This is a genomic window from Nocardia sp. GTS18 (assembly GCF_013839555.1).
Taxonomy (GTDB): Bacteria; Actinomycetota; Actinomycetes; order Mycobacteriales; family Mycobacteriaceae; genus Nocardia; species Nocardia rosealba.
Genome location: NZ_JACBIU010000010.1, coordinates 1 through 56999, shown reverse-complemented (window position 1 = coordinate 56999; position 56999 = coordinate 1). Strand labels below are relative to the sequence as shown.

Below are 56999 nucleotides of genomic sequence, written 5' to 3'. Positions count from 1 at the left end.
ACCATCGGATGCCAGTTCCGGTTGCCGAAATACACCGGCAGGTCGAGTCCGGCGTCGGCCAGATCGGCCGCGAGCGCGGTGATGATCTGCCGGTTGAGGGCGTTGATCGGCGAGACCCCGCCGAAATGCAGGTAGTGCTCGGCGACCTCGGCCAGCCGTTCCGGCGGCACCCCGCGGCCCCGGGTGACGTTCTCCAGGAACGGGAGCACGTCCTCGGGACCCTCGGGGCCGCCGAACGACAGCAGCAGCAGCGCGTCGGCCATCAGTTGGAGGTGAAGTTCTCCGGGAACCACATGTTGTGGCTCGCGCCGCCGTCCACATAGATGATCGAGCCGGTGGTGGCGGGCAGCCAATCCGAGAGCAGCGCCACGATCGACTTGCCTACGGCGCGCGCGTCGGCACCGTCCCAGCCGATCGGCGACGCGCCGTCCCAGTACTCGTCGAGCTGACGCAGCTGCTTGGCGTCGTCGGTGGCGGTACCGGCGATGGCCTTGGCGGCGAGGGTCTTCACCGGGCCTGCGGCGATCAGGTTGGAGCGGATCTTCTTGGCGTAACCCACTTCCCGGGCCACGTACCGGTTCACCGACTCGAGCGCGGCCTTGGACACGCCCATCCAGTTGTAGTACGGCATCGCCACGCGCGGATCGAAGTCCATGCCGACGATCGACCCGCCCTCGTTCATCACCGGCAGCACGGCGCGGGCCAGCGAGGCGTAGCTCCAGGCGGAGATCTCGAAGGACTTGGCCACATCGGGGCCGGGGCCCTCGAGGAACGGCACCGCGTCCGGACCCATCAGGGTCTTCGGCGCGAAGGCGATCGAGTGCAGCACGCCGTCGATGCCCTCGGGTGCCAGCTCACGCACGGCGTCGGCCAGCGCGCCCAGGTTCTCCTCGTTGGTGACGTCCAACGGGATGGCCGGGGGCACTTCCTGCGGCAGCCGCTTGGCGATGCGGTCGATGAGACGCAGCCGCTCGGGGATGCCGGTGATGATCACCTTCGCGCCCTGCTCCTGCGCGACCGCCGCCGCGCTGAACGCGATCGAGGAATCGGTGATGATGCCGGTGATCAGGATGGTCTTGCCTTCGAGCAGTCCGCCCATGGGTTTTCGGTTCTCCTGCGATTCGGGGATGCGGCGGGCTGATCGCCCGCCACGGGGAGTCGGTCAGCGGGTCAGTGGCCCATGCCCATGCCGCCGTCGACCGGGATGATCGCACCGGAGACATAGCGGGCGTCCTCGGAAGCGAGGAAGCTGACCACGGCGGCCACCTCTTCCGCCTGGCCGAGCCGCTGCAGCGGGATGAACTTCTTCGCCGTTTCCTTCAGGTCGTCGGGCAGCTCGGCGGTCATGTCCGTCTCGATGAAACCGGGCGCCACAACGTTGGCGGTGATCGAGCGCGAACCCAGCTCGCGAGTGATCGAGCGAGCCATACCGATGACGCCCGCCTTGGAGGATGCGTAGTTGATCTGGCCGGGACCACCGCCGAGGCCGACGACGGAACCGAGGAAGATCATCCGGCCCCAGCGTGCCCGCAGCATGGCGCGGTTGGCGCGCTTGGCACAGCGGAAAGCGCCGGTGAGGTTCGCATCGATCACGCGCTCGAACTGCTCGTCCGTCATCCGCATGAGCAGCGTGTCGTCGGTGATGCCCGCGTTGGCGACCAGCACCTCCACCGGACCCTGGTGCTCCTCGACCTCGGTGAACGCCCGGTCGACCGACTCGCTGTCGGTGACATCGCATTTCACCCCGAACAGTCCCTCGGGCACGCCCGACCCGCGATGGGTGACGGCGACCTTGTGCCCGTCGGCGAGCAGGCGCTGGGCCACCGCGAGACCGATTCCGCGATTACCGCCGGTGACCAGCACCGACCGGGATGTGACGTTCGACATAGGGTCCAACCTATCTGTTCTGGTTCCAGGGCCCGGCGTCAGGGTCGCACCGTTGCGACTGCTCACAACGCCGAGTACGGCAAGCTAGGGCAGGCGTTGACGATAGAGCAAGCTGACGAGCACGCCCGCCGCGACGAACAACATGCCGCCGAGCAGCCACGGCCTGCTGGCATCGCCCCGGGTGGTCTCGTAGCCGATCTGCTCTTCGAGGGTGTCGTAGACAGCGGTGAGCTCGGCGAGTGAGGAGGCGGTGTAGAAGTCGCCGCCGGACAGCTCGGCGATCTCGCGCAGCGAGTCGTTGTCGACGGGGACCTTCACCCGCTGCGAGCCGCCACCGTCGGAATCGGGGATCTCGACGGTGCCCCACTCGGTGCCGAAGGAGATGGTCGACACCGGGATGCCCTTGTTCTTGGCGAGGCGGGCGGCGGTGAAACCGTGGCGCGGGTTGTCGATGTCCTTGTCGTCGGGCACGGTCTGCTTGCCGTCGGACATGAGCACCACGCGCGCGGGCGGCGGCGTCTCCGCGCCACCGAGCACCGCGGCGAGGGTGTCGATGGACTGCAGGGCCGTCAGGATGCCCTCACCGGTGGCGGTGCGCTCGGCCAGCTTGATGTTGTCGATCGAGTGCTTGACCGCCTCACGATTGGTGGTGGGCGACACCATCACCGACGCGGTACCGGCGAACGTGACGAAACCCAGGTTGATACCGGGGGTCAGTCCCTCGACGAAGTCCTTGCCCGCTTCCTGCGCGACCTGCAGCCGGTTGGGCGGCACATCGGTGGCCTCCATCGACAGCGACACGTCCATCACCAGCACCACTGTCGCGCGGTTGCGCGGCACCTTCTGCACGGCGGTCGGCCCGGCGGCGGCGATGGTGAGCAGGATCAGCCCGACCAGGATCAGCGCGATCGGCACGTGCCGCATCGGGCTCGGCCGCGACGGCGCGACCCGCTCGAGCACGGTCATGTTGCCGAACTGCAGCATCCGCTTGTGGCGGGCGCGCTGCACGAGCACATAACCGAGGACCAGCAGCGCGACGACGAGGAGGAAACCCAGCCAGGCGGCGGCGGTGAAATGCGAAATACTCACTGGCGAGGCACCCGCCCGCTCGGGGCGCCGAGATTGTGGCGCCGGGTGGACACGAACCGGACCACGTCGGCGATCCAGTCCCGATCGGTCTGCAGGCTCAGCACCGGCGCGCCGCAACTGCGCAGCGCCTGATGCACCTGTTCGCGCTGCGCGTTGGCCGCGGCGGCGAAATCGGCGCGCAGCGTGGGAGTCACGCTGAATTCGCGGGTGTGCCCGGTCTCCGGGTCGTGCAGGACGACATCGCCACCGTCGGGCAGTGCGATGTCGAGCGGGTCGAGCACCTCCACCGCGAGCAGGTCGTGGCGGGCAGAGATGGCGCGGAGCGAACGCTGCCAGTCCACGTCGCCGAGGAAGTCGCTGATCACCACCGCGAGACCACGTTTGCGCTGCGGGCGGCGCAACGATTCGATGCCCGCCTTCAGGTCACCGCGCACACCGTCGCGCGCGTGCGGGGTGGTCGCGATGCCGCGCAGCATGGTCTGGGCGTGCAGGCGCCCGGCGCGCGCGGGAATCCGGACCAGATCCTGACCGGTCGCCACGACGGCGCCGATGCGGTTGCCGCCGCCGGAGGTGAGGTGGGTGATGGCCGCGGCCGCCGCGATCGCCAGGTCGCGTTTCTGCACGCGCCCGGTGCCGAAGTCCAGACTCGACGACAGGTCGACCACGAGCCAGGTCTCGAGTTCGCGGTCGGCGATCATCTGCCGCACGTGCGGATGGGTGGTGCGGGCGGTGACCGACCAATCCATCTGGCGCACATCGTCGCCCGGCTGGTACAGCCGCGCCTCCCCCGGTTCCGAACCCGGGCCGGGGATCAAACCCTGGTGGTCGCCGTGCAGCACACCGTCGAGGCGGCGGCGCACCGTCAGCTCGAGCGTTTTCAGCGCGGCCGACAGTTTCGGGTCGGTCAGCTCACCCGCCCGGAACGACGGCGGTACGTGAGACGGCTCGGGCACGCGGGCAACGGGTTCCGGCGCACTCACTGGGGTGCGACGTGGCCGGCGGGCTGGGACTGCTGCCCGTTCACCGGCTGCGGCGCAGGCTGGGACTGGGGAGCGGGCGGCTGGGGCACCGGCGGCTGCGAGTTCTGCGGGCCGCCGACGGCCTGCGGCGCGACCTGCGGCAGACCCACGGTCTGCAGCACCCGCTTGATGACGTCCTCGGGCGAAACCTCGTCGGCCAGCGCGTCGTAGGACAGCACCAGGCGGTGGCGAAGCACGTCCGGGATCACCTCGACCACGTCCTGGGGCACCACGTAGTCGCGGCCACGGATCAGCGCGACCGCGCGGGCGGCGGCGATGATGCCGAGGCTGGCACGCGGGGAGGCGCCGTAGGAGATCCAGCTCGCCACGTCGGGCATGCCGAACTCGGCCGGGGTGCGGGTGGCGCTGATGACGCGGACCACGTAGTCGACGAGCGCGTGGTGCACGAAGACGTTGGCGGCGACCTTCTGCAGCCGGATGATGTCCTCGGGCTCGAGGATCTGCTTGGGTTCCGGCGCGCTCACACCCATCCGGTAGATGATCTCGCGCTCCTCCTCCACGGAGGGGTAGTCCACGACGACCTTGAACAGGAAGCGGTCGCGCTGCGCCTCGGGCAGCGGGTACACGCCTTCGCTCTCGATCGGGTTCTGGGTCGCCATGACCAGGAACGGATCGGGCATCGGGTAGGTCTTGCCGCCGATCGACAGCTTGCGCTCGGCCATCACCTCGAGCAGGGCCGACTGCACCTTGGCGGGCGCGCGGTTGATCTCGTCGGCGAGCACGAAGTTGGCGACCACCGGGCCGAGTTCGGTGTCGAACTCCTCGCGGCCCTGCCGGTAGATGCGGGTACCGATCAGGTCGGTCGGCACGAGGTCGGGGGTGAACTGCACCCGCGAGAACGAACCACCGACGACCTTGGCGAACGTTTCCACGGCAAGGGTCTTCGCGACGCCGGGTACACCCTCGAGCAGGACGTGGCCACGTGCGAGCACACCGACGAGCAACCGCTCGACGAGCCGATCCTGGCCGACGATAACCCGCTTGACCTCGTAGATCGCCTTCTCGAGAGTCTGGACGTCACGCTCCAGGGTGCTCGGCGTTGCCGTACCGGCGTCCTTCGCCAGCTTCGGCCCGCTCACACCTTCCGTCGAAGTCACCAACATCCCCGCTTTCGCTTTGGTCCTGTGCGTGCGGCCCCAACTATTCCATTGAATCGCCCGGTGCGCCGCAACCGGCCATGACTCGGCGGCAATTCGGCCCTCTCGGTGCGAGCGCCCGAACGGGCGCGAGCGCGGAGTGCAGGGACACTACCTGCATCATTGCCGAAATCCGCCAGGTGCGCGGCGGGTCCGGCGACATCGCCGAATTCGTCGACCGGTGTCGTTGTCGTCGCACGACAAGTGTGTGCGTGTGCTTCCTCGCCCGCGCGGACAGTGGCGGCACGCCTGCTCGAACCGCAGCCGGGCAACGGCGTGGACGGCCCGGGCGTTCGGACGATTTCGCCGACGACTCGCCCGAACCCGGCCGGCTTGTTACCCTCCCTCGCGAAACACATTGCGCCCGAATAATTCTCGGGCCGGGGGGAACGATTGGCGATGTATCCGGGGAATCCGCAGTTCGGTCAGGGGCAGCCGTATGGTGGCCACCCGATCCATTACCCACCGCAGCCGGTCTTCGACTTTCGAAAGCCACGCCCGCGCGGGCGGGTGATCGGGCTGGTCGTCGGTTCGGTGGTGACGGTGTTCGCGTTGGTCGTCGGCGCGGCGGTGTGGCTGGCGTGGCCGGAACCGGCGGGCAGCAGCGCGCCGTTCTACCAGGCGTTGTCGTCGCTGTCGTCCAAACCGGCGCTGCGGTACCGGACCATCGTGCCCAGCAGCGCCCATACCTGGGACGTGACCGTCACCGCGACCGGCGACACCACCGGAACGGTTTCGGTCGACGGGCAGTCCTCCGAGATCGTGCGCGCGGGCGGGCAGCTCTACCTCGGGCCTACCTCGGGCACGCGCGACGACCTGGGGCGGGCACCGGTCAGCGCGGCGAATCGGGACAAATGGCAGACCGCGCCCGAGGCCATCGAGACCGAAGCCGCCGTGTTCTCCTCCCCCGCGCTGCTGGCGAGCTGGCTGGCAGCCCAGCTGGACCGCGCGGACCTCCGCGGCCGCGTCCAGGTGGGTGACGAACCCGCGCTGCGCGCGGAAACCGAGGAGGGCACGCTCGATATCTCGGTCTCGGAACCGTACCGGGTGCTGCGGTGGGCGCCGGCCGACGATACCGACGCTGCCGAGCTGATTCTCACCGAAGTCGCGGACTCAACCGATCAGGTGCGGGCCGCGTTGCAGAACGCGATCGGCCGGCTCGCCGGCGCGGTGAACAGCGACTTCACCTTCCGTCCCGGCCAGGGCGCGTTGACCTGCAGCACGGCGGGATGCTCTGTCCGGCAACCGTTCACCGGCCGGATCACCCGCTCGGACCGAGCCCGCGTCACCGGAACGGCGACGGTCACCCTCACCGCGACGATCTCGGTCGAAGGCCGCCATGGTGGACGCTGCAGCGCGAGTGGTTCGTTCCCGCTCGAGACGAACGGGTTCAACGGCGAGCTCACGTGTACAGCGCCCGAGGCCGGTGCGGTCTTCGCCGCGGTCAGCGCCGAGAAACAGGCCGCCGCCGAGCGTCAGGCACAGGCCGAACGCCGCACCGTGAACTACGAGACCCGCTTCGCCGCGGACACCGAGGTGGTCGCCGAGGCCGTCGGGCAGGCGCAGGTGCAGGGTCTGCTCGACGCCATAGAAGAAGGTCTGCGCGAGCCCGACTGCGACGCCGCGAACAGTTTCGTCGCGGGTACTCCGGTCCTGTTGGCCGACGGCACAGTTCGTGCGATTCAACAGATCACCGTGGGGACGCCGGTCGCCGTGGCGGCGCCGTCGGCAGGGCTGCGGTCGACATCGTCGGTGCGGTCTGTCGTCCACGGCATCGGCGGACGATCCCGCGAACTCGTCACCCTGACGATCACCGACGGTGACCGAACCGCGATCATCTCCGCGACGACCAACCACCCGTTCTGGGTGCCCACCCTGTCGCGGTGGGTGGACGCCGGCGATCTGAAGCCGGGCACCCTGCTCGCCGGTCGTGCGGACGAACGACCACGTGTCGTCGAAGCGCGCCGGGAGGTATCGCACGTACCGGTCTACAACCTCGAGGTCGACGGCCCACACACGTACTACGTGGTCGCGGGGAACACGAGCGTGCTCGTGCACAATTGCCCTGCACCGAAGGGCGGGCCGCCGGCCGCCAGGAAGGAGATTCGCAATGCTGTCGAACTACTGCGTGCCGGGCAACTGCCGCAACGGCTGAACCCCGACGGCACGCCGGACATCTTCGAAGGCCGGCCCGGCACACCAGCGGCTGTTGCCCGAAAATGGGCGGATTCATCGATCTATGAGGTCCCCGGCCTCGGTAATCAGTTCCGGCTTCTTCGCAATGCGTATGGCGATGTTGGTTGGACGGACAACCACTACGGGCGAATTATCGTCTATGCCGACTGATGGTGGAGCATGACAATCACTGGGAACCCGCGCCCGAGTGCGCGATTCGCGCTCCGCTCGGAAGATACCGACCACCCGCTGCTCGCCTCGTTCGATCGCCTCGACGACTTCTTCGTCGGTGACGCGAACAGTGGCGACGAGTTCGATGCTTGTGCCCCCGAAGGCCTGGTACCGGTACATTTCCGGGCGGACGGCATCCGGTCGGTCGGCCCGATGCTCCGCGCGAGCGTCGAGTCGACGCGGCGGCCTGCCGACCTCGGTGACCTCGACCTCGACGTACTCGACGAGGCCGGAAACACCATCGGACGGTACTGGGTCGGCGCAGTCGCGCTGACCCATGCCGAGGATCACGGCCCCGCGTTCTCGATGACCGGATGGGTGAGCCGACTCGCGCATCGATCCGCTGATGCCGCGTGGGATCGACTTCGTCACGGGCGGCTGACACTCGCCGGACAGTGGGTCGGGCTGACGCAGGCGGAGCGTGAAGGCTGGCTCGAGGTCGCGATGCGCTACGAACGCCACCTTCCGCCGAAGCCTCCGCCCACTGTGATCACGGTGAACGGCGGCGACATCACCGACCTCGCGGGTTTCTACTGTGCCATCGGCGAAGCGGCCAATGGCCCCGGCGGCTATTTCGGCGCCAACTTCATGGCATTGCGCGAGTGCGCGCGAGATCGCCCCGGACTGACCGTTCGATGGCGCGATTCGGACGCCTCGGCGCGGCACCTGGATACGGTGGTCGAGACGCTCGCCGGGCCGATGACTTGGATGGAGCTGGCCGTTTCCACCCTCCGTGACGCAGGCGCGACCGTCGTACTCGAATAGCCCCCGGTACCGCGGCGTTCACTCGGTGACGATGCGCACCGCGTACGGCATGATGCCGCCTTCGCGCACGGGCGAAATCTTCACCACGTCACCGGATTCGGGGGCCTCGATCATGGTGCCGTCGCCGAGGTAGAGCGCCACGTGGGCGCTGCCGCCCGGGCCCCAGAACAGCATGTCGCCGCGTTCGCGTTCCTCGACGGGGACCCGGGTGCCCGCGTTGTACTGGTAGCCGCTGTAGTGCGGCAGGGAGACACCGATGCCCGCGAAGGCGTAGAGCATCAGGCCCGAGCAGTCGAAGCCGACTTTGTTGTAGTCGCCGTGCGAGTCGCCGACGCCGCCGTCGCGGATGCCGAGGGTCGGTCCTTCCTCGTCGCCACCGCCCCAGGCGTAGCTCACGCCGAGCTGGGACATGGCGCGGTCGATCACGGTCTCGATCGCGGCCGAGCCGGTGACCTGTGGGGTCGTCGATCTCGGTTTGGATTTTCGCGGTGCGGTCGGTGTCGATTCCAGGTCGGTGTGCGGGCCCTGGTCCTCGCCGAGGCGGGCGGCGCGGTCGCGGGCGGCCTGATCGGCGGCGGCGCGGGCGGCGGCCGCGTTGGCGGCGGCGAGCAGGGCGGAGAGCTGGGCCTTCTGCTGATCGTCCCAGTCGAGGAAGATCTCGCGCTGACTCTGCAGGCCTGCCACCGTCGAGCGGGCGGTGTCGAGGGCGATCTGGGCGGCGGTGCGGTCGCGCTGGAGGGTGTCGCGGGCCGCCGCCTGGTTGTCGAACTCGGCCTTGGCGACGTCGACGGCGGCCTGGGCGGCGTGCTTCTTCTGTTCGGCCGCACTCGCGGCGGCGTCGGCGTCGGCCTTGGCCTGACGGGCCGCGGCGTTCTGGTTGGCCTGGGCGATCTGGGCGCGTCGCAGGTCGTCGAGCACCTGGCGCTGATTCTTCGACACCATGCTCAGCACCTGCGCGCGGTCCATCGCCGCGTCCGGCGTGGACGACGCGAAATAGGTGACCACCGAACTGGACGACGGACGCACATACGCCTGGGTGGCGAGCTGATCGAAATCGCCTCGGGCGGCGACGACTTTCGCGCCGACGTCGGCGAGCTGGGCCTGGCTGTCGGCCACGGCGGCAGCGGCCGCGCCTGCGGCGTCACGCGCGGTCTGCAGGTCGACGAGCGCCTGGTTGACGGCCTCGCGCTTGCCCGCGAGGGCGTCGTCGAGGGCACGTAATTGCTGATCGGCGACGGCGACCCGGTTGATGAGGGCGCCGATCTCCCCGACGCGCGCGTCGACCTCGGCGCCCGCGCCCGCGATCTCGCTGTCGGACGGGTTCGGTGGTGGCGACGGCGGCACGGCCGTCGTCGGGCCCGCGGTCACGACGACAGCGAGCACGGCCAGCAATCCGATCGCTATCCGTAACCGCCCTGGTTGATCCTGCCCGCTCGCACCGCGCACGGCACCTCCGAGTGACTCGACTCGACATACGCCACTGGCGCATCAGCCGACTCAGCGACCCCAAGGGTCGACCAATGCCCCCTGTACCACTGCTTTCCCGATCGCGATCACCGCTACCGTACGACACATATTTCACAAAGGAAACAACTGCCACGGCAGGACGGGACATCAATTCGGCGATTGCCCGGCATTAGCTTGAGGTGCGCCATGTTTCGACGCGCAGAAACAGACCGAAGGTCTGGAAATGTGACTGGAGAGAAACCAGTTAACGGAGAGAACCCGCATCGTCGCCCGCGACAACGACCGCGTCATCGTCGGGGCCGCGCCGGGCCTTCACGAAGTAGAGCCCCGCGATCACCAGGACGGTCAACGCCAGCATCACGCCGGTGACGGCGCCCCACGACACGCCCTCGGGCTGCTCGAGGCGGCCGACGAACGCCGACACGGCCTCCTCGGGGTGGTTGCCCCGGTACTTGGCCACATCCTCGGCCCACTCGAGCCGGACCCGGCTGATGTCGTCACTGTAGGTGCCGATCCAGTCGTCGCTCAGCACCGCGACCGTGCCCTCGGTGTTCTTGCCCAGCTCGGTGGCCAGGTCACGTAGGCTCGAATCGTGGCCGGGATTACCGGGAACGACGACAACACTCAGCGGAATGCCGTCCGCCCGCGCCTCGGCGACGATCGCGGCCAGTTCCTGCTGGTCCTTGCCCTTGGGCGCGGCCACGTGGTTGTCGGCGAGGTCGGAGCGGAGACTGCCCAGATCCGTGTTCGGCGGCAGTTCGACGGCCATCGGCGCAAAGGTGTGCAAGACGGTCATTTTCCATCCGGTCTGTCGAGCCCCGGTCGCGATGCGACGGGCATCCAACACTGCCAAGGTGAGCGTCACTGCGTCTGTCCCCGACTCGCTCGACAGGCACAGTACGCGACGGCGCGCGGGAACCGGTCGCCACGGCACACCATGAGCTGACGCGGCGCCCCGATTATTTCATAGGACAAGCGTACTGTTAGGCTCGTACGGCGAGGAAACCGGCATCTCACGGCGCCGGATCCCCCTCCGAAGACGCGAGCCGCCGGCACAGCCCCGCCGGCGGCACACCCTCACCAATGAGTGGAGCTGACGTGACGAAGAGTATCGATACCTTCGGCGCCAAAGGCACGCTCGAGGTCGGAAGCAACTCCTACGAGATCTTCCGTCTCTCGGCTGTTCCCGGCACCGAGAAGCTGCCCTACGCCCTGAAGGTGCTGGCGGAGAACCTGCTGCGCACCGAAGACGGCGCCAACATCACCGCCGATCACATCCGCGCGATCGCGAACTGGGACCCCTCGGCGCAGCCGAGCGTGGAAATCCAGTTCACCCCCGCGCGCGTGATCATGCAGGACTTCACCGGCGTGCCCTGCATCGTCGACCTGGCCACCATGCGTGAGGCCGTCACCACCCTCGGTGGCGACCCGAGCAAGGTCAACCCGCTCTCCCCCGCCGACATGGTCATCGACCACTCGGTGATCCTCGACGTCTTCGGCCGCGCCGACGCCCTCGAGCGCAACGTGGAGCTCGAGTACGAGCGCAACGGCGAGCGTTACCAGTTCCTGCGCTGGGGCCAGGGCGCCTTCGACGACTTCAAGGTCGTCCCCCCGGGCATGGGCATCGTGCACCAGGTCAACATCGAGTACCTGGCGCCCACCGTCATGGTCCGCAACGGCCAGGCCTACCCCGACACCTGTGTCGGCACCGACTCACACACCACCATGGTCAACGGCCTGGGTGTGCTCGGCTGGGGCGTCGGCGGCATCGAGGCCGAGGCCGCGATGCTCGGCCAGCCGGTCTCCATGCTCATCCCGCGCGTCGTCGGCTTCAAGCTCAGCGGTGAGATCAAGCCGGGCGTCACCGCCACCGACGTGGTGCTCACCGTCACCGACATGCTGCGCAAGCACGGCGTGGTCGGCAAGTTCGTCGAGTTCTACGGCAAGGGCGTCTCCGAGGTCCCCCTGGCCAACCGCGCCACCCTGGGCAACATGAGCCCCGAGTTCGGTTCCACCGCGGCGATCTTCCCGATCGACGAGGAGACCATCAACTACCTGCGCCTGACCGGCCGCACCGACGAGCAGCTCGCGCTCGTCGAGGCCTACGCCAAGGAACAGGGCATGTGGCACGACGCCGACAAGGAGCCGGCGTACTCGGAGTACCTGGAGCTGGACCTGAGCACCGTCGTGCCGTCCATCGCCGGTCCGAAGCGTCCGCAGGACCGCATCCTGCTCAGCGAGTCGAAGTCGGCGTTCCGCTCCGACATCGTCGACTACGTGGGCGACTACACCGCGCTCGACGAGGGGGTCGACGAGACCTTCCCGGCCTCCGATCCGGTCTCGGTCTCGGCCGACCACGCCGGTGACGCCTACACCCCCGCGCACTCGGCGGCCAACGGCGCCAAGGGCCGTCCGTCCAAGCCGGTGACGGTGCGCTCGGCCGAGCGTGGCGACTTCGTGCTCGACCACGGCGCTGTCGTGGTCGCGGGCATCACCTCCTGCACCAACACCTCCAACCCGTCGGTCATGCTCGGCGCCGCGCTGCTCGCCCGCAACGCGGTCGAGAAGGGCCTGTCGACCAAGCCGTGGGTGAAGACCAACATGGCGCCGGGTTCGCAGGTCGTCTCCGACTACTACGAGAAGGCCGGCCTGTGGCCCTACCTCGAGAAGCTCGGCTTCTACGTGGGTGGCTACGGCTGCACCACCTGCATCGGTAACACCGGCCCGCTGCCCGAGGAGATCTCGGCCGCGATCAACGACAACGACCTCTCGGTCACCGCCGTGCTGTCGGGTAACCGCAACTTCGAGGGTCGCATCTCCCCCGACGTGAAGATGAACTACCTGGCCTCCCCGCCGCTGGTCATCGCCTACGCGCTCGCGGGCACCATGGACTTCGACTTCGAGACCGATTCCCTCGGTAAGGATTCCGACGGCAACGATGTCTTCCTGAAGGACATCTGGCCCTCGGCCCAGGAGATCGACGACACCATCAAGTCCTCGATCAACCAGGACATGTTCCGCAACTCCTACGCCACCGTCTTCGACGGTGACGAGCGCTGGCAGAACCTGGCCACCCCGGAGGGCGACACCTTCGCGTGGGACGAGAACTCGACCTACGTCCGCAAGGCGCCGTACTTCGAGGGCATGCAGATGGATCCGGAGCCGGTCGCCGACATCAAGGGTGCCCGCGTGCTGGCGCTGCTCGGCGACTCGGTCACCACCGACCACATCTCCCCGGCCGGTCCGATCAAGCCGGGCACCCCGGCCGCGCAGTACCTGGACTCGCACGGTGTGGCCCGCAAGGACTACAACTCGCTCGGCTCGCGGCGCGGTAACCACGAGGTCATGATCCGTGGCACCTTCGCCAACATCCGGCTGCGCAACCAGCTGCTCGACGACGTCTCGGGTGGTTACACCCGCGACTTCACCCAGGAAGGTGGCCCGCAGGCGTTCATCTACGACGCCTCGCAGAACTACCAGGCCGCGGGCATCCCGCTGGTCGTGCTGGGTGGCAAGGAGTACGGTTCGGGCTCCTCGCGTGACTGGGCCGCCAAGGGCACCAGCCTGCTGGGCGTGAAGGCCGTCATCACCGAGTCGTTCGAGCGCATCCACCGCTCCAACCTCATCGGTATGGGCGTTGTGCCGCTGCAGTTCCCGCAGGGCGAGTCGGCTCAGTCGCTCGGCCTGACCGGCACCGAGACCTTCGACATCGAGGGCATCACCGCCCTCAACGAGGGTGTCACCCCCAAGACCGTCAAGGTCACCGCCACCGCCGAAGACGGCAAGGTCACCACCTTCGACGCGGTCGTCCGCATCGACACCCCCGGTGAGGCCGACTACTACCGCAACGGCGGCATCCTGCAGTACGTGCTGCGCAACATGATCCGCGGCTAGTTGCCCGATCGGTGGCGCGGTGTCGAACGATGCCGCGCCACAAGGGCATCCGCTCGGATGCTCTTCGTGCTGTGAGTCCCCCGCCTCGGTGTTCCGGGGCGGGGGTCCGCATATGGCGTCACTGGAGGAATCATGCCCAAGGTCAGCGACGACCACCTCGCCGCCCGCCGCAGCCAGATCCTCGACGGTGCCCGGCGCTGCTTCGCCGAATACGGCTACGAGGGCGCCACCGTGCGCCGCCTCGAGGAGGCCATCGGCATGTCCCGTGGCGCCATCTTCCACCACTTCCGGGACAAGGACGCCCTGTTCTTCGCCCTGGCCAAGGACGACGCCGAACGGATGGCGGAGGTCGCCGCCACCCAGGGCATCGTGCAGGTGATGCGCGATATGCTCGCCCGCCCCGAAGAATTCAACTGGCTGGGCACCCGCCTCGAGATCGCCCGCCGCGTGCGCACCGATCCCGACTTCCGCGCGGGGTGGACCCAGCGTTCGGCCGAACTCACCGCCGCCACCCTCGCCCGCCTGGAGCGCCGCAAGGCCGCGGGCGCCCTGCGCGACGACGTCCCCACCGACGTCCTGCTCGGCTATCTCGACCTGGTCCTCGACGGCCTGATCGCGCGCATCGCCTCCGGCCACACCGACGAAAACCTTTCCGCCGTACTGGATCTCGTCGAAGCATCCGTGCGGCGCAAGGAGTCCTGAGCTGGGCTCGACTCGGCCATGGGGTAGCTCAGTAGGTAGAGCGCCGACTTCCGCAGGACGGATGCCGCGGGTTCGATTCCCGCCTCCATGGCCACCCGAGCGCTCAGCGGGAAGACCGCGTGCCTCCATCCCCCGCAGCGGGATCGGGTCCGTTCTCCCACTCCCCCAACAACTTTCGCGCGATCCTGTCGAGCGCTACCTGATCGTCGCGGTCCAGCACCGACAGCATGGCCGTCTCGTTCTCGGTGTGCGCGACGACGACCCGGTCGACCAGCTCTCGGCCCTGCTCGGTGAGCGCCACCCGCACGGCCCGCCGATCCACCCGATCCGCGATGCGCCGCACCAGCCCCGCCGCCTCCAGCCGGTCGATCCGCCCGGTCATGCCCGCGCGCGACAACATCAGAGTGTCCGCGAGCACCGAGGGGTTGAGTTCGAACGGCGCACCCGAACGGCGAAGCGCGGCAAGCACATCGAACTCCCCGCGCTGCAGTCCGTGCGCGGTGAACACGGATTCGATCCGGGCAGTGGCGACATTCAGCAGCCGACCGAGTCTGCCGAACACCGCCATCGCCGCCAGGTCGAGGTCGGGGCGTTCGCGGCGCCATTGTGCGGCGATCGCGTCTACGGCGTCGGCGGTCGATTCATCCATGGACAGGATTCTATTCGACGAGATATAGTTCGGTAGCGAATTATCAACCGACGAACGGAACTGTCATGGACACCCGCGATATCGCCCTCTGCCGGCCCGAGGACGCCGAGACGCTGGGCACCGACCGCGTCCGCGTGCGACTGCTCACCGATTCCGAGGCAAGCGACGGCACGGTGAGCACCGTGGAAGTGACCCTCGACCAGGGCGCCGACGGGGCCGCACCGCACTATCACACCCGCTCCGACGAGCTGTTCTACGTCGCCGACGGCGAGCTGCAGGTGATGGCGGGCGACCGCATCCTCACCGTGGGCGCGGGCGGATCGCTCGTCGTCCCACGCCAGATGCCGCACGCCTTCGGCGCCACACCCGACAGCGGAGCCCGCATCCTCATCGCGCTGATGCCGGGCGTGCAGCGATTCGAGTACTTCCACCTGCTCGACCGGCTCGCGAAGGGCACGGCGGATCACACCGAACTCCTCGCCGCCCAAGCGGAATTCGACAACTACTTCATCGACGCGCCCGCGTGGACAGCCGAACGGAACGCCCAGCGCCGCTGACCTATACGCGGGCGGCCGGAATGTGGCCGAGGTTGCACCGGAATCGGGAACATTGCGCGCGAAGGCGCCAGTTGTACGCTGTATGACGTTCTCGGTACCGGTCCTCGTCCGCGGCTACGAGCTCGACACCCAAGGCCACCTGAACCACGCCGTCTACCACCAGTACGGTGAGCACGCGCGCTGGGAACTGCTGCGCGCGGCAGGCATCCCGCAGGACAAGTTCATCGCCAGCGGCATCGGCGCGGTGGTGCTCGAGTCGACGATCAAGTACAAGCGCGAACTGCGCGGCGGTGACGAAGTCACCGTGACCTGCGCCTTCGACTGGCGCGACGGCGAGAAGGTGTTCCGCTTCCACCACCGGATCATCAAACTCGACGGCACGGTCGCCGCCGAGATCACCGTCACCGCGGGGGCGATGGACCTGACCACCCGCCGACTCGTCGCCGATCCCGCGGGCCACTTCCGCTCCCTCGCCGAGAACCCCGAAATCCTCGGGTTGTGACATAGCGGCCGACACCGCGGGACATGACCGACGGCGCGGCAGGTATCGACCGGCAACTTCGCCGGGGTGCCTGCCGCGCCGTTGCTGTTTTCGTTTGCTGATCGATTGCCCGTGTCGGATACCTGCACACACTCCGGTTGCCCGAAATTCTCGTCCCGCTAGGCGATCACGCGCCGCTCGGCGGTTTGCCCGGCGCTCCGTAAATCTCGCGAACACCCTCGGTGAAAGGTTCGCTCACGTTATGATCCGAAGCGCCTAGAGGGGTTCTGGCAAATCGCGAGCAGACGAGAAGATCGGAGTGAGTGCCCATGACCGACGCCATCCACCTCCCCGCTACCGCGTCGTCCCGAAGCCGGGGCCCCGCCTTGCGCGGACAGCTGGTGGCCGAGTCCGAGCGCGATGTCACGGTCCGCGTCGACGGCGGGACCTGGACCTTCGATCGCCGCGACATCCTGCGGCTCACCGAGGAGCGCGCGGCGGAGGGGCGACAGGTGCAGGTCGACATCCGGCCCGGCGCCACCGCGGATTTCACCCGCCGGATGCGCGTGGAACTCGTCGAACGACCCATCACGCTGGCCCCCGCACCGTCGGAAGCCCTCGGCGACGAGCAACTCGCCGAAGCCACCCGCAGCTGGGCGGCGAAACTCCGGATCGCCGAGCGTGGCGGCACCTCCGGGGCGACGTTCACCTTCCACGACGGCATCAACTGCGACAGTCTCGACTGAAACGGCCGACACAGTCATGGAACGCGCGACCGACGCGGTGCTCATCGTCTCCGAAACCGACGACCTGCACGCCGACGCACTGGCCGTCACGTTGCGCGAGCACCACCGCCTCGATCCCATCCGGCTCGACCTGCGCGACTTCCCTTCCGAGACAGGCAGTTTCCGTCTCGACAAGGCCGGAACGAATCGGGCGTTGTCGCATGTGCACGGCCTGGACGACGTGCGCGCGGTGTGGTGGCGCAGGCCGCACCCGTGCCGCGTCCCGCACGGCGTGCGCGCCGCCGACGACGAGTTCCGCCAGGCCGAATGCGACGGTTTCCTGCAGGGGATGCTGTGGTCGATCCCGGCGTACTGGGTGAACGACCCGGCCGCCGAACGCACCGCGAGCCGCAAGATCGTGCAGCTCGAAACGGCGCACCGGGCCGGTTTCGCCGTCCCGGAAACGCTCATCACCAACGACCCGGACGAGGCGCGCAGCTTCGTCGAATCCCGTTCGGTCCCCGTGGTTTACAAACGCACCGGCACGGGCCGTGGTGAGTTCTCCGAGACACGCATCATCACCCGGCCCGAGCTGGGCCGGCTCACATCGATCCGTTCGACGCCGACGACCTTCCAGGATTACGTGGACGCCACCTGCGATCTGCGGGTGGTGTGGGTCGACGGCGTCGAATGGGCGGTGCGCATCGACTCACAGGCGGGTGTCGGCCGGGTCGACTCGCGGCTCGACACCTCGGTGGCGTTCGCCCCCGACCGGCTACCCGCCTCGGTGAGCAAGTCGCTGGCCACCCTGATGGGCGCGCTCGGCTTGAGTTTCGGTGTGGTCGACCTGCGCTTGGGCGTCGACGGCGAGTACTACTTCCTCGAGGTGAATCCGCAGGGCCAGTTCGCCTACCTGGAGATCAAGACGGGTCTGCCCCTGTTCACCAGCCTGGCGAATCTGCTGGTGCAGGGTGACGGCGCGGTACCCGGCTGGTGATCAGTCCAGGGTTCTCGGCCGCCTCGATCTGGACTGAGCGGAGGGTGCGACGAAGGAGTGCCCGGAGGGAGGGAAGATCGAGGCCTCCCGGGCCGAGAACCGCGGCGCCAGCCGCTATGTCTCAGGATTCTTCCTGCGGTTGGCGCCGCCACGGCCGCGCAGCTCGACATGCGATTCGACCAGCACATTGTGAATGAAGCCGTACGAGCGGCCGGTCGCCCTGGCCAGGGAGCGGATGCTGGCACCCGCCTCGTACTGCTTCTTCAGCTGGGACTGCAACCTGTCACGGGACTTGCCCGTGACCCGGGTGCCCTTCCCCAGCGCGGCCTTGCCTGTCGATGTTGCCTTGGCCGATCGAGCGGCCTGTCTCGCACTGTCGCTCATGGCTTCCTCCGAGTCGCCGAGCAGCTCATTCCAGGCTAGACACTCCGCACCCGGCGATCAACGAAAAACAGTGACGAACCTCACGAAAACCCCGCGAGTTCCCTCGCGACACACCGATCTCCGTGCTGAAGGGCGAGTTCGCTCAGGCGAGATCGATGAGTTCGGCGTACTCGGCCGACCAATGGTCCTCGGTGCCGTCGGGCAGCAGGATCACCCGTTCCGGGTTCAGCGCCTCGGCCGCGCCCGGGTCGTGGGTCACCAGCACCACCGCGCCGGCGTAGGTGCGCAGCGCGTCGAGGACCTGTTCACGCGAGACCGGGTCGAGGTTGTTGGTCGGTTCGTCGAGCAGCAGCACATTGGCCGCCGAGGAGACGAGACCGGCCAGCGCGAGACGGGTCTTCTCACCACCGGACAGGGTGCCCGCCGGCTGCTCGAGCTGCGGGCCGCTGAACATGAAGGCGCCGAGCAGACTTCGCAGTTCCTGCTCGCCCGCGTCCGGGGAGGCGTGGCGGATGTTCTCCCACACCGTCGCCTGGTCGTCGAGGGTGTCGTGTTCCTGGGCGAAGTAGCCGACCTTGAGGCCACGGCCCTGTTCGACACCCCCGGCGGTCGGAGTCTCCACCCCGGCGAGCAGTTTCAGCATGGTCGTCTTACCGGCACCGTTGAGGCCGAGCACCACGACGCGAGATCCCTTGTCCACGGCGAAGTTCACGCCGGTGAAGATCTCGAGCGAACCGTAGAGCTTGGTCAGGTCCTTGACCATGAGCGGAGTCTTGCTGCACGGCGCGGGTTCGGGGAACCGGATGCGGGCCACCTTGTCGGCCACGCGCACGTCGTCGAGTTCGGAGATCAACCGTTCGGCGCGACGCACCATCTGGTGTGCCGCAGCGGCTTTGGTGGCCTTGGCACCGAGCTTGGCGGCCTGCTGACGCAGCGCGCTCGCCTTCTTCTCCGCGTTGGCGCGCTCGCGGACGCGGCGCTGCTCGTCGGTGGCGCGGGCGTCGAGGTACTTCTTCCAGCCCATGTTGTACACGTCGGGCTCACCGCGCACCGCGTCGAGGAACCACACCTTGTTCACCACAGCGTCGAGCAGGTCCACGTCGTGGCTGATGACGATGAGGCCGCCGTCGTGGTTCTGCAGGAACCCGCGCAACCAGGTGATGGAGTCGGCGTCGAGGTGGTTGGTCGGCTCGTCGAGCAGCAGGATGCGGTCGGAGCGCCCGCCGCTGCCGTCGGAGGCGGAGAACAGGATGCGGGCCAGCTCGATGCGGCGGCGCTGACCACCGGACAGGGTGCGCAGCTGCTGGTCGAGGATCCGGTCGGGCAGGCCGAGGCTGTTGCAGATGCGCGCGGCCTCGCTCTCGGCGACGTAGCCGCCGAGGGAGGAGAACTGGTCTTCCAGGCGCCCGTACTTGCGGATGGCCTTCTCGCGTTCGGCGTCGTCGGCGACCTCGGCCATGCGCAGCTGCTGCTTTTCCATGTCGCGGATCAGCGCGTCGAGACCGCGGGCCGACAGCACGCGGTCGCGGGCGATCACGTCGAGATCGCCTTCCTTGGGATCCTGCGGCAGGTAACCGATCTCGCTGGAGCGCGTGATCTTTCCGGCGTAGGGCTCGCCCTCACCCGCGAGAATGCGCAGGGTGGTGGTCTTGCCCGCGCCGTTGCGCCCGACCAGTCCGATCCGGTCGCCGGACTGCACCCGCAGCGCCGGCCCGGGAGCCGAGAGCAGGGTGCGGACTCCGGCCCGGACCTCCAGGTCGGTCGCCGTGATCACAGAGCTTCTCCTCGATATCGAAAGCAGATGGTCGCCGAACCGTCTCCATGGTGCACCGACGGTTCCGGCAAGAACCACTTATTTTACCGCCCCGCTGTCGGCGCCTCGAACCTGGCGCCGACGGATGTGAGCGTGGTTACTCTCGTCGCATGACAACCGATCTAGTTGGCCGTACCGCTCTCGTCACCGGCGCCAGCCGGGGCATCGGCTTGGCGACGGCCGCCGAACTGCTGCGCGCGGGTGCGAATGTGCTGATCACCGCCCGCAAACCCGAACCGCTCGAAGCTGCCGCGCAGGAGTTGCGCGCCCTCGGACACAAGGGCCAGGTGAGCACCGTCGCGGGCAACTCCGGTGACGCCGACGCGCGGGCCGAGGCAGTGTCGCGGGCGGTCACCGAGTTCGGTTCCCTCGACATCCTGATCAACAACACCGGCATCAACCCGGTGTTCGGTCCGCTGATGGACGCCGATCTCAACGCCGTGAGCAAGATCTTCGACGTGAACGTCGTGGCCGCGCTCGGCTATGTCCAGCAGGCATACAAGGCATGGATGGCTGAGCACGGCGGTGCCGTGGTGAACGTGGCGAGCGTGGCCGGTATCCGCTCCTCGGGGGTGATCTCGGCCTACGGCGCCTCCAAGGCGGCGCTGATCCGGCTCACCGAGGAGCTGGCGTGGCAGCTCGGCCCGAACATCCGGGTGAACGCGGTCGCTCCCGGTGTCGTGAAGACCAAGTTCGCCGATGCCCTGTTCTCCGCCGACGAGGAACGGGCCGCCAGCGTGTACCCGATGAAGCGCCTGGGCTCCCCCGAGGATGTGGCGCGCCTGATCACCTTCCTGGTGTCGGACGAGGCGTCCTGGATCACCGGCGACTGTGTTCGCGTCGACGGCGGGTTGCTGGCCACCGGCGGCATCTGAGACGGGAACGGGGCGGCCGTTGCCCGGCCCGCCCCGTTCGGCTCATTCCTCGCGAGCGCCCGCCAGCGCCTCGTCACCCTTGGCGGCGGCACGCTCCGCCTCGGCGCGCGCGAGCGGGTCGTCGCCCTTGGCGGCGGCCGCACGCTCGGCCTCGGCGCGAGCGAGCGGGTCGATCACCTCGACGGTCGGCTTCCCGGTGACGCCGAGCGGATCACGCACCGGCACCGGATGGTTCGCGCGTGAGCCACCCTCGTCGAGACCCCACCGGTCGTGCAGCCTGCGCAGGAAATCCGGTGCGTACCAGTTGGCCTCGCCGAGCACCTTCATCGCGGCGGGCAGCAGGAACCCGCGCACCAGCGTGGCGTCCACGATCACCGCCAGCGGCAAACCGATGCCGAACGCCTTCATGAAGGTGATGTCGGAGGCCAGGAACCCGAGGAACACCAGCGAGATCAGGATGGCGGCCGCGGTGACGATGCGCCCGATCCGTTCCAGGCCGAGCGCGACGGCCGCCTCGTTCTTGCCGGTGCGGTCGTACTCTTCGCGGATGCGCGAGAGCAGGAACACCTGGTAGTCCATCGCCAGGCCGAACGCGGCGGCGAACAGCATCACCGGAACGGTGGCCGAGAGGTCACCGGTGACGGTGAAGCCGAGCACACCCGACAGATGCCCGTCCTGGAAGATCCAGACCAGCGCTCCGAAGGTGGCGGTGAGGCTGAGCGCGCTCAGGATCACCGCGAGCACCGGGAGCACCACGCTGCCGGTGAGCAGGAACAGCACGATCAGCATCAGGATCACCACGAAGCCCAGCGCCCACGGCAGGGCGTCTTCGATGGCGTTCACCGAGTCGACATTGGCCGCCGCGACGCCGCCGATCAGGATCTCGCTCGGAACGTCCTGGGCGCGAAGCTGTTCCACCAGGGCGCCGAGTTCGTGGCTGTCACCGGTGGACGGAACGATCGACAGGTAGGCGGCCCGTTCGGCCCGGAAGCGGGCGTTGAGCGCGGTCGGTTCGGCCAGCCGCCCGCCCTGGGCGTAGCTGCCGGTGGCGGTGTCGACACGGCGCACATTGTCCAGGTCCGACATCGTGCGCGCGATGGCGTCCAATCCCTCGGCGCTGTAGGCACTGTCGGGCAGGACCGCGACGAGGGTGTCCTGGTCGCTGTCGCCGAAGTCGCGTTGCACGGTCTCGGCGACCTGCCGCGAATTCATCGACGGGGGCAGCACCCGCTCGTCCGGGAAGCCGAGTTTCACCCCGAGGAAGGGGGTGCCCAGCAGCAACAGCACCGCGGCGACGGCGAGGCCGATCGGGATCGGTTTGCCCATGACGGCGGTGGCCAGTTTGTGCCAGGCGCCCTCGCCCGGTGCGGGCCGTGGCGCGCGCAGGAACCACCAGCCGAGCTGACCACGGTCGATGTTGGTGCCGAGCAGCAGCAGGATCGCAGGCAGCACGGTCAGGGAGACCAGGGCGGCGAGGCCCGCGACGATCACGCCCGCGTACCCCATCGACCGGATGGCCAGCAGCGGGAAGAACACCAGACCCGCCAGCGCCACCGCGACGGTGAGCGCCGAGAACGCGACGGTGCGGCCCGCCGTGCGCAGGGTGGCGCGCACGGCGTCGGCCGGGGTGCGGCCCTCGGTGAGTTCGTCGCGGTAGCGATTGACGATCAGCAGGCTGTAGTCGATGGCCAGGCCGAGCCCGAGCAGAGTCGCCACGTTGGTCGCGGTGACCGCGAGCGGGGTGAACACGGCGAGCAACCACAGCGTGCCCATCGTCATCAGTACGGTGACCACGGCGACCAGCAGCGGCAGGCTCGCCGCGACCAGCCCACCGAACACGAACAGCAGCGCCAGCAGCGTGAGCGGGAACGCGATGGCCTCGCCCTTGACGATGTCGGTCTTGCTCTGTTCGACGGTCTCGTGCATGAGCATCGCGAAACCGCCCACGCGGACCCGCAGTTCGCCCTGGGTGCCCGCGAGGTCGTCGGCGACAGCGGCGACCCGTTCGTCGATCTCACGTTCGCTGCCGAGGACCGTGGCCACGATCAGGCCCTGTTTGTTGTCGAGGCTGCGCAGTGCGGGCTGGTGGGTCGTCCAGTAGGACAACACGTCGGTGATACCGGCGCGTTCCTGCAGGTTGGCGACGAGCGCTGTCGCGGCGGCGGTGGACTCGGGGTCGTCGACCGAGTCCTCGGTTTCCACCAGCAGCACCAGATTCGGTGGGCCCTGGCCGAATTCGTCGCGTAGCACGTCGAGCGCCCGGCTGGACTCGCTGCCGCTGTCGGTGTAACCGCCGCCCTCCACCCGGTCGAACAGCGTCGCGCCGAGTGCTCCGAGCACCAGCGCGAGCACCGCGAAAACACCGAGCACCCAGCGGCCACGCCGCTTGGTGAATTCGAACACCGGTATACCCCTGTCTCGTCGAGCAACACTGCGGCACGCATCTCGACGTGCGGTATTCGGTGTCACCCGGTCGGCCCGCCTCGTCGGCCCGATCCTGCTGGCGGGTCGGCGCGTTCGCCCGGCGATGTTAGCAACCCCGCGACGTTCGCGCCGTCGCTCCGATATCCCCGTTACCGCTGCCGCTCAGCCGAGTCCGAGCGAGGAGGTGGCGACGGTGCGGCGCACCCGGCGCGGGAGGCCGGCGAACAGGGTCGCCATCGCGGCGAGAGTGCCGGTCAGGTCGTCGTGGCCGGACAGATACGAGCGTTGCTGGGCCGCTGGGAGATCGAAGAACGCCTCGAAGAAGACCGGTATATCGCGGGGCGGGAGGGCCAGCAGGGACCGTAGCCCGGCCCGGCGCAGGGCCGCGACCGCGAGGGCGCGTGCGGTCCACAGCCGGTTGCCCTCGACGACGGTGTCGGCGGCGGCGAGTGAGGCGGCGACGCTGTATCCGGTGGCGGGGTGGATCAGGCCGCCCGCGGCTCCGAACCGGCCGTCACCGGGCTTGCCGCCCTCCACCGGGAACCGCACGCGCTCAACGGGTTCCGTGCCGTCGAGTTCGATGCCGCGCTGCCGGAGCCGGAATTCCAGTCGCGTGCGCAACAGCTCGGGGGACAGTGCCGGGCGCCCGGCCAGACATGTCTCCTCGAACAGCATCCGGCCCTTCGCCACCGGCACGGTGTAGAGAAACGACCGTGGTTCGTCGGGTCCGGCACCGTTGTCGAGCCGCCAGTCCATGAACACGCAGGGCTCGTCCGCTTCGATCACCACCCCGTAGGCGGTCTGCTCAGCCCGCTGCGCCGCGCGTCCGACTCCCCGCGCATCGATCACCCGGCCGTGGAACACGTGCCCACCTGCCGTCCGCACCGAGCCCGCCCGCGCGTCCACCTGGGTGACCCGGTCCGCGATCACCCGCACTCCGTCCACCGCCAGGGCGTTCTGCAACCGCGGCGTATCGAATACCCGGTACCCCCGCCCGATCCGGTGCTCCCCTGTCGCCCACACCGTCGGTTCCACGCCGTCTCCGGCGAAGACCTCGTCCCCCACCCACTCCGGGACCTCGTCCGCCCACGCCGCATAGGTCGCCGTCCACGTCCGCTCCGGACGAGGATCGATCGCCACCACCGACAAACCCCGCACGGCCGCCCGGTGGGCCACGGCCCTGCCCGCGGGCCCCAACCCACAAACGATCAACTCAACGCGCACGCCGACAATTTGACCAGACCCTTCATCGAATCAAGCGCCGGCGCATTACGACGGGGCACCGGTTGTGCATCGCCCGCTCGCCCCGGGAGCGCGGATCGATCATGATGGGGTCTATGAGGTCGATCTGGAAGGGCTCGATCGCTTTCGGGCTGGTCAACGTCCCGGTCAAGGTCTACACCGCGACCGAGGACCATGACATCCGGTTTCATCAGGTCCACGCCAAGGACGGGGGCCGGATCAAATACGACCGGGTCTGCCAGGTGTGCGGCAAATCGGTGCAGTTCTCCGATATCGACAAGGCATATGTGTCGCCGGACGGCGAGCAGGTAGTGCTCACCGACGAGGACTTCGCCAAATTGCCCGCCGCGGAGAAGCACGAGATCCCAGTGCTGGAATTCGTGCCGTCGGATCAGATCGACCCCGTGCTGTTCGACAAGAGTTATTACCTGGAACCCGATTCGGCGACACCGAAGGCGTATCAACTGCTGGCCGCCACACTCGAACGGATCGACAAGACGGCACTCGTGCATTTCACGTTGCGGCAGAAGACCCGGTTGGCGGCGCTGCGCGTGCGTGAGGGTGTGCTGGTGCTGCAGACATTGCTGTGGCCCGACGAGGTGCGCGCGGTCGACTTCCCGTCGCTCGAGGACGCGCCGACCCCGCGCCCCCAGGAATTGAAGATGGCCGAAACGCTGGTCGAGTCGATGTCGGGTGATTTCGATCCGGGCGAATACACCGACGAATACCAGATCGAATTGCAGAAATTGCTGGACGAGGCGATTGCCAGCGGCACCGGCAAGGTCGAATCGACCGCCGCCGAACCGGCCGAACAGCCCGATGCCGAGGTGGTCGATCTGGTGGCCGCCTTGCAGCGCAGCCTCGAGGCGAGCGGGCGGCGCGAAGGCGAGTCGGCCGCCCCGAAGAAGAAGCCGGCGAAGAAGGCCGCGGCCAAGAAGGCGGCACCGCGCAAGTCGGCGAGCAAGTCCACGGCCCGCAAGGGGGCCTAGGGCACACTGGGCCCATGGACCAAGCGATCGCCGTCGTACCGATGGGGCTGGGGCATCTGCGTCAGGTTCTCGACCTCGGGCATCAGGTTTTCGACACGACGACCAAGCCGTATACGTCCTGGTCGCTGACGGCCGTCGCCGAGCATCTGGACAGTCCCGACAACGCCTGCTGGGTGGCCCTGGACTCCGATCGGGTGGTCGGCTTCGTGCTCGGTTCGATGGAGTTCGAGCATCGTGACGATTGGGCCTACCTCGAGTGGATCGCGGTGGCGCCGGATATGCAGGGGCACGGCATCGCCCGGCGATTGGTCGACGTCTGCTCGGAGGCGTTGTTCGCGCGTGGTGCCCAGCACATCGTCACCGACGTGGAGGAACGCAACGGTGCCTCGGCGGCACTGATGCGGCGCAGCGGTTTCGTGCCAGCCGCGACCGTCACCCTGCTGGTTCGTACCAACCCCGAGACGCCGGGCGACGACCCGCTGCCGCCGATCGCCAAACACGATCTCGTCCGGCGTGGCCGTCTGTCGCTCGACCACCCGCGACGATGAAAAAGGGGCACGAAACCTTCGGTTCGCGCCCCTTGTCGAGGAATGCGTCAGACGTTCGCCGTGCAGGCGGACAGGATGACCCGCGCCGGACGCGGCGACGCCGAACCCAGGTCGGGGAACGGCGGGGCGCTCAAACCGAGCACATCCACCGCCGACCGCTCGGCGGCGGCCAGCGAGTGGTCCCACGACCAGCCGAATCGGTAGTCGGCGCCCTGGGCCACCGCACCGCAGGCATTGCGGAACGAGACGACCACCTGGCAGTCCCACACACCGCACTCGGCGAGCGCGGCGTGCTGGGCATCGGCCCAGCTGCCGTAGTTCACCGCGGACGCGACCACAGCCTCGTCCGACGACAGCGCGAGCGCGCCGTAGAGGTCACCGGCGGCGGCCTGGAATCCGCCATCACGTGACACGGCGGTGTAACCGGGCGCTTCGGCGATCGCCACACCGCTGGCACCGGCGGCGGCCGGACCCGCGGCGACCACCGTGAAGGCGGACACCGCGGATACGGCGGCCACACCGAGGGCGTACTTGCCCACAACAGACATCAGAATTCTCCCCATCGAAAGTTCGGTCCCGAACCGGGACCACCCCCAATCATGAACGCCCACAGCCCCACCGAGAAATACCTTTCCCGAATAGCTCTACCCACCGAGTTCGGCACGCGCCCGCATCAAGGCGAACCCCAGCAGATTCAGTCCCCGCCATCGCGCGGGATCACCCGCCCGCTCGTCCGTCGCCGACAGCCCGATCCCCCACACCCGATCCAGCGGACTCGCCTCCACGAGCACCCGCCCCGCCGTGCCCGCCAAATACGACCGCAACCCCGCATCCGATCCGAATTTCGCCACACTGCCCGCCACGACGATGTCGAATCGTGCTTCTTCCCAAACACTTTGGTCGAACCCCCGAACAAGCCTGCCATCTTTTTCGCCTCGGCGGGATGGGCGACCTCGAGTACTCACCCGGCCGCCTCGGAATCACCGAACAGCAGCGCCTTGCGCCACATCATATAGTGCTCGGCGGTGGCGAACCGCTCCCCGTCGACCGAGAAGGGCGCAGGCCACCACTGACTCAGGCAGCCCGAACCGAGCGTCCCGTCCGCACGCGACCGATGCCCCCAGAACAGCAGGTATTTCGGCACAGCCCCCTGCTCGACAGCCGCACACAATTCGTCGACCGATCGCACGGCCCACCCCGTCTCTAGTTTTGGTCATTCGAACTATATATGCGGCTCGAGCTACGTGCCAAGGGCTTTTCGTGGCGGCACCGAGCGCGCCGAGCAGGGGACCCATGCCTTGCAAGGCCCGCAAGTTAGACGGGCGTCCAACTATTGGTGAGGGTTTGGCTCGAGGCAATTCGAACCGTTGTCGGGCAGGGGTGGGCGCGGCTTGGATGACCGAGTTCATCAATGGCGAGCAATTCGGGAGTACAAGTGAAATTCCGTCGGGTACTGGCGATCCCGGTCCTCATGGCAACCGCTGCCCTGACCCTCACGGCGTGCGGCTCGGGCGACGCGGAATCGGGCACCGTTGTCCAGATCGGCACCACCGACAAGGACAAGGCCTGGGATGTGTTCGAAGAGAAGGCCAAGGAGCAGGGCATCACGCTGAAGATCACCAACTTCTCCGACTACCAGCAGCCCAACGCGGCGCTGTCGCAGAAGCAGATCGACGTCAATCTCTTTCAGCACCTGCAGTTCCTCGGCCAGTACAACGTGGCGAGCTCGGACACGCTGACCCCGATCGGTTCGACCTACATCGTGCCGCTCGGCCTGTACTCCAAGAAGCACAAGGCGGTGGCCGACATCCCGCCCGGCGGCGAGATCGCGATCCCCAACGATCCGACCAACCAGGCCCGTGCCCTGTTCGTGCTGCAGGCCGCCGGGTTGCTGAAACTCAGCGGCACCTCGGCCCAGCCCACACCGGCCGACATCGACAAGGGCGCGTCCAAGGTGAAGGTGACCCCGGTCGATGCCGCGCAGACCGCGCTCTCGCTGGCCTCGGTGGACGGTTCGGTGATCAACAACACCTTCCTCGAGCGTTCCGGCATCGACCCGCATTCGGCGCTGTACAAGGACGATCCGAAGAATCCGGCCGCCGAGCCCTACATCAACGTGATCGTCACCCGCGCCGAGGACAAGACCAACCCGACCTATCTGAAGCTGGTGGAGATCTGGAAGGACCCGGCCGTGGCCGCCGCGCATGCCGAGGTCACCAAGAACACCGCGGTCGCCGTGACGCGCCCGGGCGCCGAGCTCGAACAGATCCTCGACCGGGTGCAGCAGGGCATCCGGGCGAACAAGTGAGTTCCGCCGCTGCTGTCGAATTCCGTTCGGTCACCAAGGTGTTCGGCAGCGGCGCGGACGAGCACCTCGCGCTCGACGGTATCGATCTGCGCATCGAGCACGGTGAGATCTTCGGGGTGATCGGCTATTCCGGGGCGGGCAAGTCCACCCTGGTGCGCTTGATCAATGCCCTGGAGAAGCCCACGTCGGGCACCGTCACGATCTCGGGCACCCCCATCACCGGGGTGCCGGAGTCGGCCGTGCGCACGCTGCGCCGCGATATCGGCATGGTGTTCCAGCAGTTCAACCTCTTCCGATCCCGCACGGCCGCGGGCAATGTGGAGTACCCGCTGAAGGTGGCGGGCTGGAAGCGCGCCGAACGCAAGGCGCGGGTGGCCGAACTGCTCGAATTCGTCGGTCTCACCGACAAGGCCCGTGCCTATCCCGATCAGCTCTCGGGTGGGCAGAAGCAGCGCGTGGGAATCGCCAGGGCACTGGCCACCTCCCCGTCGCTGCTGCTCGCCGACGAGGCCACCTCCGCGCTCGACCCGGAAACCACCGGTGAGGTGCTGCGGCTACTGAAGAAGGTCAATGCCGAACTCGGGGTGACCATCGTGGTGATCACCCACGAGATGGATGTGATCCGCGCGGTCGCCGACCGGGTCGCGGTGCTCGCCGAGGGCCGGATCGTCGAATTGGCGTCCACCTTCGACGTTTTCGCGGCACCGCGGGCCGAGTCGACCCGATCGTTCGTCGGCACCGTGCTGCACAACCGGCCCGATGCCCGCGAACTGGACCGGCTGCGGGAGCTGCACGGCGGCAGGCTGGTCACCGTCGACGTCGACGACCACAGCGGCATCGGTGCGGCGCTGGCCGCCGCGGCCGCCGCCGACGTGCGCTTCGAGATCGTCTACGGCGGTGTGAGCACGCTGCAGGACAAGACCTTCGGCAGCATCACCCTGGCCTTGCACGGACCCGACGACGCGGTGGACCGCGTCGTCGCCGATCTGGAACGGAAGGGCTGAGGTGGACACCGACTGGGAGAAACTGCGCCCCACCCTGTTCGAGTCCATCGGGACGACCGTCTACCTGGTCGGCGTGACATTCGTCGTCGCGGGCCTGATCGGCCTGGTACTCGGCACCGCGCTCTACACCACCCGCAAGGGCGGCCTGCTCGCCAGCACACCGATCTATCTGGTGCTCAATGTGATCGTGAACGTGGTGCGCCCGATTCCGTTCATCATCCTGCTGGCCGCGCTCGGCCCGGTCACCCTCGAGGTGGTCGGCACGACCATCGGCTCCGAGGCGGCACTGTTCGTGATGATCGTCGCCGCCTCGTTCGGCATCGCCCGCATCGTGGAACAGAACCTGGTCACCGTCGACCCCGGGGTGATCGAAGCGGCCCGCGCGGCGGGCGCGGGTCCGCTGCGCATCATCCTCACGCTGCTGATCCCGGAGGCGCTCGGCCCGCTGCTCCTGGGCTACACCTTCGTGGTGATCTCGATCGTCGACATCTCCGCCATGGCGGGCACCGTCGGTGGCGGCGGTCTGGGCGACTTCGCCATCGTCTACGGCTACCAGCAGTTCCGATGGGAGGTCACCCTCGTCGCCGTCCTGATCATCATCGCCGGCGTCCAGGCCGTCCAGTTCCTCGGCAACTGGCTGGCCCGGAAGGTGTTGCGCCGCTGAATCACCCGGTGGGCCGAGCTAGGCCGAGCGTACGCCGCCGAGTCCCGGTGTGGGACAGACCTCGGCGTCCGCCCGGGCCCGGCGCGGACCGCTGGTACCCATCGCGCCACCGAAGCCGGTCGAGGCCACCTGCTCGGCGGGCACTCGCGGGCCGGTGTGGAAACTGCGGGCGATCATCGCCGACCGCAACTGCCACAGCCCCGAGGCCTGCGCCGGGTCGAGCCCGGTGAGCTGGGCGACGCGCCGCAGCCGGTAGTCGACGGTGTTGGTGTGGATGTGCAGCAGGCGGGCCGTGCGCTGCCGGTTCATGTTGTTGGCGATGTGCACGCGCAGCGTCTCGTACAGCTCGGGGTGCTTGTCCAGCGGGGCGAGCAGTTCCCCGAGCCGGGCGCGGCCGGGACCGGGGCGGGTGAGCTGGTATTCCAGCGCCAGATCGCCGAAGCGGTACAGGCCGGGTTCGCAATCGAGCCGCTCCACCATGTCGAGCAGTTCGTGAGCGCGCTGTGCCGCGTCGGGGATCTCGGCCGCGGGCGAGGTCACCAGCGCCGCCGTCACGTCCACGCGGGCGGCCCGCGACAGGGCTTCGACGAGGCCGTCGAGCTGATCGTCGGCGAGCAGGTCGGCCGGAATGAGCAGCGTCCCACCGTCGACCGACAACAGCGACAACGCCTGCTCCCCGCACCGGTGCGCCAGCGCGGCCTGCACCCGGCGCAACTTGCGCCGCGCGACCACCGAGGAATTCAGGCGGGCATCGTGCTCGTCGGGGTGCTCGCCGATCGAAAGGGCCAGTACCGCATACGATTCGGCGACCGCGATCCCGCACTCGCGGGCCATCGTGATGGTCGGCTGCCCGGCGAGCAGGGCGGAGGTGAGCGTGTGCACGGCGGTGTGGTGCTCACCGGCGATCTCGCGGTGCTCGCGGATGTAGGCGCGAGTCACAGTGGTGCACAGGACATCCGAGATCGCGATCAGCCGACGGAACTCGTCGGGCAGGCTCATCCCGGCGCACGCGGCGTCGAAACCGATCCGGAAGCCCTCGTGCAGCGCATGCAGGATCGTGTCGATGGGCACGCCCTCGCGCGCCCATCCGGCCGCCGCGACCGCGAGCCGGTGCAGCTTGGCCTCCTCGTCACGCCCGTCGAGCAACCCGGCGCAGATCTCGAGGCACATCCTGGTCACCGAAGTCACCTCGCCGGAGATCGCGTCACCGGGCAACGTCCGGCAGGTCGCCACGTTGTTCACGAAATGGGTGACCAGCGTGGATGTCAGCCCCCTGTCCACTGGGATCGTCATCGTCGACTCCTCCTCGTTCACACCGTTCGGTGCTGCTTCCCCGGTACCTGTCCCAACGTGATGGCCGACACCGAGGTCTTCTTCGTGACATGACTGTAGGGTGAGTAACCGCTCACCTTCTACTCCTCTTTCCCGCGAGGTGCACCGATGCCCCCACAAGCCGATAAGCAGCGCAAACGTCCGAAACAGGATCGGGCAAGGGAGACGCGGGCACGTATTCTGGAGGTATCCGCTCACCTTTTCGGCACCCGCGGCATCGGCAATACCTCGACCAACCGGATCGCGAGCGAGGCGGGCATCAGCATCGGCACGCTCTACCGGTATTTCAACGACCGCGACGAGATCGTCAAAGAGCTGACCGACAGCCTGTTTCTCCAGGTGGAGGACCGATACAGCAAGTTTCTCACCGTCGCCGCGGACAAGACACCACGCGATTCGGTGGCCGAGGTGATCCGCACCGCCGTGCAGATCCTCGTCGCCAACGGGCCCCTGGTCCGCGCACTCGTCGCCGACCTGCACTTCTACGGCAGCGGTATCCCCGAATTCGAGCCGCGGCTGCGCATGATCATCAAGCTGTATCTGATCCACCTGCTCGGCCCGACCAAGACCATCGATATCGACACGATGGCGTTCGTGGTGCTCAACGCCGGTTTCGCCACGGCGCTGCGTTCGGTGGAAATGGAAGACGAGGGTCTGGACCGCGATGTGGTGATCGACCAGACCGCCGACATGATCGGCGCCTGGATCGCCTCGGCGCTCGAGGCCGAAACGGCCCGGTAATGCGGCAGGCCCGGATCCCGCGAAGGATCCGGGCCCGATCAGGTGGTGACGATCAGCGCGCGTTGGCGGTGCAGATCGCGTCGACGACGTGGGCGCCGCTCAGGTTCGCCGAACCGGTGTTGGCCAGCATGGCGGTCGGGGTCAGCTCGGTCAGGCTCTCGTAAGCCGTGCGCTCGGCATCGGCCCGAGTCGGACCGGACGCCCACGCGAGGCCGTCGTTGCTCTGGACCAGAACGCCGCAGCCGTTGGCCCAGGTCATGACCTCGTTGCAGTCGGCCAGGTGGCAGTCGGCGATCGCCGCGGCGATGGCGGCCTCGGCGCTGCCCTCGTTCACGCTGATGCCGTAGATGGCCTCGTTGTCGCTCAGCGCGACCGACGCCCACTGGTCACCCGCCGCGCTCGCCGAACCGGCACCCAGCACCGACCCGGCCGCAAGGCCGAGTGCCACAACGGCGAAGCCGGCCTTACTCATGAAACTCATTCGAATGTTCTCCTCTGGAAACTGTTCCGGAAGTCCGGAACCTTCCAGATCATCATCGAAAGTTCGGTAATAGCCAACTCCGGAGGTAAAGGTACCGACGCAAAAGAACCCGGATCCGCTCGAGATCCGGGTCCGATTGCTATCGCGTTCAGCTCGCGTTGGTGGTGCACACCGTTTCGATCACGGTGCCGCCTGCCATCTGCGACGAGCCGAGGTTGACGAGCAGGTTCTGCGGGGTGCCCTCGGTGAGCGCGAGGTAGGCCTCCCGCTCGGCCTCGGCGCGGTTGGAGCCCTTGCCCCAGGCCACGTACTGCTCGTTCTCCACCAGGGCCAGGCAGCCGTTCACCCACGACACCTCGACAGCGCAGCCGTCCGCGCCGCACTGCTCCAGCGCCGCCGCCTCGGCCTCGGCGCGGGTGGGGTAGTCGACCGAACGGCCGTAGTTCGACCAGTCGGCGTCCACGGCCATGGCGCCCCACTGGTCGCCCGCCGCACTCGCCGAACCCGCCCCGAACACCGACCCGGCCGCAAGGCCGAGTGCCACAACGGCGAAGCCGGCCTTACTTGTGAAACTCATTCGAATGTTCTCCTCTGGAAACTGTTCCGGAAGTCCGGAACTTTCCAGATCATCATGCAATTCGCGCGAAAGGCCAACCGAAACGCGAAATCTCACATCACCGACGTCGGCACATCACCGACGGAAAACACGACAGGCCCGGATCCTGCGAGAGGATCCGGGCCCGCGTCGTGCTGTCGATCAGCGCGCGTTCGCGGTGCAGACCACGCGGGCGACCTTGGCGCCACTCAGGTCCGAGGACCCGAAGTTCGCGAGCTGGGCGGTCGGGGTGAGCTCGGAGAGCCGTTCGAACGCAGCGCGCGTAGCCTCGGCCGCGGTGCGCCCCGAGGCCGCCGCGACGCCGTCGTCGCTGACGACCAGTGTGCCGCAGCCGTTCGCCCACGAGATCATGACCTTGCAGTCGGCGGCGCCGTTGGTGCCGCAGCTCGCGATCGCCTGCTCGCGCGCCTCTTGCTCGCTCGGCCAGCTGCTGCTCGACCCGTAGGTCCAATCGGTCGTGCTGAAAGCGATCGCGCCGAACATGCTCTGCGCGTTCGCGGCACCGGCGCCGAACACCGAACCGGCCGCAAGACCGAGCGCCGCGACGGCGAAGCCGGCCTTACCCATGAAACTCATTCGAAAGTTCTCCTCTGACAAACAGTTCCGCGATCGCGGAACCGACAAGTGGACCATCCTCGGACCACCGCCCGCCAATCGGAGTGACGCACTTCACGTTTCGACACGGACACGGAAACGCCGCAGGCCCGGCACCCACGCGGGGTCCGGGCCTGCGGTGAAAAGTGTTGTCTAGACCGTGAAGCCGAGGGCGCGCAGCTGTTCGCGGCCGTCGTCGGTGATCTTGTCGGGGCCCCACGGCGGCATCCAGACCCAGTTGATCTTCAGGTCTTCGACCAGGCCGCTGCGCACCAGGGCGTTGCGGGACTGGTCCTCGATGACGTCGGTCAGCGGGCAGGCCGCCGAGGTGAGTGTCATGTCGAGGGTGCAGATGTTGGCGTCGTCGACGGACATGCCGTAGACGAGGCCGAGGTCCACGACGTTGATCCCGAGTTCGGGGTCGACCACATCACGCATGGCCTCTTCCAGATCCGCGATGTGCTGGATCTGTTCGGGCGTCAACTCCGCTTCGGGAGTGGGCGCTGCGGTTTCGGTCGTGGCTTCGTCAGCCTTGGTCTCACTCATCACGCATCCCCATTTCCCATGGCAGGTTTGGCATCTTCGGCCGAGGCGATCTGCACGACGGCGTCCTTGAACGCCATCCACCCCAGCAGTGCGCACTTCACGCGCGCGGGGTACTTGGCGACACCGGCGAGGGCGATACCGTCGCCGATCATGTCCTCGTCGCCCTCGACGGTGCCTCGGCTCGAGATCATCTCGCTGTAGGAGTCGACCACCTTCAGCGCCTGCTGCACCGGCAATCCGATCACCTGGTCGGTGAGGATGGAGGTGGCCGCCTGGCTGATCGAGCAGCCCTGGCCGTCGTAGGAGACATCGGCGACCTCGCCCGCGTCGTCGATGTGCACGCGCAGGGTCACCTCGTCACCGCAGGTGGGGTTCACGTGGTGCACCTGGGCACCGAACGGTTCCCGCAGCCCGCGGTGGTGCGGGTGCTTGTAGTGGTCCAGGATCACTTCCTGGTACATCTGCTCCATGCGCATGTCTTATGCAACTCCGAAGAACGTCTGAGCCTTCCGCACGGCCGTGACCAGTGCGTCGACCTCGTCGAGAGTGTTGTAGACGGCGAAGGACGCCCGCGCGGTCGCGGCGACCCCGAAGCGGCGGTGCAGCGGCCACGCGCAGTGGTGCCCGACCCGGATGGCGACACCCTGGTCGTCGAGGATCTGGCCCACGTCGTGGGCGTGTACCCCGTCGACGACGAACGACACCGCGCCACCGCGATCCACGTTCTCGGTGGGTCCGATGATCCGCACGCCCTCGATCGCGCCGAGGCCTTCGAGCGCGGCACCGGTGAGCGCGTGCTCGTGGGCGGCGATCGCGTCCATGCCGAGGTTCTCGAGATACCGCACCGCGGCGGCGAGTCCGACGACCTGCGAGGTCATCGGGGTGCCCGCCTCGAAGCGCTGCGGCGGCGGCGCGTAGGTGGTCTTCTCCATCGTGACGGTCTCGATCATCGACCCACCTGTGATGAACGGCGGCGTCTCCTCGAGCAGCGCACGACGGCCGTACAGGCCGCCCACACCCATCGGGCCGAGCATCTTGTGCCCGGAGAACGCGGCGAAATCGACACCGAGTTCACGGAAGTTCACCGCCGTGTGCGGCACCGACTGGCAGGCGTCGAGCACGACCAGCGCGCCGACTTCCTTTGCCCGCCGGACCAATTCGGCCACCGGCGCCACCGCACCCGTCACGTTCGACTGGTGGGTGAACGCGAGAACCTTTGTCGCGGAGGACAGTTCGAGCGAATCCAGATCGATGCGTCCGTCGTCGGTCACCCCGTACCACTTGAGGGTGGCACCGGTACGACGCGCGAGTTCCTGCCACGGCACGAGATTCGCGTGGTGTTCGAGTTCGGTGATGACGATCTCGTCGCCGGGTCCGACCTTGTACGGGAACCGGTCGTCACCGAAGGCGTTGGCCACCAGGTTCAACGACTCGGTCGCGTTCTTGGTGAACACGATCTCGCCCGCGTCGGCACCGACGAAGCGCGCGATGACCTCCCGCGCGTCCTCATAGGAGTCGGTGGCCTCCTCGGCGAGCTGATGCGCACCGCGGTGCACCGCCGAGTTGCGGGTGAGCAGGAAGTCACGCTCGGCGTCGAGCACCTGCAGCGGACGCTGCGAGGTGGCACCGGAATCCAGGTACACCAACGGTTTCCCGTCCCGCACCGTGCGGTGCAGGATGGGGAAGTCGGCCCGGATGCGGGCCACGTCGAGGGCCGACCCCGAGACGGACACAGCGGTCATGGTCGTCAGGCTCCAGTGGTCGCGGACGTGAAGCGCACGTAGCCGTTCGCGTCGAGTTCCTCGGCCAGCTCGGAGCCGCCTTCGGCGACGATGCGGCCGTTGACGAACACGTGCACGAAGTCGGGCTTGATGTAGCGCAGGATGCGGGTGTAGTGCGTGATCAGCAGGACGCCGCCGTCCTCGCGATCCTTGTAGCGGTTCACGCCGTCGGAGACGATACGCAGCGCGTCGACGTCGAGACCGGAGTCGGTCTCGTCGAGGATCGCGATCTTCGGCTTGAGCAGGCCGAGCTGCAGCACCTCGTGGCGCTTCTTCTCGCCACCGGAGAAGCCCTCGTTCACCGAGCGGTCGGCGAAGGCCGAGTCGATGTCGAGCTCCTTCATCGACTCCTTCACCTCCTTGACCCAGGTGCGCAGCTTCGGCGCCTCACCGCGCACGGCGGTGGCGGCGGTGCGCAGGAAGTTCGACATCGAGACACCGGGGACCTCGACCGGGTACTGCATGGCCAGGAACAGGCCCGCGCGGGCACGCTCGTCGACCGACATGTCCAGGACGTTCTCACCGTCGAGGGTGATGGTGCCCTGGGTGACGGTGTACTTGGGGTGTCCGGCGATCACGTAGGACAGCGTGGACTTGCCCGAGCCGTTGGGGCCCATGATGGCGTGCGTCTCGCCGGACTTCACCGTGAGGTTCACACCGTTGAGGATCTGCTTGGACTCACCCTCGGGGGTGGTGATCTCCGCGTGCAGGTCCTTGATTTCCAAGGTGGTCATCGAATTCGAATCCTTCGTTGCAGTAAGTGGGTGTCAGATACCGACAGTGGCGAGTTCGGCCTCGATGGCCGCCTCGAGCCGCTCCCGGACCTCGGGGACCGTGACCTTCTGGATGATCTCGAAGAAGAAGCCACGCACGACCAGGCGGCGGGCGACGTCCTCGGGGATGCCACGAGCGCGCAGGTAGAACAGCTGCTCGTCGTCGAAGCGGCCGGTGGCACTGGCGTGTCCGGCACCGGCGATCTCACCGGTCTCGATCTCCAGGTTCGGCACCGAATCGGCGCGGGCGCCGTCGGTGAGCACCAGGTTGCGGTTCGCCTCGTAGGTGTCGGTGCCCTCGGCCGCGGCACGGATCAGCACGTCGCCGATCCAGACCGTGCGGGCGTCGCCCTTCGGCGAGGACGGGTCACCCTGCAGCGCACCCTTGTACAGCACGTTGGACTTGCAGTTGGGCTCGGCGTGATCGACCAGCAGTCGCTGCTCGAAGTGCTGACCCGCGTCGGCGAAGTACAGACCGAACAGCTCGGCCTCGCCGCCGGGACCGGCGTAGCGCACGGTGCCCGACAGGCGGACCAGGTCGCCGCCGAGGGTCGCCGACACGTGCCGCAGGTTCGCGTCACGACCCAGCTTCAGGTGATGCGCGGTGACGTGCACGGCGTCGTCGGCCCATTCCTGGACGGCGACGACGGTGAGCTTGGCGCTGTCACCGAGCACGAATTCGACGTTCTCGGCGTAGGTTCCGCTGCCGCGCTGATCGAGCACGATCGTGGCGACGGCGAAGTTGTCCAGCCGGATCTGCAGGTGGCCGTAGGCGGTCTTGCCCTCGCCCGGACCGGTGATGGTCACGGTGACGGGGTCGGAAACCTCGGTCTCCTTGCCGACGGTGATGACGGTCGCGGTCTCGAAGCCCGAATAGGCCTGGGCGGCAACGCGATCGGCGGGGGTACCGGCCTGGCCGAGACGGGCGTCGGTGCGGTCGACCGTTTCCACGGTGACACCGGCGACCTCGCTCACCTCGACGGTGGCCTGACCGTCACGCACGGCCGTACCGTCGTGCAGGCCGCGCAGCCGACGCAACGGAGTGAACCGCCACGCCTCGTCGCGACCCGACGGGATCTCGAATGCGTCCACGTCGAACGAGGTGAAGACCTCGCCCTTGTTGACCGCGGCGCCCGCGCCCGGGTTCTGGGTCGGCGTCTCGAGCGTCGACATCAGCCCACGGCCCCTTCCATCTGCAGCTCGATGAGCCGGTTCAGTTCCAGTGCGTATTCCATCGGCAGTTCCTTGGCGATGGGCTCCACGAAGCCGCGCACCACCATGGCCATCGCCTCGTCCTCGGTGAGACCGCGGCTCATCAGGTAGAACAGCTGATCCTCGGACACCTTGGAGACCGTGGCCTCGTGGCCCATGGTCACGTCGTCCTCGCGGATGTCGACGTAGGGGTAGGTGTCGGAGCGGCTGATCGTGTCGACCAGCAGCGCGTCACACTTCACCGTCGACTTGGAGCCGTAGGCGCCCTTGTTGACCTGGACCAGGCCGCGGTACGACGCGCGACCGCCGCCACGCGCCACCGACTTCGACACGATGGTCGAGGAGGTGTGCGGGGCCAGGTGCAGCATCTTGGCGCCGGTGTCCTGGTGCTGGCCGGGGCCGGCGAACGCGACGGAGAGGACCTCGCCGTGCGCGTGCTCACCGGTCATCCAGACCGCCGGGTACTTCATGGTGACCTTGGAGCCGATATTGCCGTCGACCCACTCCATGGTGGCGCCCGCCTCCGCCTTGGCCCGCTTGGTGACCAGGTTGTAGACGTTGTTCGACCAGTTCTGGATGGTCGTGTAGCGGCAGCGGCCGCCCTTCTTCACGATGATCTCGACGACCGCGGAGTGCAGCGAGTCGGACTTGTAGATCGGCGCGGTGCAGCCCTCGACGTAGTGGACGTAGGCGTCCTCGTCGACGATGATCAGCGTCCGCTCGAACTGGCCCATGTTCTCGGTGTTGATCCGGAAGTAGGCCTGCAGCGGGATGTCGACGTGCACGCCCGGCGGCACGTAGATGAACGAGCCACCCGACCACACGGCGGTGTTGAGCGCGGAGAACTTGTTGTCACCGGCGGGGATCACCGAGCCGAAGTACTCCTGGAAGATCTCCGGGTGCTCCTTGAGCGCGGTGTCGGTGTCGAGGAAGATGACGCCCTGCTTCTCCAGATCCTCGCGGATGGAGTGGTAGACGACCTCGGACTCGTACTGCGCGGCGACACCGGACACGAGGCGCTGCTTCTCGGCCTCGGGGATGCCCAGCTTGTCGTAGGTGTTCTTGATGTCCTCGGGCAGGTCTTCCCAGCTCTCGGCCTGCTTCTCCGAGGAGCGAACGAAGTACTTGATGTTGTCGAAGTCGATGCCGTCGAGGTTGGAGCCCCAGTTCGGCATGGGCTTGCGGTCGAAGATGCGCAGCGCCTTGAGACGGATGTCGAGCATCCACTCGGGCTCGCTCTTCTTGGCCGAGATGTCGCGAACGACAGCCTCCGACAGGCCGCGTTGCGCACTGGCGCCCGCGACATCCGAATCGGACCAGCCGTAACCGTAGTTGCCCAGCGAGGCAATGGTTTCGTCCTGGGTCAGCGGTTGCACCTGGTCGGTGGTTGTCGTCATTCGGCACTCCTTCCGGAGTCGTTGCTTCGTTCCGCCGCGGGCTGTGCGGCGGATGGGATTTTCGGCACCGCGACCAGCGGCACATGGGTGGTGCAGGCGCAATCGCCGTTGGCGATCGTCGCAAGTCGCTGCACGTGGGTGCCGAGCAGGTCGCGGAAAGCGTCCAGTTCGGCGGCGCACAGCTGCGGGAACTCCTCGGCCACGTGGGCCACCGGGCAATGATGCTGGCAGATCTGCACACCGGCACCCACCTGGCGGGTGGTCGCGGCGAAACCGGCGTCGGCGAACGCCTCGGCGATCTCCTCGACCTTGGCCTCGATCACGGGGGCACTGTGCTCGGCGACCGGCTCGATGCCGTCGACGATCGTACGCACCCGTTTGCGGGCGAACTCGCTGATCGCCTCGTCGCCACCGATCTCACCGAGCTGACGGATGGCGGCACCGGCCAGGTCGTCGTAGGCATGGCCGAGGTTGCCACGTCCGGCGGCGGTGAGCTGGTATTGCTTGGCGGGCCTGCCGCGGCCCTTCTGCTGCCACGGCGCCGACCGGCTCGCGCGCGCCTGACCTGCGTCGATCAGCGCGTCGAGGTGCCTGCGCACCCCTGCGGGGGCGAGCCCGAGTTCGGCACTGATGGCGGTGGCGGTGATGGGACCCTGCTCGAGCAGCAACTGGACGATGGCCGCCCGAGTCTGCCCTTCGTGCGCGGGCACAGCAGACGACCGGGTGCCGGTCGTCTTACGACCGGTCCCTTCCACGCCTGTCCGCAAACCCACGGTTTTCACAACACCAGTGTGGCGGAATTACTTCCCTAAATCTAATAAGGGTCACCTTGCCAAGGGCACCCTGACCTGCGACGAAGACATCACACCACCGCTCCGCCTCCCCAAAACCCCAGGTGCAGCCCACACCTTCCGCCCCTCTCGCCCACCGCGAGGTGACTCATCGCACACACGGGCCGATCTCTTCACGACCCGGCGAGCAACCCCGAGACCAGCGCGGACTCCAGCTCAGCGGGGAGAGAGGGGATGGGTGGCCGGGCCTTCGATGACGGCGCCGTCGGGCTCGAAGCGGGAGCCGTGCAGCGGGCAGTCCCAGGTACGTTCGGCGTCGTTCCAATGCAGGATGCCGCCCAGGTGGGGGCAGATCGCGGAGATCTCGGTGGTGACGCCGTCGACGGTGGAGACTGCGGTGGGACGCAGCCCGTGGCGCTCGACGCGGCCGCAGCCTTCCGGCGGAATCGTGTGCTCGTCAGCGCCGAGCAGGTGCAGCCAGCCGGTGGACAGGTACCGGGCGACAGTCGCGTTGGCGCGGGCGCCCGCCGGGAGGGAGGCGACTTCGCCGAGCCGCCAGGCGGAGAGAGTGTCGGCCCATTTCGGAGCGTCGCCGGTGATGCGCCCCGCGAGGGCGAGCGCGGCGGCGGCGCCGTTGGTGAAACCCCACTTGGCGAACCCGGTGGCGACGAGGACTTCCTCGCGGCCGGGCACGAGCGGGCCGACGTACGGAAGTTCGCCGACGGGGTGGTAGTCCTGCGCCGACCAGCGGTGCAGCAGTTCCGCGCCGGGGAACCACCGACCGGTCCAGTCGAGCAGGTCCCGCACGTGGGCCTCCGCGGAATCCTCGCGACCCACCTCGTGACCGCTGCCGCCGACCAGGAGCACGTCGTCGGCCGGGTAGCGGCGCAGCGACCGGATCGGTTGTCCCGCACTGATGTACATCTCCTCCGGCACCGGCCCGGGCACCTTGAACGCGGCCAGATAGGAGCGCTGGGCGGTGACGCGGGCGAAGTAGCCACCCCGATCGAAAATCGGTGTTCCGGTCGCGACGACGACGTTGTTCGCATCCACCTCGCCGTGTTCGGTGTCTATCACCACCCGGCCGTCGTGGTGACGAAGGCGTTGTGCGCGTGTCGATTCGAAGATCGCCCCGCCCTGGGTCTCGACTTCGGCGGCGAGGGCGGCCAGAAAGGCCATCGGGTTGAGCTGGGCCTGCTCGCGCAGCCGAACGGCGCCGTGGAGGGGGAACGGAACGTCGACGTCGTCGACCAGGTCGGTGGGCAAGCCGGCCGACCGTGTCGCCTCGAATTCCGCCCGCACAGCGGACATCTCGGATTCGTTCTGGGCATAGGTGTAGGCGGCCACGCGCTCGACGGCGAGGTCGCGTCCGGCGCAGAAATCCAGCAGCCAGTCGAAACCGTCGAGATTGGCGGCGACGTAGCGCGAGAGGGTCGCGATGCCGTGCCTACGGGCGATGGTCTGGGCCCGGGTGCCTTGCAGGAGCGAGACTTTCGCCGTCGACGCGGCCGTGGTGCCCGCGCCGACTCGTTTCGCCTCGATCACCGCCACCTCGCGGCCACGCTGGGCCAGCAGCAGCGCGGTCGTCAACCCGACGATCCCCGCGCCGAGGACGACGGTGTCGAAGCGCGAACCGGGGGTCAGCCGTAACCGGGCGGGGACTTCGGCGTTGTTCAACCACAGAGACGTCATGGGTGGCGCATAGCCCGGCCGGGGCGGTCGAAACCGGACACGCCCACCGGACCGCCGCACCGCTCGGCCGACCCGTGCGCCTCGCCGAGGTACAGATCGTCTGCCGTCGCCGGGGAACGTGGGTGAGCCGCCGACAGACGACGTTCGCACAGTCCGGCTCGTGTCGGTGACTCATGGCACGATGACCATGTGTCACACCCGCCCGCACAGACGTGCGTCCGCCACCCCGACCGGCCGACCGGCCTCGCGTGTACTCGCTGCGGCCGCCCCGCCTGCCCCGAATGCCTACGGCCGGCCGCCGTCGGCCAGCACTGTGTGGACTGCGTCCGGCAGGGTCAGCGCGACGTGCGGCCGGTGCGCACCGTCGCGGGCGCGCGGGCGGGCGCGTCACCGGTGCCGATGGTGACCTACGGGCTGATCGCGATCAATGTCCTGGTCTACCTGGTGACCGCGGCGCAGGCTGGCAACCCGATGCAGAACCATCGGGGCTCGTCGGTGTTCGGCGAGTTCGTGCTGGTGCCGCTGCTGGTCGCCGACGGTGAATGGTGGCGGGTGCTCGGTTCGGGGTTCCTGCACTACGGCGCGATCCATCTGCTGGTCAACATGTTCGCGCTCTACGTCGTCGGCCGCGATCTCGAGCAGGTGCTCGGCCGGGTCACCTATGCATGCCTGTATCTGGTCTCGTTGCTGGGTGGTTCGGCGGCGGTGATGGCGCTCTCGGATGCCTACACCATGACCGCTGGCGCGTCGGGCGCGGTGTACGGCCTGTTCGGCGCTGTGACGGTGACGCTGATCCGGTTGCGGCAGAGCCCGACCCCGATGCTGGTGGTGATCGGCGTCAACGTGCTGATCAGCTTCTCGCTGCCGGGGATCTCGCTGTGGGGTCACCTCGGCGGGCTGGCGGCGGGCACGCTCAGCGCGCTGGGCATCCTGTTCGTCCCCGGCTGGCTGTCGGCGCGGGATCTGCGGTCGGCGCAGCGCATCGGATGGATCGCGATGGGCGTCGTCACGGTGCTCTGCCTGGCCGTCATCGTCGCCGCCGCCCTCTGGTTACGCACGCAACCGGTGTTCGTCGTTCCCGCGGCGCTCAGCACGCCCGCCTGATTCGCGCTGGTCGGGGCGTTGCGCCGACCGGTGACACAACGATCGCGGCCGGGGCAACTAGGCTTCGACCCCGTGGCGGTACTGGAGGGCGCGGCGCGCAAGACACTGGCGTTCGGGCGGCGAGCCCTCGGGTTCGACGTGCCCGCGCCCGATCACACCGTCGCGGCCCTGCACCGCGACGAGACCGAGGTCCCCGGCCTCGACAAACGCGAACGCGCCCAGCTGGACCGCATCCGCTTGATGGGTGCCACCGGCGCCGTGCTGATGGCCATCGCCGCGCTCGGCATCGGCGCACAGCCCGTGCACCAGAATCCGGTCTCCGGTGTGCGGGTGCTCGGCATCTTCGCTCGCGCACACACGGGGTCGTTGGCGATGTGCATGTTCGGCACCGTGCTGGTGATCGGGGCGTGGTTGCTGTTGGGCCGCTTCGCGATCGGCGGGCTGGCCGGATCGCCACTGCACCGGCTCACCCGGTCCCAGCTCGACCGGACGCTGCTGCTGTGGATCATCCCGCTGTCGGTGGCACCGCCGATGTTCAGCAACGATGTCTACTCCTACCTGGCCCAGAGCGAGATCGCCGCGCGCGGCATCGACCCGTACGCCGAAGGGCCCGTCGCCGGGCTCGGGATCGACAACGTCCTCACCAACAATGTGCCGACCATCTGGCGTGACACACCGGCGCCCTACGGCCCGCTTTTCCTGTGGATCGGGCGCGGTATCGCCGAGCTGACCGGCGACAACATCATCGCAGGCGTGTGGGTGCACCGGCTGCTCGCACTCGCGGGCGTCGCCTTGATCGTGTGGGCGCTGCCCCGGCTCTCGGTGCGCTGCGGGGTGGCGCCGGTGAGCGCGCTGTGGCTCGGCGCGGCCAACCCGCTCGTGCTGTTCCACCTGGTCGGCGGCGTCCACAACGACGCGCTGATGATCGGTCTGATGCTGGCGGGCATGGAGCTCACGCTGCGCGCCATCTACGGCGACGGCGGCAGGCGCGACACCCTCAACGGCCATCTGCCACCGCTGGACGCGCGCGGTTACGCCCTACTGATCGCCGGCGCGGTGGTGATCACGCTGTCGTCGTCGATCAAGTTCACCTCCATCATCGCGCTCGGCTTCGTCGGGATGGCGCTGGCACGGCGCTGGGGCGGCAGCCTGCTCGCCGTCGTCAAGGCCGCCGCCCTGCTCGGGGTGATCGCCGGGGCGACAACGCTTTTCGTGAGCTGGGCCAGCGGACTCGGCTTCGGGTGGGTGTTCACCCTCAGCGTCGCCAACGCGGTGCGCAGCTGGATGTCGCTGCCGACGGTGATCGGCGTCATCACCGGTTTCGGCGGGGTGCTGCTCGGGCTCGGCGACCACACCACGGCACTGCTGTCGATCACCCGGCCCATCGCGGGACTGGTCGCGGGCTATGTGACGGTGCGGATGCTGGTGGCGACCGGCACCGGCCGCCTGCATCCGGTGGGCGCGCTCGGTGTGTCCCTCGGCGCGATCGTGCTGCTCTTCCCGGTGGTCCAGCCCTGGTACCTGCTGTGGGCGATCGTCCCGCTCGCCGCCTGGGCCACGCAACCGGTGTTCCGCGTGCCCGCCGTGGCGTTCTCGGCGGTGGTGTCGATGCTCGTCATGCCGCGTGGTGCCGAATTCCAGGTCTTCCAGATCATCGGCGCCGCCCTGGCGGCCGCGGTGTGCTTCGCGCTGTTCTATGTCCTCACCCGGCACACCCTGCCGTGGCGGGCCCAGGCGGGGGTGTCGGCTCCGTCACAGGAGGCCACGGCTTACCGTGTCACATCGTGACGAGAAGCCCGGGACCCGCCGTTAGCGTCGACGGCGTGGTCAAGCGCTACGGCGACACCACCGCGGTCGACGGCCTGCGTTTCGACGTGGAACAGGCGCAGGTTTTCGCGCTGCTCGGCCCCAACGGCGCCGGAAAGACCACCACCGTCGAGATGTGCGAGGGCTTCGTGCGCCCCGACGCGGGCACGGTCCGCGTGCTCGGCCTGGATCCGATCGCCGACTCCGAACAGCTGCGGCCACGCATCGGCGTGATGTTGCAGGGCGGCGGCGCCTACCCCGGCGCCCGCGCGGGCGAGATGCTCGACCTGGTCGCCGCCTATTCCGCCGACCCCATCGACCCCGACTGGCTGCTGCGCACCCTCGGCCTGCAGGACAACCGGCGCACCCCTTACCGGCGCCTCTCGGGCGGTCAGCAGCAACGCCTCGCCCTCGCCTGCGCCCTGGTCGGCAGGCCGGAGATCGTGTTCCTCGACGAGCCGACCGCCGGTCTGGACGCCCAGGCCAGGCTGATCGTGTGGGAACTGATCGACGCCCTGCGCCGCGACGGGGTGAGCGTCGTGCTCACCACGCACATGATGGACGAGGCCGAACAGCTCGCCGACCAGCTCGTCATCATCGACCACGGTGAGATCGTCGCCCAGGGCACCCCCGCCGAGGTCACCGCGCACGGCGCCGCCGGTCAGCTGAGGTTCTGCGCCCCACCGAAACTCGATATCGAGCTGCTGAAATCGGCCCTGCCCGAAGGGTTCTCACCGCACGAGACCACCCCGGGCACCTACCTGGTCGAAGGCGAGATCACCCCGCAAGTACTGGCGACGGTGACCGCATGGTGCGCACGGATGGACGTGCTCGCCACCGACATCCGCATCGATCAGCGACGCCTCGAGGACGTCTTCCTCGAACTCACCGGACGGGACCTGCGCGGATGACCGAGACCGTGAGCCGGTTCCAGCCCGGCACCTTCACCCCCGACCCGCGCCCCGCCTCGCGCGCCGCGATGCTCGTCGCGCAGACCACGCTCGAGCTGAAACTGTTGCTGCGCAACGGCGAACAGCTGCTGCTCACCATGTTCATCCCGATCACCCTGCTGATCGGGCTCACCCTGCTGCCGTTCGGCGATCTGGGCGCGGACCGCGTGAACCGGGTCGTGCCGATAGTGATGATGACGGCGGTGATGTCGACCGCGTTCACCGGTCAGGCCATCGCGGTGGGCTTCGACCGCCGCTACGGCGCCCTCAAACGGCTCGGCGCCACACCGTTGCCACGCTGGGGTGTGATCGCGGGCAAATGCGCCGCGGTGCTGATCGTGGTGGTGTTGCAGGCGGTGCTGCTCGGGGCGATCGGGATGGCGCTCGGATGGCGTCCCGGTGCGGGCGGCCTGGCCCTCGGCGCACTGGTGATCGCACTCGGCACGGCGACCTTCGCGGCGATGGGTCTGCTGCTCGGCGGCACGCTCAAGGCCGAGATCGTGCTCGCCCTGGCGAATATCCTGTGGTTCGTCATGCTCGGTATCGCCAGTCTCGTACTGGTCGACACCGTGCCCGCCGCGCTGACGGTGATCGCGCGCCTGGTTCCCTCCGGCGCGCTGGCCTACGCACTGGAAGCGGCCCTGGCCGGGTCGATCGACTGGTTCGGCGTCGCGGTACTCGCGGTGTGGGGCGTGGTGTGCGGGGCACTTGCCACCCGGCTGTTCCGCTTCCACTGACGTGACCAACGACGCACTGTAGTAGCCCGGGTATCGAGCGTGAATCGCCTGCCAGTACCATCGTGACGTGCTGTATCGCGCCTTCATCGGCCTCGTCGACCGGCTGCCACTCCCCTCGCTGCGGACCCAGCGGCTCATCGCCCTCGCGGTGATTCTGAGCCAGGCCGGGATCTCGGTGACCGGCGCGATCGTGCGCGTCACCGCGTCCGGTCTCGGCTGCCCCACCTGGCCGCAGTGCTTCCCCGGCAGCTTCACTCCCGTCGGGGTGTCGGAAGTGCCGGTGCTGCATCAGACCGTCGAATTCGGCAACCGACTGCTCACCTTCGTGGTGACGCTGTGCGCGGCGCTGATCGTGCTGGCCGTCGTCCGGGCCCGCCGTCGCAAGGAAGTCCTCGTCTACGCCTGGCTGATGCCCGGCGGCACCGTCGTGCAGGCGATCATCGGCGGCATCACCGTGCGCACCGGCCTGCTGTGGTGGACCGTGGCCGTGCACCTGCTCGCCTCGATGGTGATGGTGTGGCTGGCGGTGGTGCTGTACGCGAAGATCGGTCAGCCCGACGACGGCATCGACACCGTGCAGGTGCCCGCTCCCCTGCGCTGGCTCACCGCGCTCAGCGGCGTGGCGCTGGCGGGTGTGCTGATCGCGGGCACGCTGGTCACCGCCGCCGGACCGCATGCCGGTGACAAGAGCATCGATCGGCCGGTGGCACGCCTCGAGGTGGAGATCGTCACCCTGGTGCACCTGCACTCGCAGCTGCTCATCGGCTACCTGGCCCTGCTCATCGGCCTGGCCTTCGGCCTCTACGCCGTCGGCATCACCCCCGCGATCCGCAACCGCCTGTTCGTGCTGCTCGGGATCGTCTTGTCTCAGGCTCTGGTCGGTGTCGTCCAGTACTTCACCGACGTCCCCGCCGCCCTTGTCGCCATCCACGTCGGTGGCGCCGCGGCCTGCACCGCCGCCACCGCGGCCCTGTGGGCATCCCTGCGCATCAGAGAGACCGTCGACGCCCCCGCCGTCTCCGCAGCGGCGACGCACTGACGACCGGCTCCCGAAAAGCACCCGGTCGCCGCACCCTCACATCGTGAGTGCTGCGGCGACCGGCTGACAGCTTGGATCGCGGCGGTCCGGGATCAGGCTCCCGGGAAGACGTTCGCGTTGCGGGCCTTGGGGAACTTGGTCGAGCGAGCGACCCAGCCCGCCATCTTGGCCCAATGCCCCTTGGCGGGGGTGACCTTGGAAACCAGCTCGCGGTCCCACTCTTCGGTCTCGGTGACCCCGTCGACGCGCTCGACGACGGCCTTGGCGGTCGCCAGATCGGCCACCACACGGTCGCCGAGGACGCCGTCCTCGCCGACGAGCGTGATACGCACACCCTGCTCGCCGATGTACTGCAGCACGGCCGTGCCCGAACCGCCGTGCTCGGCGACGAACTTCGCGATGGACTTCTCGACCTCGGCGGGCACCTTCACGGCCTCGGGCGTGGCGGTTGTACTCATGGGCGAGAGTTTACCGGTCGGTAGTTTCGCGTCCACCCCCGAGTGACACCGAACACGGGGTGTACAAAGGGGACTCATGCGCGCGATTCAGGTTTCCGAGCACGGCGGTCCCGAAGTCCTGCGGTCGGTGGAGGTGGACGACCCGCGGATCGGCCCGAAACAACTGCTGGTCGACACCCAGGGCGTGGGTGTCAACTACATCGACATCTACTTCCGCACCGGCCTGTATCCGCAGGCCACACCCTATATCCCGGGCTCCGAGGGCACCGGTGTGGTCGCCGAGGTCGGCGCCGAGGTCACCGAGTTCGCCGTCGGCGACCGGGTGGCGTGGGCGGCGGCGCCGGGCAGCTATGCGGAGAAGGTGGCCGTCGACGAGGCGGTGGCGGTGAAGGTGCCCGAAGGCGTGGAACCGGCCGTCGCCGCGGCGGCCCTGCTGCAGGGTATGACCGCGCACTACCTGGTCGAATCGGTGTTCACCCCCGAACCCGGCGACCCGGTCCTCGTCCACGCGGGCGCGGGCGGGGTCGGTCTGCTGCTCACTCAACTGGCCGCCGCCAAGGGCGCACGCGTGATCACCACGGTATCCACCGATGCCAAAGAGAAGCTTTCCCGCGAAGCCGGTGCCGCCGAGGTCCTGCGCTACGACGACGACCTCGCCGCCCGCGTCCGCGAACTCACCGACGGCCACGGCGTGGCGGCGGTCTACGACGGCGTCGGCGCGAGCACCTTCGAGGCGAGCCTCGCCTCGTTGCGGGTGCGCGGCACTCTCGCCCTGTTCGGCGCGGCCAGCGGCCCGGTACCGCCGTTCGACCCGCAGCGCCTCAACCCGGCCGGTTCGCTGTGGCTGACCCGCCCATCGCTGGGCGCCTACACCCGGGATCGTGCCGAATTCCTCTGGCGCGCAACCGATATCTTCGACGCCATCGCGGCGGGCACGCTGAACCTGCGCATCGGCGCCACCTATCCGCTCGCCGACGCCGCCGACGCCCACCGCGACCTCGCGGCCCGCAAGACCACCGGTTCGATCGTCCTGCTGCCGTAGACGCGAAACCGGCGACCGGGCAATCACTGCCCGGCCGCCGGTTCGAGTTCGCGCGAAAAGTTACAGACCGACGATGCTGCCCAGCGTCGTCCAGCCGAGCACCGAGTCCACGGCCAGACCGCAGAACACCACGGCCAGATAGTTGTTGGACTGCAGGAACAGTCGCAGCGGCTTCACCGATTCACCCCGGCGCACACCCGCGTACAGCTGGTGCGCCATGAGCAGGAACCAGGCACCGGCGACCAGTGCGACGGCCGCGTAGATGACACCGGTCGCGGGAACGAGGGCGAGGGTGGCCAGCACCGTCAGCCAGGTGTAGATGACGATCTGCTTGGTGACGACCTGCTCGGTGGCGACCACCGGCAGCATCGGCACGCCCGCCGCGCGGTAGTCCTCCTTGTAGCGCATGGCCAGGGCCCAGGTGTGCGGCGGCGTCCAGAAGAAGATGACCGCGAACAGCACGATCGCGGGCCAGCCGATGTTCCCGGTGACCGCCGACCAGCCGACCAGCGCGGGCATACAGCCGGCCGCGCCACCCCACACCACGTTCTGCGAGGTCCGACGCTTGAGGCCCTTGGTGTAGACGAAAACGTAGAACAGGATGGTCGCGACCACGAGCACACCGCTGAGCAGGTTGGCCTGCCACCACAGCCAGGCGAAGGAGATCGCGCCGAGCGCAAGGCCGAAGACCAGCGCGTGCGAGGTGGGCACCGCGTCGCGGGCCAGCGGGCGGCGCGCGGTCCGCTTCATCACCTTGTCGATGTCGGCGTCCGCGACACAGTTGAGGGTGTTGGCGCTTGCCGCGCCCATCCAGCCACCGAACAGGGTGACCAGGATCAGCCGGATGTCGACATTGCCCCGGTCGGCCAGGAGCATGGTCGGGATGGTCGCGACGAGCAGGAGCTCGATGACTCGCGGTTTGGTGAGCGCGATGTAGGCCAGCGGCTTACGCACGACCCGGGCGAACACGCTGTCGCCCGCCAGACGATCGGCGAGAGCCGTCGAGGAATCGTGCGCACCGCTACTACCCGGCTGGTTACCGATCCGCACTGTTTCTCCTCGCACGCTGTGCTTCGCATCCGGCATTGGAACGAGCAGCGCGCGGCTGCGGCGCGGCCACTACTACAGACGATGGTAGACGGTGACATAGGCGGCTGGCGCCGCGGGTCGCGGCGCTTGACTCCGCCTCTTCCCTCCCTCCGGGCACTCCTTCGTCGCACCCTCCGGTCAGTCCAGAGGCGGAGGCGCGCCGCGACCGGGACCAGTTGCGCCGGTGTCTGCGGGTGAACCGGTCCCGACGCGCAGGTGAACGACGTGCCGCGCGCCGCGCCGATTCCCGGCGACGACCCCCAGCGTGATCGCGGGACGGGCAACTAGACTCACACTCAGGGTTCGCGCCGATCAGGTGGAACAGCACCTCTAGGGTATTCCTGTACATCGGTACGCACCCCCGGCCGCGTGCGGTCCAGTACGACACCATCGCCGCTGCCATCTACTCGCCGTCGACGAAACCTAGGTCAGGAGAACCACGGTCGTGTCAGTCACAGACGACATTCGCGCCCTCACTCAGCGGAACTATCCCAGCGACTGGACGGACCTGGACACCAAGGCCGTCGATACCGCCCGTGTTCTCGCCGCCGACGCGGTGCAGAAGGCGGGCAACGGTCACCCGGGTACCGCGATGAGCCTCGCCCCCGTCGCCTACAGCCTCTTCCAGCGCGTCATGCGCCACAACCCGGCCGATCCGAGCTGGTCCGGCCGCGACCGCTTCGTGCTCTCGTGTGGGCATTCCAGCCTCACCCTCTACATCCAGCTGTACCTGGCCGGTTTCGGCCTCGAGCTGTCCGATCTCGAGCAGCTGCGCCAGTGGGACTCGCTGACCCCGGGTCACCCCGAGTTCCGGCACACCGACGGTGTCGAGATCACCACCGGCCCACTCGGCCAGGGCCTCGCCTCCGCGGTCGGCATGGCGATGGCGGCCCGGCGCGAGCGCGGCCTGTTCGACCCCGACGCCCCGGAAGGCGCCAGCCCGTTCGATCACCACATCTTCGTCATCGCCTCCGACGGTGACATGCAGGAAGGTGTCACGGCCGAGGCGTCCTCGATCGCGGGTACCCAGCAGCTGGGCAACCTCGTGTTGATCTACGACGACAACGAGATCTCCATCGAGGACAACACCGACATCGCCTTCACCGAGGACGTGGCCGCGCGCTACGAGGCCTACGGCTGGCACGTGCAGACCGTCATGGGCGGCGAGGACGTGGTGGCGATCGAGGCGGCCATCGAAGCGGCCAAGGCGGTGACCGACAAGCCGTCGATCATCATCCTGCGCACCATCATCGGCTTCCCGGCCCCCTCCAAGATGAACACCGGTGGGGTGCACGGCGCGGCGCTCGGCCCCGACGAGGTCGCCGCGGTGAAGAAGGCGCTGGGCTTCGACCCGGACAAGTCCTTCGACGTCGACCCGGCCGTCATCGAGCACACCCGCAAGGCGCTCGAGCGCGGCGCGGCGGCCCAGCAGGCCTGGCAGGCCGACTACGACGCCTGGGCCGCGGCGAACCCGGCGAACAAGGAACTGTTCGACCGCCTGCTCACCCGCTCGCTGCCCAAGGGCTGGACCGAGCACCTGCCAACCTTCGAGCCCGACCCGAAGGGCATGGCCACCCGCAAGGCCTCCGGCAAGGTACTGGCCTCGCTCGCCGACGTGCTGCCCGAACTGTGGGGCGGTTCGGCCGACCTGGCCGAGTCCAACAACACCACCATGCCCGGTCAGCCGAGCTTCGGTCCCGAAGCCATCTCCACCGGCATGTGGAAGGCGCAGCCCTACGGCCGCACCCTGCACTTCGGTATCCGTGAGCACGCCATGGGCTCGATCCTCAACGGCATCGCCCTGCACGGCCCGACCCGCCCTTACGGCGGCACCTTCCTGGTGTTCTCCGACTACATGCGCCCGGCGGTTCGCCTGGCCGCGCTGATGCGGGTGCCCGCGATCTACGTGTGGACCCACGACTCCATCGGCCTCGGCGAGGACGGCCCGACGCACCAGCCGATCGAGCACCTGGCCGCGCTGCGCGCCATCCCCGGCCTCAACGTGGTACGCCCCGGCGACGCCAACGAGACCGCCTACGCCTGGCGCACCATTCTCGAGCGCGACTCCGACGAGCACGCCTCGCACTTCCACACCTACGACGCTCCCCACCAGGACGGCCCGTCCGCGCTGGCGCTCACCCGCCAGGACGTGCCGACCCTCGAGGGCACCAGCTACGAGGGCGTGCGCAAGGGTGGCTACGTGCTGGCCGAGGCGTCCACCGGCACCCCGGAGCTGATCCTCGTCGGCACCGGTTCGGAGCTGCAGCTGGCTGTCGAGGCACGCACTACCCTGGAGGCACAGGGCATTCCGACCCGCGTGGTCTCGATGCCGTGTGTGGAATGGTTCGACGCACAGGACCAGGCCTACCGCGACGAGGTGTTCCCGCCCGCGGTCCGCGCCAGGGTCGTCGTCGAGGCCGGCATCGCGATGCCGTGGTACCGGCTCGTCGGTGACGCGGGCGAGATCGTGTCGATCGAGCACTTCGGCGCGTCCGCGAACTTCAAGAAGCTCTACAGCGAATTCGGTATCACCGCCGATGCCGTCGTCGCCGCCGCGCAGCGCACGCTCGACAAGGTGAAGGGGTAAAACCATGGCACAGAACGAGAATCTCGCCGCACTCGCGGCAGCGGGGGTCTCGGTGTGGCTCGACGATCTGTCCCGTGACCGCATCAAGTCCGGCAACCTCGCCGACCTGATCGCGACCAGGGGCGTCGTCGGTGTCACCACGAACCCGTCCATCTTCCAGGCCGCGCTCAGTGTCGGTCACGCCTACGACGCGCAGGTGAAAGACCTTGCGGCCCAAGGCGCCGACGCCGATGCGGCGATCCGCACCATCACCACCGACGACGTGCGTGCCGCCTGCGACGTGCTCGCCCCGGTGTTCGAGTCGACGGGCGGTGTCGACGGGCGCGTGTCGATCGAGGTCGACCCGCGCTTCGCCTTCGACGCCGACAAGACGGTCGCCCAGGCGATCGAGCTGTGGAAGATCGTCGACCGCAAGAATCTGTTCATCAAGATCCCGGCCACCGAGGCGGGCCTGCCCGCCATCACCTCGGTGATCGCCGAGGGCATCAGCGTGAACGTGACGCTGATCTTCTCGGTGCCGCGCTACCGCGCGGTGATGGGCGCCTACCTCGACGGTCTGCGGCAGGCCAAGGTCGCCGGCCACGACCTGGCCAAGATCCACTCGGTTGCGTCGTTCTTCGTCTCCCGTGTGGACACCGAGATCGACAAGCGGCTCGACGCGATCGGCACCCCCGAGGCACTCGCGCTGCGCGGCAAGGCGGGCGTGGCCAACGCCCGGCTGGCCTACGCCGAGTACCAGGACGTGTTCGACGGTGGGGCGCACACCTCCACCTACAACCACCTGGCCTCCCAGGGTGCCAACCGGCAGCGGCCGCTGTGGGCCTCCACCGGTGTGAAGAACCCGGACTACCCCGACACCCTGTACGTCACCGAGCTGGTCGGCCCGAACACGGTCAACACGCTGCCGGAGAAGACGCTGCAGGCCTTCGCCGACCACGGCGAGGTGCGGGGCGACACGCTCAGCGGCAAGGCCGTCGAAGCCGCGCAGGTGTTCAGCGACCTCGAGGCCGCGGGCATCGACCTGGCCGACGTGTTCGAGGTGCTCGAGCGCGAGGGTGTCGACAAGTTCGAGGCCTCCTGGGGTGAGCTGATCGACGCCACCACCGAGGAACTGCGTACCGCGGCGGCAGGGGGCAACTGAACTGATGGCCGGCACAGCAACGACGGACAAGGCGGGGCTGTGGCACAACCCGCTGCGCGACGAACGCGACAAACGGGTGCCTTTCATCGCGGGGCCCTGCTGCATGGTGATCTTCGGTGTCACCGGGGATCTGTCCCGTAAGAAGCTGATGCCGGCCATCTACGACCTGGCGAACCAGGGGCTGTTGCCCCCTGGTTTCGCCCTGGTCGGTTTCGCCCGGCGCAATTACGCCGACGAGGATTTCGCCGCGGTGGTTCTCAGCGCGGTGAAGCAGCACGCGCGCACCCCGTTCCGCCAGGAGGTCTGGGACCACCTGGCCGAGGGGTTGCGTTTCGTGCAGGGCAGTTTCGACGACGACACCGCCTTCGCCACCCTCGCCACCACTCTGAAGGACCTCGACGCCACCCGTGGCACCGGCGGCAATTACGCCTTCTACCTGTCGATTCCACCGAATATGTTCCCGGTGGTCCTCGACCAGCTCTCCGAACACGAACTGGCCAAGGCCGCCCCGCGCCCCGAGGGCTACACCCCGTGGCGGCGGGTGGTGATCGAGAAGCCCTTCGGGCACGACCTGGCCAGCGCCCAGGAACTCAACGCCCTGGTCAACCGGGTGTTCCCGGAGGAACAGGTGTTCCGCATCGACCACTATCTCGGTAAGGAGACGGTGCAGAACATCCTGGCGTTGCGCTTCGCCAACGAACTCTACGAGCCGATCTGGAACGCCAATTTCGTCGACAGCGTGCAGATCACCATGGCCGAGGACATCGGATTGGGCGGGCGCGCGGGCTATTACGACGGCATCGGCGCCGCGCGCGACGTCATCCAGAACCACCTGCTGCAACTGCTGGCGCTGACCGCCATGGAGGAACCGACCTCCTTCGAACCGATGCAGCTCACCACCGAGAAGATCAAGGCGCTCTCGGCGACCAAACTCGTCGAACCACTCGACGAGACCACCGCGCGCGGCCAGTACACCGAGGGCTGGCAGGGCAGCGAACACGTGGTCGGCCTGCATCAGGAGGAGGGGTTCGACCCGCAGTCGCGCACCGAAACCTACGCAGCGATCACCCTGCACGTGGAGAACCGGCGCTGGGCCGGGGTGCCGTTCTACCTGCGCACCGGAAAACGCCTGGGCCGCAGGGTGACCGAGATCGCGGTGGTGTTCAAGCGCGCGCCGCACCTGCCCTTCGACCAGACCATGACCGAGGAGCTCGGCCAGAACGCTCTGGTCATCCGGGTGCAGCCGGACGAGGGCATCACCCTGCGTTTCGGTTCCAAGGTGCCCGGCTCGGGAATGGAAGTGCGCGATGTGAACATGGACTTCAGCTACGGCGAGGCGTTCACCGAGTCCTCCCCCGAGGCCTACGAACGCCTGATCCTGGACGTGCTGCTCGGCGTGCCGTCCCTGTTCCCCGTCAACGCGGAGGTCGAATTGTCCTGGCGCATCCTCGATCCGGTGATCGCGCACTGGGCCGCCGAGGGCAAACCCGAACCCTACGAGGCAGGCACCTGGGGTCCCACCTCGGCCGACGAGATGCTCGCGCGCAGCGGGCGCGAATGGCGGCGCCCGTGATCGTCGACATGCCCGACACCAACACCGTCGAGGTCGCCAAGCGGATGGTGCAGCTGCGCGAGTCCAACGGTGTCATCACCCAGGGCCGGGTGCTCACCCTTGTCGTGTGCACCCTCGATTCGTCCGAGGCCGAGGACGCCATCGACGCCGCCAACGACGCCAGCCGCGAACACCCCTGTCGTGTGATCGTGCTCGCCCGTGGCGACCGCGACGCCGAGACCCGGCTCGACGCCCAGATCCGGGTGGGCGGTGACGCCGGGGCGGCCGAGGTGATCGTGCTGCGATTGCAGGGTCCGCTGGTGAACCACGAGAGCAGTGTGGTGACGCCGTTCCTGCTGCCCGACACCCCGGTGGTGGCGTGGTGGCCGCGCGGCGCACCGGACTTTCCCTCCCAGGACTCGGTGGGCAAGCTGGCCAAGCGGCGCATCACCGACGCCACGTTCGCGCCCGATCCGCAGGCCGCGCTGGGCAAACGCTGTGCCTCCTACGCCCCCGGCGACACCGACCTGTCGTGGAGCCGCATCACCTACTGGCGGGCGCTGCTCGCCGCCGCGCTGGACGAGCCGCCGTTCGAACCGGTGCTGTCGGTGAGCGTGTCCGGGCTGGCCAGTGAGCCCGCGCTGGATACGCTGGCGGGGTGGTTGGCCGCGCGGCTGGACTGCCCGGTCGTCCGCAGGACCGGTGAGCTGCGGGTGGAGATCCGCCGGGCCACCGATTCGATCGCCATCGCTCGACCGCAATTGGGCAGGACGGCAACGCTGACCCGCACCGGTGCCCCCGACCAGCGAATCGCGCTGGCGCGCCGGGAAACTCGCGATTGTCTCGCCGAGGAACTGCGCCGGCTCGACGCCGACGAGATCTACGCCGAGGCGCTCGCCGGAATCGAAAAGGTGACCTATGAGTGACCGTATCGAGCTGCACGACGAGCTCGGCGAGGAATTCCCCGCCAACACCGTCGAGGTGCACGACGACAAGGAACTGCTCGCCGACGCCGCCGCCGAACGTTTCGTCGCCGTGATCGTCGCGGCCCAGGCCGAGCGCGGCAACGCGTCGGTGTCGCTCACCGGTGGCAGCGACGGCATCCGCCTGCTCGAGAAGGTGCGCCAAGCGCCCGGCGACATCGACTGGTCGAACCTGTACGTCTACTGGGGCGACGAGCGTTTCGTTCCCTCGGGCGACCCGGACCGCAACGAGCTGCAGGCGCGCGAGGCGCTGCTCGACTTCGTCCCGCTCGATCCCGCGAAGGTGTTCCCGATCGCCGCCTCCGACGGCCCGTACGGTTCGCCCGAGGAAGCCGCGGCCGCGTACGCCCAGCTGCTGCACACCGAGCTCGACGAGCGCGGCGACATCGACCTGACGGTGCTCGGCATGGGCCCCGAAGGACACATCGACTCGATCTTCCCGCACTCCCCCGCCGTCCGCGAGCAGACGGATTACGTTGTCGCGGTCCACGATTGCCCCAAGCCCCCAC

General features: G+C 68.3%; 56 protein-coding genes and 1 tRNA gene (1 of these 57 running past the window's edge). 27 read left to right on the top strand and 30 right to left on the bottom strand.

Going from position 1 to position 56999, the window contains the following annotated elements; genetic code table 11:
* The 6 genes from HYG95_RS12220 to HYG95_RS12195 all read right to left on the bottom strand — a co-directional run.
* Positions 1–263, bottom strand: the 5' portion of a protein-coding gene (locus HYG95_RS12220; protein WP_181698089.1) for a ferrochelatase. It extends 787 nt beyond the left edge of the window; the window shows 263 of its 1050 coding nt (coding positions 1–263); the start codon lies at positions 261–263; its stop codon lies off the left edge, out of view.
* Complete coding sequence (gene inhA / locus HYG95_RS12215) at positions 263–1099, bottom strand: NADH-dependent enoyl-ACP reductase InhA (protein ID WP_181698088.1); 837 nt, start codon at positions 1097–1099, stop codon at positions 263–265. The genes HYG95_RS12220 and inhA overlap by 1 nt, the downstream gene beginning before the upstream one ends.
* Before the next feature lie 71 nt (positions 1100–1170).
* The gene (gene fabG1, locus HYG95_RS12210; protein WP_181698087.1) at positions 1171–1887 is read right to left on the bottom strand and encodes a 3-oxoacyl-ACP reductase FabG1; all 717 of its coding nucleotides are present in this window, start codon (positions 1885–1887) and stop codon (positions 1171–1173) included.
* A gap of 84 nt (positions 1888–1971) precedes the next feature.
* Complete coding sequence (locus tag HYG95_RS12205) at positions 1972–2976, bottom strand: VWA domain-containing protein (protein ID WP_067635960.1); 1005 nt, start codon at positions 2974–2976, stop codon at positions 1972–1974.
* On the bottom strand, positions 2973–3929 hold the full coding sequence (locus HYG95_RS12200) for a DUF58 domain-containing protein (RefSeq protein WP_181698086.1): 957 nt from the start codon (positions 3927–3929) through the stop codon (positions 2973–2975). Before HYG95_RS12200 ends, HYG95_RS12205 begins: the two co-directional genes overlap by 4 nt.
* A 23-nt stretch (positions 3930–3952) precedes the next feature.
* Positions 3953–5119 carry a MoxR family ATPase gene (locus HYG95_RS12195; protein ID WP_181698085.1) on the bottom strand — a complete coding sequence of 389 codons (1167 nt, stop codon included), beginning with the start codon at positions 5117–5119 and terminating at the stop codon, positions 3953–3955.
* Between the two features lie 432 nt (positions 5120–5551).
* Between HYG95_RS12195 and HYG95_RS12190 the strand changes: the two genes are divergently transcribed.
* Both HYG95_RS12190 and HYG95_RS12185 read left to right on the top strand, forming a co-directional pair.
* Positions 5552–7498: a Hint domain-containing protein gene (locus HYG95_RS12190; protein WP_181698084.1), complete on the top strand. Its 1947-nt coding sequence runs from the start codon at positions 5552–5554 to the stop codon at positions 7496–7498.
* Positions 7499–7507: 9 nt separating this feature from the next.
* Positions 7508–8323, top strand: coding sequence for a barstar family protein (locus HYG95_RS12185; protein WP_181698083.1), 816 nt, complete (start codon positions 7508–7510; stop codon positions 8321–8323).
* 18 nt (positions 8324–8341) lie between these two features.
* Here HYG95_RS12185 and HYG95_RS12180 read toward each other — a convergent pair whose 3' ends face one another.
* Both HYG95_RS12180 and HYG95_RS12175 read right to left on the bottom strand, forming a co-directional pair.
* Positions 8342–9769 carry an NlpC/P60 family protein gene (locus tag HYG95_RS12180; RefSeq protein ID WP_181698082.1) on the bottom strand — a complete coding sequence of 476 codons (1428 nt, stop codon included), beginning with the start codon at positions 9767–9769 and terminating at the stop codon, positions 8342–8344.
* A gap of 265 nt (positions 9770–10034) precedes the next feature.
* Positions 10035–10586, bottom strand: a complete 552-nt coding sequence (locus tag HYG95_RS12175) for a DUF6676 family protein (RefSeq protein ID WP_181698081.1) — start codon at positions 10584–10586, stop codon at positions 10035–10037.
* Between the two features lie 302 nt (positions 10587–10888).
* On the opposite strand from HYG95_RS12175, the gene acnA reads away from it, so the two are divergent.
* The 3 genes from acnA to HYG95_RS12160 all read left to right on the top strand — a co-directional run bounded on the left by acnA (position 10889) and on the right by HYG95_RS12160 (position 14480).
* Positions 10889–13684: an aconitate hydratase AcnA gene (gene acnA, locus HYG95_RS12170; protein ID WP_225280700.1), complete on the top strand. Its 2796-nt coding sequence runs from the start codon at positions 10889–10891 to the stop codon at positions 13682–13684.
* A gap of 132 nt (positions 13685–13816) precedes the next feature.
* Positions 13817–14386 (top strand): TetR/AcrR family transcriptional regulator, encoded by a 570-nt coding sequence (locus HYG95_RS12165; RefSeq protein WP_181698079.1) that lies wholly within the window; start codon positions 13817–13819, stop codon positions 14384–14386.
* 17 nt (positions 14387–14403) lie between these two features.
* A tRNA-OTHER gene (locus HYG95_RS12160) sits at positions 14404–14480 on the top strand.
* Between the two features lie 9 nt (positions 14481–14489).
* Here HYG95_RS12160 and HYG95_RS12155 read toward each other — a convergent pair.
* Positions 14490–15035, bottom strand: coding sequence for a MarR family winged helix-turn-helix transcriptional regulator (locus HYG95_RS12155; protein ID WP_181698078.1), 546 nt, complete (start codon positions 15033–15035; stop codon positions 14490–14492).
* A gap of 65 nt (positions 15036–15100) precedes the next feature.
* Between HYG95_RS12155 and HYG95_RS12150 the strand changes: the two genes are divergently transcribed.
* The 4 genes from HYG95_RS12150 to HYG95_RS12135 all read left to right on the top strand — a co-directional run bounded on the left by HYG95_RS12150 (position 15101) and on the right by HYG95_RS12135 (position 17795).
* Positions 15101–15592, top strand: a complete 492-nt coding sequence (locus HYG95_RS12150; protein ID WP_181698077.1) for a cupin domain-containing protein — start codon at positions 15101–15103, stop codon at positions 15590–15592.
* Between the two features lie 82 nt (positions 15593–15674).
* The gene (locus tag HYG95_RS12145) at positions 15675–16094 is read left to right on the top strand and encodes a thioesterase family protein (RefSeq protein WP_181698076.1); all 420 of its coding nucleotides are present in this window, start codon (positions 15675–15677) and stop codon (positions 16092–16094) included.
* A 308-nt stretch (positions 16095–16402) separates the two neighbouring features.
* Positions 16403–16819, top strand: a complete 417-nt coding sequence (locus tag HYG95_RS12140; protein WP_181698075.1) for a hypothetical protein — start codon at positions 16403–16405, stop codon at positions 16817–16819.
* 16 nt (positions 16820–16835) lie between these two features.
* The gene (locus tag HYG95_RS12135; RefSeq protein WP_181698074.1) at positions 16836–17795 is read left to right on the top strand and encodes a hypothetical protein; all 960 of its coding nucleotides are present in this window, start codon (positions 16836–16838) and stop codon (positions 17793–17795) included.
* A 114-nt stretch (positions 17796–17909) separates the two neighbouring features.
* Here the strand turns inward: HYG95_RS12135 and HYG95_RS12130 are convergent, their stop codons facing one another.
* Both HYG95_RS12130 and HYG95_RS12125 read right to left on the bottom strand, forming a co-directional pair.
* On the bottom strand, positions 17910–18179 hold the full coding sequence (locus tag HYG95_RS12130) for a helix-turn-helix domain-containing protein (protein ID WP_181698073.1): 270 nt from the start codon (positions 18177–18179) through the stop codon (positions 17910–17912).
* Between the two features lie 142 nt (positions 18180–18321).
* Positions 18322–19953: an ABC-F family ATP-binding cassette domain-containing protein gene (locus HYG95_RS12125; RefSeq protein ID WP_067493732.1), complete on the bottom strand. Its 1632-nt coding sequence runs from the start codon at positions 19951–19953 to the stop codon at positions 18322–18324.
* 149 nt (positions 19954–20102) lie between these two features.
* Here HYG95_RS12125 and HYG95_RS12120 point away from each other — a divergent pair, with 149 nt between their 5' ends.
* Positions 20103–20867, top strand: coding sequence for an SDR family oxidoreductase (locus tag HYG95_RS12120; protein WP_181698072.1), 765 nt, complete (start codon positions 20103–20105; stop codon positions 20865–20867).
* A gap of 42 nt (positions 20868–20909) precedes the next feature.
* Here HYG95_RS12120 and HYG95_RS12115 read toward each other — a convergent pair whose 3' ends face one another.
* Positions 20910–23270, bottom strand: a complete 2361-nt coding sequence (locus tag HYG95_RS12115; protein WP_181698071.1) for an MMPL family transporter — start codon at positions 23268–23270, stop codon at positions 20910–20912.
* 183 nt (positions 23271–23453) lie between these two features.
* Complete coding sequence (locus tag HYG95_RS12110; protein WP_370465766.1) at positions 23454–24515, bottom strand: lycopene cyclase family protein; 1062 nt, start codon at positions 24513–24515, stop codon at positions 23454–23456.
* A gap of 113 nt (positions 24516–24628) precedes the next feature.
* Between HYG95_RS12110 and HYG95_RS12105 the strand changes: the two genes are divergently transcribed.
* Both HYG95_RS12105 and HYG95_RS12100 read left to right on the top strand, forming a co-directional pair.
* Positions 24629–25522 (top strand): Ku protein, encoded by an 894-nt coding sequence (locus HYG95_RS12105; RefSeq protein WP_181698070.1) that lies wholly within the window; start codon positions 24629–24631, stop codon positions 25520–25522.
* Between the two features lie 14 nt (positions 25523–25536).
* The gene (locus HYG95_RS12100) at positions 25537–26070 is read left to right on the top strand and encodes a GNAT family N-acetyltransferase (protein ID WP_181698069.1); all 534 of its coding nucleotides are present in this window, start codon (positions 25537–25539) and stop codon (positions 26068–26070) included.
* 47 nt (positions 26071–26117) lie between these two features.
* On the opposite strand, the gene HYG95_RS12095 is transcribed toward HYG95_RS12100, so the two are convergent.
* From HYG95_RS12095 to HYG95_RS24825, 3 genes are all read right to left on the bottom strand, one after another.
* Positions 26118–26618 (bottom strand): DUF4189 domain-containing protein, encoded by a 501-nt coding sequence (locus HYG95_RS12095; RefSeq protein WP_255495240.1) that lies wholly within the window; start codon positions 26616–26618, stop codon positions 26118–26120.
* 96 nt (positions 26619–26714) lie between these two features.
* Positions 26715–27035, bottom strand: a complete 321-nt coding sequence (locus tag HYG95_RS24830; RefSeq protein WP_370465765.1) for an NADAR family protein — start codon at positions 27033–27035, stop codon at positions 26715–26717.
* The gene (locus HYG95_RS24825; protein WP_370465764.1) at positions 27032–27259 is read right to left on the bottom strand and encodes an NADAR family protein; all 228 of its coding nucleotides are present in this window, start codon (positions 27257–27259) and stop codon (positions 27032–27034) included. The genes HYG95_RS24830 and HYG95_RS24825 overlap by 4 nt, the downstream gene beginning before the upstream one ends.
* 282 nt (positions 27260–27541) lie before the next feature.
* Between HYG95_RS24825 and HYG95_RS12085 the strand changes: the two genes are divergently transcribed.
* Genes HYG95_RS12085 through HYG95_RS12075 form a run of 3 tightly spaced genes read left to right on the top strand, consistent with a single transcriptional unit; the run spans position 27542 to position 30046 of the window.
* The gene (locus HYG95_RS12085; protein ID WP_370465770.1) at positions 27542–28378 is read left to right on the top strand and encodes a MetQ/NlpA family ABC transporter substrate-binding protein; all 837 of its coding nucleotides are present in this window, start codon (positions 27542–27544) and stop codon (positions 28376–28378) included.
* Positions 28375–29382 (top strand): methionine ABC transporter ATP-binding protein, encoded by a 1008-nt coding sequence (locus tag HYG95_RS12080; RefSeq protein WP_181698066.1) that lies wholly within the window; start codon positions 28375–28377, stop codon positions 29380–29382. The genes HYG95_RS12085 and HYG95_RS12080 overlap by 4 nt, the downstream gene beginning before the upstream one ends.
* A gap of 1 nt (position 29383) precedes the next feature.
* The gene (locus HYG95_RS12075; RefSeq protein WP_181698065.1) at positions 29384–30046 is read left to right on the top strand and encodes a methionine ABC transporter permease; all 663 of its coding nucleotides are present in this window, start codon (positions 29384–29386) and stop codon (positions 30044–30046) included.
* Between the two features lie 18 nt (positions 30047–30064).
* Here the strand turns inward: HYG95_RS12075 and HYG95_RS12070 are convergent, their stop codons facing one another.
* Positions 30065–31339, bottom strand: coding sequence for a CdaR family transcriptional regulator (locus HYG95_RS12070; RefSeq protein WP_181698064.1), 1275 nt, complete (start codon positions 31337–31339; stop codon positions 30065–30067).
* Positions 31340–31486: 147 nt separating this feature from the next.
* Between HYG95_RS12070 and HYG95_RS12065 the strand changes: the two genes are divergently transcribed.
* Positions 31487–32119 (top strand): TetR/AcrR family transcriptional regulator, encoded by a 633-nt coding sequence (locus HYG95_RS12065; protein ID WP_181698063.1) that lies wholly within the window; start codon positions 31487–31489, stop codon positions 32117–32119.
* A 52-nt stretch (positions 32120–32171) separates the two neighbouring features.
* Here HYG95_RS12065 and HYG95_RS12060 read toward each other — a convergent pair whose 3' ends face one another.
* The 11 genes from HYG95_RS12060 to HYG95_RS12010 form a co-directional block, all read right to left on the bottom strand.
* Positions 32172–32600, bottom strand: a complete 429-nt coding sequence (locus HYG95_RS12060; RefSeq protein ID WP_067635991.1) for a DUF4189 domain-containing protein — start codon at positions 32598–32600, stop codon at positions 32172–32174.
* Positions 32601–32748: 148 nt separating this feature from the next.
* Positions 32749–33177, bottom strand: a complete 429-nt coding sequence (locus tag HYG95_RS12055; protein ID WP_181698062.1) for a DUF4189 domain-containing protein — start codon at positions 33175–33177, stop codon at positions 32749–32751.
* A 180-nt stretch (positions 33178–33357) separates the two neighbouring features.
* Positions 33358–33792, bottom strand: a complete 435-nt coding sequence (locus HYG95_RS12050; RefSeq protein ID WP_181698061.1) for a DUF4189 domain-containing protein — start codon at positions 33790–33792, stop codon at positions 33358–33360.
* Between the two features lie 171 nt (positions 33793–33963).
* The gene (locus tag HYG95_RS12045) at positions 33964–34356 is read right to left on the bottom strand and encodes a metal-sulfur cluster assembly factor (protein WP_067493905.1); all 393 of its coding nucleotides are present in this window, start codon (positions 34354–34356) and stop codon (positions 33964–33966) included.
* Positions 34356–34832, bottom strand: coding sequence for a Fe-S cluster assembly sulfur transfer protein SufU (sufU, locus tag HYG95_RS12040; protein WP_067636000.1), 477 nt, complete (start codon positions 34830–34832; stop codon positions 34356–34358). Before sufU ends, HYG95_RS12045 begins: the two co-directional genes overlap by 1 nt.
* Positions 34833–34835: 3 nt before the next feature.
* Positions 34836–36098, bottom strand: a complete 1263-nt coding sequence (locus tag HYG95_RS12035) for a cysteine desulfurase (protein ID WP_181698060.1) — start codon at positions 36096–36098, stop codon at positions 34836–34838.
* A 5-nt stretch (positions 36099–36103) separates the two neighbouring features.
* Entirely contained in the window at positions 36104–36871 is a 768-nt protein-coding gene (sufC, locus tag HYG95_RS12030; protein ID WP_067493704.1) for a Fe-S cluster assembly ATPase SufC, read from the bottom strand.
* 33 nt (positions 36872–36904) lie between these two features.
* Positions 36905–38083 (bottom strand): Fe-S cluster assembly protein SufD, encoded by a 1179-nt coding sequence (gene sufD / locus HYG95_RS12025; RefSeq protein ID WP_181698059.1) that lies wholly within the window; start codon positions 38081–38083, stop codon positions 36905–36907.
* Positions 38083–39519 (bottom strand): Fe-S cluster assembly protein SufB, encoded by a 1437-nt coding sequence (sufB, locus tag HYG95_RS12020; protein ID WP_181698058.1) that lies wholly within the window; start codon positions 39517–39519, stop codon positions 38083–38085. Before sufB ends, sufD begins: the two co-directional genes overlap by 1 nt.
* Entirely contained in the window at positions 39516–40292 is a 777-nt protein-coding gene (locus tag HYG95_RS12015; RefSeq protein WP_370465769.1) for a helix-turn-helix transcriptional regulator, read from the bottom strand. The genes sufB and HYG95_RS12015 overlap by 4 nt, the downstream gene beginning before the upstream one ends.
* Before the next feature lie 234 nt (positions 40293–40526).
* Complete coding sequence (locus HYG95_RS12010) at positions 40527–42002, bottom strand: FAD-dependent oxidoreductase (RefSeq protein WP_181698057.1); 1476 nt, start codon at positions 42000–42002, stop codon at positions 40527–40529.
* Positions 42003–42191: 189 nt separating this feature from the next.
* On the opposite strand from HYG95_RS12010, the gene HYG95_RS12005 reads away from it, so the two are divergent.
* From HYG95_RS12005 to HYG95_RS11985, 5 genes are all read left to right on the top strand, one after another.
* A complete protein-coding gene (locus tag HYG95_RS12005; protein WP_181698056.1) occupies positions 42192–43106 on the top strand; it encodes a rhomboid family intramembrane serine protease in 915 nt (304 codons plus the stop codon).
* Between the two features lie 72 nt (positions 43107–43178).
* Positions 43179–44894: a polyprenol phosphomannose-dependent alpha 1,6 mannosyltransferase MptB gene (gene mptB, locus HYG95_RS12000; RefSeq protein ID WP_181698055.1), complete on the top strand. Its 1716-nt coding sequence runs from the start codon at positions 43179–43181 to the stop codon at positions 44892–44894.
* Positions 44888–45823 carry an ABC transporter ATP-binding protein gene (locus HYG95_RS11995; RefSeq protein WP_174550292.1) on the top strand — a complete coding sequence of 312 codons (936 nt, stop codon included), beginning with the start codon at positions 44888–44890 and terminating at the stop codon, positions 45821–45823. Before mptB ends, HYG95_RS11995 begins: the two co-directional genes overlap by 7 nt.
* Positions 45820–46599, top strand: a complete 780-nt coding sequence (locus HYG95_RS11990; RefSeq protein WP_181698054.1) for an ABC transporter permease — start codon at positions 45820–45822, stop codon at positions 46597–46599. Before HYG95_RS11995 ends, HYG95_RS11990 begins: the two co-directional genes overlap by 4 nt.
* A gap of 67 nt (positions 46600–46666) precedes the next feature.
* Positions 46667–47638 carry a heme A synthase gene (locus HYG95_RS11985; protein WP_181698053.1) on the top strand — a complete coding sequence of 324 codons (972 nt, stop codon included), beginning with the start codon at positions 46667–46669 and terminating at the stop codon, positions 47636–47638.
* Between the two features lie 92 nt (positions 47639–47730).
* Here HYG95_RS11985 and HYG95_RS11980 read toward each other — a convergent pair whose 3' ends face one another.
* Positions 47731–48096 (bottom strand): hypothetical protein, encoded by a 366-nt coding sequence (locus tag HYG95_RS11980; protein WP_181698052.1) that lies wholly within the window; start codon positions 48094–48096, stop codon positions 47731–47733.
* Between the two features lie 76 nt (positions 48097–48172).
* On the opposite strand from HYG95_RS11980, the gene HYG95_RS11975 reads away from it, so the two are divergent.
* Positions 48173–49138 (top strand): quinone oxidoreductase, encoded by a 966-nt coding sequence (locus HYG95_RS11975; RefSeq protein ID WP_181698051.1) that lies wholly within the window; start codon positions 48173–48175, stop codon positions 49136–49138.
* Positions 49139–49198: 60 nt separating this feature from the next.
* On the opposite strand, the gene HYG95_RS11970 is transcribed toward HYG95_RS11975, so the two are convergent.
* A complete protein-coding gene (locus HYG95_RS11970; RefSeq protein ID WP_067493681.1) occupies positions 49199–50188 on the bottom strand; it encodes a heme o synthase in 990 nt (329 codons plus the stop codon).
* 484 nt (positions 50189–50672) lie between these two features.
* Here HYG95_RS11970 and tkt point away from each other — a divergent pair, with 484 nt between their 5' ends.
* The 5 genes from tkt to pgl form a co-directional block, all read left to right on the top strand.
* Complete coding sequence (gene tkt, locus HYG95_RS11965; protein WP_181698050.1) at positions 50673–52814, top strand: transketolase; 2142 nt, start codon at positions 50673–50675, stop codon at positions 52812–52814.
* A gap of 4 nt (positions 52815–52818) precedes the next feature.
* On the top strand, positions 52819–53955 hold the full coding sequence (gene tal, locus HYG95_RS11960; RefSeq protein ID WP_181698049.1) for a transaldolase: 1137 nt from the start codon (positions 52819–52821) through the stop codon (positions 53953–53955).
* A gap of 4 nt (positions 53956–53959) precedes the next feature.
* A complete protein-coding gene (gene zwf, locus HYG95_RS11955) occupies positions 53960–55528 on the top strand; it encodes a glucose-6-phosphate dehydrogenase (protein ID WP_181698048.1) in 1569 nt (522 codons plus the stop codon).
* Complete coding sequence (gene opcA, locus HYG95_RS11950; RefSeq protein ID WP_067636576.1) at positions 55525–56433, top strand: glucose-6-phosphate dehydrogenase assembly protein OpcA; 909 nt, start codon at positions 55525–55527, stop codon at positions 56431–56433. The genes zwf and opcA overlap by 4 nt, the downstream gene beginning before the upstream one ends.
* The coding region (gene pgl / locus HYG95_RS11945) for a 6-phosphogluconolactonase (protein ID WP_181698047.1) at positions 56426–56999 on the top strand (574 nt) is incomplete at its 3' end. The genes opcA and pgl, both read left to right, overlap by 8 nt.

Excerpts from the sequence above, each read along its gene's own strand:
- HYG95_RS11975 (WP_181698051.1), top strand. The coding sequence starts at position 48,173 with ATGCGCGCGATTCAGGTTTCCGAGCACGGCGGTCCCGAAGTCCTGCGG.
- HYG95_RS12050 (WP_181698061.1), bottom strand. The coding sequence starts at position 33,792 with ATGAGTTTCATGGGTAAGGCCGGCTTCGCCGTCGCGGCGCTCGGTCTT.
- HYG95_RS12190 (WP_181698084.1), top strand. The coding sequence starts at position 5,552 with ATGTATCCGGGGAATCCGCAGTTCGGTCAGGGGCAGCCGTATGGTGGC.
- HYG95_RS11980 (WP_181698052.1), bottom strand. The coding sequence starts at position 48,096 with ATGAGTACAACCGCCACGCCCGAGGCCGTGAAGGTGCCCGCCGAGGTC.
- HYG95_RS12095 (WP_255495240.1), bottom strand. The coding sequence starts at position 26,618 with ATGTCTGTTGTGGGCAAGTACGCCCTCGGTGTGGCCGCCGTATCCGCG.
- zwf (WP_181698048.1), top strand. The coding sequence starts at position 53,960 with ATGGCCGGCACAGCAACGACGGACAAGGCGGGGCTGTGGCACAACCCG.
- HYG95_RS12120 (WP_181698072.1), top strand. The coding sequence starts at position 20,103 with ATGACAACCGATCTAGTTGGCCGTACCGCTCTCGTCACCGGCGCCAGC.
- HYG95_RS12045 (WP_067493905.1), bottom strand. The coding sequence starts at position 34,356 with ATGAGTGAGACCAAGGCTGACGAAGCCACGACCGAAACCGCAGCGCCC.
- sufD (WP_181698059.1), bottom strand. The coding sequence starts at position 38,083 with ATGTCGACGCTCGAGACGCCGACCCAGAACCCGGGCGCGGGCGCCGCG.
- HYG95_RS12155 (WP_181698078.1), bottom strand. The coding sequence starts at position 15,035 with ATGGATGAATCGACCGCCGACGCCGTAGACGCGATCGCCGCACAATGG.
- HYG95_RS12105 (WP_181698070.1), top strand. The coding sequence starts at position 24,629 with ATGAGGTCGATCTGGAAGGGCTCGATCGCTTTCGGGCTGGTCAACGTC.
- HYG95_RS12185 (WP_181698083.1), top strand. The coding sequence starts at position 7,508 with ATGACAATCACTGGGAACCCGCGCCCGAGTGCGCGATTCGCGCTCCGC.
- HYG95_RS11990 (WP_181698054.1), top strand. The coding sequence starts at position 45,820 with ATGACCGAGACCGTGAGCCGGTTCCAGCCCGGCACCTTCACCCCCGAC.
- HYG95_RS12175 (WP_181698081.1), bottom strand. The coding sequence starts at position 10,586 with ATGACCGTCTTGCACACCTTTGCGCCGATGGCCGTCGAACTGCCGCCG.
- HYG95_RS12070 (WP_181698064.1), bottom strand. The coding sequence starts at position 31,339 with ATGACGATCCCAGTGGACAGGGGGCTGACATCCACGCTGGTCACCCAT.
- sufU (WP_067636000.1), bottom strand. The coding sequence starts at position 34,832 with ATGCGCATGGAGCAGATGTACCAGGAAGTGATCCTGGACCACTACAAG.
- HYG95_RS12085 (WP_370465770.1), top strand. The coding sequence starts at position 27,542 with ATGGCAACCGCTGCCCTGACCCTCACGGCGTGCGGCTCGGGCGACGCG.
- HYG95_RS12035 (WP_181698060.1), bottom strand. The coding sequence starts at position 36,098 with ATGACCGCTGTGTCCGTCTCGGGGTCGGCCCTCGACGTGGCCCGCATC.
- HYG95_RS12145 (WP_181698076.1), top strand. The coding sequence starts at position 15,675 with ATGACGTTCTCGGTACCGGTCCTCGTCCGCGGCTACGAGCTCGACACC.
- HYG95_RS12130 (WP_181698073.1), bottom strand. The coding sequence starts at position 18,179 with ATGAGCGACAGTGCGAGACAGGCCGCTCGATCGGCCAAGGCAACATCG.
- fabG1 (WP_181698087.1), bottom strand. The coding sequence starts at position 1,887 with ATGTCGAACGTCACATCCCGGTCGGTGCTGGTCACCGGCGGTAATCGC.
- HYG95_RS12165 (WP_181698079.1), top strand. The coding sequence starts at position 13,817 with ATGCCCAAGGTCAGCGACGACCACCTCGCCGCCCGCCGCAGCCAGATC.
- HYG95_RS12010 (WP_181698057.1), bottom strand. The coding sequence starts at position 42,002 with ATGACGTCTCTGTGGTTGAACAACGCCGAAGTCCCCGCCCGGTTACGG.
- HYG95_RS12195 (WP_181698085.1), bottom strand. The coding sequence starts at position 5,119 with ATGTTGGTGACTTCGACGGAAGGTGTGAGCGGGCCGAAGCTGGCGAAG.
- HYG95_RS12060 (WP_067635991.1), bottom strand. The coding sequence starts at position 32,600 with ATGAGTTTCATGAGTAAGGCCGGCTTCGCCGTTGTGGCACTCGGCCTT.
- sufB (WP_181698058.1), bottom strand. The coding sequence starts at position 39,519 with ATGACGACAACCACCGACCAGGTGCAACCGCTGACCCAGGACGAAACC.
- HYG95_RS12135 (WP_181698074.1), top strand. The coding sequence starts at position 16,836 with ATGGAACGCGCGACCGACGCGGTGCTCATCGTCTCCGAAACCGACGAC.
- HYG95_RS12100 (WP_181698069.1), top strand. The coding sequence starts at position 25,537 with ATGGACCAAGCGATCGCCGTCGTACCGATGGGGCTGGGGCATCTGCGT.
- HYG95_RS12065 (WP_181698063.1), top strand. The coding sequence starts at position 31,487 with ATGCCCCCACAAGCCGATAAGCAGCGCAAACGTCCGAAACAGGATCGG.
- inhA (WP_181698088.1), bottom strand. The coding sequence starts at position 1,099 with ATGGGCGGACTGCTCGAAGGCAAGACCATCCTGATCACCGGCATCATC.
- tal (WP_181698049.1), top strand. The coding sequence starts at position 52,819 with ATGGCACAGAACGAGAATCTCGCCGCACTCGCGGCAGCGGGGGTCTCG.
- HYG95_RS12055 (WP_181698062.1), bottom strand. The coding sequence starts at position 33,177 with ATGAGTTTCACAAGTAAGGCCGGCTTCGCCGTTGTGGCACTCGGCCTT.
- HYG95_RS12150 (WP_181698077.1), top strand. The coding sequence starts at position 15,101 with ATGGACACCCGCGATATCGCCCTCTGCCGGCCCGAGGACGCCGAGACG.
- sufC (WP_067493704.1), bottom strand. The coding sequence starts at position 36,871 with ATGACCACCTTGGAAATCAAGGACCTGCACGCGGAGATCACCACCCCC.
- HYG95_RS12140 (WP_181698075.1), top strand. The coding sequence starts at position 16,403 with ATGACCGACGCCATCCACCTCCCCGCTACCGCGTCGTCCCGAAGCCGG.